General features: G+C 55.1%; 45 protein-coding genes, 4 tRNA genes, 3 rRNA genes and 1 pseudogene (1 of these 53 cut by a window edge). 41 read left to right on the forward strand and 12 right to left on the reverse strand.

The annotated features are described in order from the left end of the window. Positions 1–108: 108 nt before the first annotated feature. The 9 genes from BQ5379_RS07580 to BQ5379_RS07625 all read left to right on the forward strand — a co-directional run bounded on the left by BQ5379_RS07580 (position 109) and on the right by BQ5379_RS07625 (position 10,203). Positions 109–1,335 (forward strand): 6-bladed beta-propeller, encoded by a 1,227-nt coding sequence (locus BQ5379_RS07580; protein ID WP_083377651.1) that lies wholly within the window; start codon positions 109–111, stop codon positions 1,333–1,335. A 951-nt stretch (positions 1,336–2,286) separates the two neighbouring features. After that, positions 2,287–2,883 (forward strand): N-acetyltransferase, encoded by a 597-nt coding sequence (locus BQ5379_RS07590; RefSeq protein ID WP_071134877.1) that lies wholly within the window; start codon positions 2,287–2,289, stop codon positions 2,881–2,883. 22 nt (positions 2,884–2,905) lie between these two features. Further along, the gene (locus BQ5379_RS07595) at positions 2,906–4,120 is read left to right on the forward strand and encodes an argininosuccinate synthase (RefSeq protein WP_071134878.1); all 1,215 of its coding nucleotides are present in this window, start codon (positions 2,906–2,908) and stop codon (positions 4,118–4,120) included. 492 nt (positions 4,121–4,612) lie between these two features. Next, a complete protein-coding gene (gene argC / locus BQ5379_RS07600; RefSeq protein ID WP_071134879.1) occupies positions 4,613–5,614 on the forward strand; it encodes an N-acetyl-gamma-glutamyl-phosphate reductase in 1,002 nt (333 codons plus the stop codon). 170 nt (positions 5,615–5,784) lie between these two features. Continuing rightward, complete coding sequence (locus BQ5379_RS07605) at positions 5,785–6,921, forward strand: aspartate aminotransferase family protein (RefSeq protein ID WP_071134880.1); 1,137 nt, start codon at positions 5,785–5,787, stop codon at positions 6,919–6,921. A gap of 3 nt (positions 6,922–6,924) precedes the next feature. Next, complete coding sequence (folK, locus tag BQ5379_RS07610; protein ID WP_071134881.1) at positions 6,925–7,425, forward strand: 2-amino-4-hydroxy-6-hydroxymethyldihydropteridine diphosphokinase; 501 nt, start codon at positions 6,925–6,927, stop codon at positions 7,423–7,425. 89 nt (positions 7,426–7,514) lie between these two features. Further along, entirely contained in the window at positions 7,515–7,805 is a 291-nt protein-coding gene (locus tag BQ5379_RS07615) for an HU family DNA-binding protein (RefSeq protein WP_071134882.1), read from the forward strand. Between the two features lie 415 nt (positions 7,806–8,220). Continuing rightward, the gene (locus BQ5379_RS07620; protein WP_071134883.1) at positions 8,221–9,762 is read left to right on the forward strand and encodes an Rne/Rng family ribonuclease; all 1,542 of its coding nucleotides are present in this window, start codon (positions 8,221–8,223) and stop codon (positions 9,760–9,762) included. A gap of 132 nt (positions 9,763–9,894) precedes the next feature. Then, positions 9,895–10,203, forward strand: coding sequence for a DUF3467 domain-containing protein (locus tag BQ5379_RS07625; protein ID WP_071134884.1), 309 nt, complete (start codon positions 9,895–9,897; stop codon positions 10,201–10,203). Between the two features lie 150 nt (positions 10,204–10,353). On the opposite strand, the gene BQ5379_RS07630 is transcribed toward BQ5379_RS07625, so the two are convergent. Then, positions 10,354–10,605: a TIGR03905 family TSCPD domain-containing protein gene (locus BQ5379_RS07630; protein ID WP_071134885.1), complete on the reverse strand. Its 252-nt coding sequence runs from the start codon at positions 10,603–10,605 to the stop codon at positions 10,354–10,356. Between the two features lie 9 nt (positions 10,606–10,614). Then, complete coding sequence (locus BQ5379_RS07635; RefSeq protein ID WP_071135592.1) at positions 10,615–11,865, reverse strand: glutamate-5-semialdehyde dehydrogenase; 1,251 nt, start codon at positions 11,863–11,865, stop codon at positions 10,615–10,617. Positions 11,866–12,103: 238 nt separating this feature from the next. On the opposite strand from BQ5379_RS07635, the gene BQ5379_RS07640 reads away from it, so the two are divergent. The 8 genes from BQ5379_RS07640 to rrf all read left to right on the forward strand — a co-directional run bounded on the left by BQ5379_RS07640 (position 12,104) and on the right by rrf (position 26,177). Then, a complete protein-coding gene (locus BQ5379_RS07640) occupies positions 12,104–13,387 on the forward strand; it encodes a dermokine domain-containing protein (RefSeq protein WP_071134886.1) in 1,284 nt (427 codons plus the stop codon). Positions 13,388–13,732: 345 nt separating this feature from the next. Beyond that, positions 13,733–15,280 (forward strand): OmpP1/FadL family transporter, encoded by a 1,548-nt coding sequence (locus BQ5379_RS07645; protein ID WP_071134887.1) that lies wholly within the window; start codon positions 13,733–13,735, stop codon positions 15,278–15,280. Positions 15,281–16,392: 1,112 nt separating this feature from the next. Beyond that, positions 16,393–17,877, forward strand: a complete 1,485-nt coding sequence (gene proS, locus BQ5379_RS07650; protein WP_071134888.1) for a proline--tRNA ligase — start codon at positions 16,393–16,395, stop codon at positions 17,875–17,877. 742 nt (positions 17,878–18,619) lie between these two features. After that, positions 18,620–19,618, forward strand: coding sequence for an aspartate-semialdehyde dehydrogenase (locus BQ5379_RS07655; RefSeq protein ID WP_071134889.1), 999 nt, complete (start codon positions 18,620–18,622; stop codon positions 19,616–19,618). A gap of 321 nt (positions 19,619–19,939) precedes the next feature. Then, positions 19,940–20,761: an HAD family hydrolase gene (locus tag BQ5379_RS07660; protein WP_071134890.1), complete on the forward strand. Its 822-nt coding sequence runs from the start codon at positions 19,940–19,942 to the stop codon at positions 20,759–20,761. Between the two features lie 574 nt (positions 20,762–21,335). Continuing rightward, positions 21,336–22,864, forward strand: a 16S ribosomal RNA gene (locus tag BQ5379_RS07665). 229 nt (positions 22,865–23,093) lie between these two features. Continuing rightward, a 23S ribosomal RNA gene (locus tag BQ5379_RS07670) occupies positions 23,094–25,972 on the forward strand. 92 nt (positions 25,973–26,064) lie between these two features. Next, positions 26,065–26,177: ribosomal RNA gene (gene rrf / locus BQ5379_RS07675) — 5S ribosomal RNA — on the forward strand. The 16S, 23S and 5S rRNA genes sit together here, the layout of an rRNA operon. A gap of 223 nt (positions 26,178–26,400) precedes the next feature. Here the strand turns inward: rrf and BQ5379_RS07680 are convergent. The 3 genes and pseudogenes from BQ5379_RS07680 to BQ5379_RS11455 all read right to left on the reverse strand — a co-directional run. Next, positions 26,401–26,883 carry a YbjN domain-containing protein gene (locus tag BQ5379_RS07680; RefSeq protein WP_159431231.1) on the reverse strand — a complete coding sequence of 161 codons (483 nt, stop codon included), beginning with the start codon at positions 26,881–26,883 and terminating at the stop codon, positions 26,401–26,403. A 181-nt stretch (positions 26,884–27,064) separates the two neighbouring features. Next, positions 27,065–27,523, reverse strand: coding sequence for an energy transducer TonB (locus BQ5379_RS07685; protein WP_083377652.1), 459 nt, complete (start codon positions 27,521–27,523; stop codon positions 27,065–27,067). Positions 27,524–27,542: 19 nt separating this feature from the next. Next, positions 27,543–27,767: pseudogene (locus tag BQ5379_RS11455) on the reverse strand (hypothetical protein); the annotation flags it as partial. Between the two features lie 592 nt (positions 27,768–28,359). Between BQ5379_RS11455 and BQ5379_RS07690 the strand changes: the two are divergent. Together BQ5379_RS07690 and BQ5379_RS07695 are read left to right on the forward strand one after the other, a co-directional pair. Next, positions 28,360–30,471 (forward strand): polysaccharide lyase family 8 super-sandwich domain-containing protein, encoded by a 2,112-nt coding sequence (locus BQ5379_RS07690; protein WP_071134893.1) that lies wholly within the window; start codon positions 28,360–28,362, stop codon positions 30,469–30,471. Positions 30,472–30,524: 53 nt separating this feature from the next. Continuing rightward, entirely contained in the window at positions 30,525–30,983 is a 459-nt protein-coding gene (locus BQ5379_RS07695) for a hypothetical protein (protein WP_071134894.1), read from the forward strand. A 456-nt stretch (positions 30,984–31,439) separates the two neighbouring features. Here BQ5379_RS07695 and BQ5379_RS07700 read toward each other — a convergent pair whose 3' ends face one another. Continuing rightward, positions 31,440–32,300: an alpha/beta hydrolase gene (locus BQ5379_RS07700; protein ID WP_071134895.1), complete on the reverse strand. Its 861-nt coding sequence runs from the start codon at positions 32,298–32,300 to the stop codon at positions 31,440–31,442. Positions 32,301–32,364: 64 nt separating this feature from the next. On the opposite strand from BQ5379_RS07700, the gene BQ5379_RS07705 reads away from it, so the two are divergent. The 5 genes from BQ5379_RS07705 to BQ5379_RS07725 all read left to right on the forward strand — a co-directional run bounded on the left by BQ5379_RS07705 (position 32,365) and on the right by BQ5379_RS07725 (position 36,312). Further along, a tRNA-Pro gene (locus BQ5379_RS07705) sits at positions 32,365–32,442 on the forward strand. 371 nt (positions 32,443–32,813) lie between these two features. Beyond that, positions 32,814–33,293 (forward strand): NanQ anomerase/TabA/YiaL family protein, encoded by a 480-nt coding sequence (locus tag BQ5379_RS07710; RefSeq protein ID WP_071134896.1) that lies wholly within the window; start codon positions 32,814–32,816, stop codon positions 33,291–33,293. 186 nt (positions 33,294–33,479) lie between these two features. After that, positions 33,480–35,117, forward strand: coding sequence for a sulfatase family protein (locus tag BQ5379_RS07715; RefSeq protein ID WP_235846045.1), 1,638 nt, complete (start codon positions 33,480–33,482; stop codon positions 35,115–35,117). After that, on the forward strand, positions 35,114–35,824 hold the full coding sequence (locus tag BQ5379_RS07720) for a hypothetical protein (RefSeq protein ID WP_143039420.1): 711 nt from the start codon (positions 35,114–35,116) through the stop codon (positions 35,822–35,824). The genes BQ5379_RS07715 and BQ5379_RS07720 overlap by 4 nt, the downstream gene beginning before the upstream one ends. Next, positions 35,821–36,312, forward strand: coding sequence for a pyridoxamine 5'-phosphate oxidase family protein (locus BQ5379_RS07725; protein ID WP_071134899.1), 492 nt, complete (start codon positions 35,821–35,823; stop codon positions 36,310–36,312). Before BQ5379_RS07720 ends, BQ5379_RS07725 begins: the two co-directional genes overlap by 4 nt. 484 nt (positions 36,313–36,796) lie before the next feature. Here BQ5379_RS07725 and BQ5379_RS07730 read toward each other — a convergent pair whose 3' ends face one another. The 5 genes from BQ5379_RS07730 to pyrE all read right to left on the reverse strand — a co-directional run bounded on the left by BQ5379_RS07730 (position 36,797) and on the right by pyrE (position 41,871). Then, positions 36,797–37,312, reverse strand: a complete 516-nt coding sequence (locus BQ5379_RS07730; protein WP_071134900.1) for a PH domain-containing protein — start codon at positions 37,310–37,312, stop codon at positions 36,797–36,799. Between the two features lie 4 nt (positions 37,313–37,316). Next, positions 37,317–38,144 (reverse strand): TatD family hydrolase, encoded by an 828-nt coding sequence (locus tag BQ5379_RS07735; RefSeq protein WP_071134901.1) that lies wholly within the window; start codon positions 38,142–38,144, stop codon positions 37,317–37,319. Further along, entirely contained in the window at positions 38,111–40,306 is a 2,196-nt protein-coding gene (locus tag BQ5379_RS07740) for an alpha-N-acetylglucosaminidase (RefSeq protein WP_071134902.1), read from the reverse strand. The genes BQ5379_RS07735 and BQ5379_RS07740 overlap by 34 nt, the downstream gene beginning before the upstream one ends. A 39-nt stretch (positions 40,307–40,345) precedes the next feature. Continuing rightward, entirely contained in the window at positions 40,346–40,777 is a 432-nt protein-coding gene (locus BQ5379_RS07745) for a hypothetical protein (protein ID WP_071134903.1), read from the reverse strand. Positions 40,778–41,241: 464 nt separating this feature from the next. Beyond that, positions 41,242–41,871 (reverse strand): orotate phosphoribosyltransferase, encoded by a 630-nt coding sequence (gene pyrE, locus BQ5379_RS07750; protein WP_071134904.1) that lies wholly within the window; start codon positions 41,869–41,871, stop codon positions 41,242–41,244. Here pyrE and BQ5379_RS07755 point away from each other — a divergent pair, their 5' ends adjacent. Then, positions 41,872–42,519 (forward strand): NUDIX hydrolase, encoded by a 648-nt coding sequence (locus BQ5379_RS07755; protein WP_071134905.1) that lies wholly within the window; start codon positions 41,872–41,874, stop codon positions 42,517–42,519. Positions 42,520–42,979: 460 nt separating this feature from the next. Here BQ5379_RS07755 and kbl read toward each other — a convergent pair whose 3' ends face one another. Further along, positions 42,980–44,170, reverse strand: coding sequence for a glycine C-acetyltransferase (gene kbl, locus BQ5379_RS07760; protein ID WP_071134906.1), 1,191 nt, complete (start codon positions 44,168–44,170; stop codon positions 42,980–42,982). 348 nt (positions 44,171–44,518) lie between these two features. On the opposite strand from kbl, the gene BQ5379_RS07765 reads away from it, so the two are divergent. The 16 genes from BQ5379_RS07765 to rpoC form a co-directional block, all read left to right on the forward strand. After that, on the forward strand, positions 44,519–45,307 hold the full coding sequence (locus tag BQ5379_RS07765; RefSeq protein ID WP_159431232.1) for a TetR/AcrR family transcriptional regulator: 789 nt from the start codon (positions 44,519–44,521) through the stop codon (positions 45,305–45,307). 6 nt (positions 45,308–45,313) lie between these two features. Next, positions 45,314–46,030, forward strand: coding sequence for a TetR/AcrR family transcriptional regulator (locus tag BQ5379_RS07770; protein WP_071134908.1), 717 nt, complete (start codon positions 45,314–45,316; stop codon positions 46,028–46,030). Between the two features lie 277 nt (positions 46,031–46,307). Beyond that, on the forward strand, positions 46,308–46,688 hold the full coding sequence (locus BQ5379_RS07775) for a helix-turn-helix domain-containing protein (RefSeq protein ID WP_071134909.1): 381 nt from the start codon (positions 46,308–46,310) through the stop codon (positions 46,686–46,688). Further along, the gene (locus BQ5379_RS11140) at positions 46,685–46,960 is read left to right on the forward strand and encodes a hypothetical protein (protein WP_143039421.1); all 276 of its coding nucleotides are present in this window, start codon (positions 46,685–46,687) and stop codon (positions 46,958–46,960) included. The genes BQ5379_RS07775 and BQ5379_RS11140 overlap by 4 nt, the downstream gene beginning before the upstream one ends. 146 nt (positions 46,961–47,106) lie before the next feature. Beyond that, positions 47,107–47,189 (forward strand) — tRNA-Tyr (locus BQ5379_RS07780). 179 nt (positions 47,190–47,368) lie between these two features. Continuing rightward, a tRNA-Gly gene (locus BQ5379_RS07785) sits at positions 47,369–47,441 on the forward strand. Between the two features lie 48 nt (positions 47,442–47,489). Next, entirely contained in the window at positions 47,490–48,677 is a 1,188-nt protein-coding gene (gene tuf / locus BQ5379_RS07790; protein ID WP_071134910.1) for an elongation factor Tu, read from the forward strand. A gap of 51 nt (positions 48,678–48,728) precedes the next feature. Then, positions 48,729–48,802: transfer RNA gene (locus BQ5379_RS07795), tRNA-Trp, on the forward strand. A gap of 13 nt (positions 48,803–48,815) precedes the next feature. Continuing rightward, positions 48,816–49,004 (forward strand): preprotein translocase subunit SecE, encoded by a 189-nt coding sequence (secE, locus tag BQ5379_RS07800; RefSeq protein WP_071134911.1) that lies wholly within the window; start codon positions 48,816–48,818, stop codon positions 49,002–49,004. A gap of 29 nt (positions 49,005–49,033) precedes the next feature. Continuing rightward, the gene (gene nusG, locus BQ5379_RS07805) at positions 49,034–49,597 is read left to right on the forward strand and encodes a transcription termination/antitermination protein NusG (protein ID WP_071134912.1); all 564 of its coding nucleotides are present in this window, start codon (positions 49,034–49,036) and stop codon (positions 49,595–49,597) included. A gap of 70 nt (positions 49,598–49,667) precedes the next feature. Continuing rightward, the gene (gene rplK / locus BQ5379_RS07810; protein WP_071134913.1) at positions 49,668–50,108 is read left to right on the forward strand and encodes a 50S ribosomal protein L11; all 441 of its coding nucleotides are present in this window, start codon (positions 49,668–49,670) and stop codon (positions 50,106–50,108) included. Positions 50,109–50,127: 19 nt separating this feature from the next. Then, the gene (gene rplA, locus BQ5379_RS07815) at positions 50,128–50,817 is read left to right on the forward strand and encodes a 50S ribosomal protein L1 (RefSeq protein ID WP_071134914.1); all 690 of its coding nucleotides are present in this window, start codon (positions 50,128–50,130) and stop codon (positions 50,815–50,817) included. Positions 50,818–50,840: 23 nt separating this feature from the next. After that, positions 50,841–51,371, forward strand: coding sequence for a 50S ribosomal protein L10 (gene rplJ, locus BQ5379_RS07820; protein ID WP_071134915.1), 531 nt, complete (start codon positions 50,841–50,843; stop codon positions 51,369–51,371). A 274-nt stretch (positions 51,372–51,645) separates the two neighbouring features. Then, positions 51,646–52,020: a 50S ribosomal protein L7/L12 gene (gene rplL / locus BQ5379_RS07825; RefSeq protein WP_071134916.1), complete on the forward strand. Its 375-nt coding sequence runs from the start codon at positions 51,646–51,648 to the stop codon at positions 52,018–52,020. Between the two features lie 356 nt (positions 52,021–52,376). Continuing rightward, positions 52,377–56,225, forward strand: a complete 3,849-nt coding sequence (rpoB, locus tag BQ5379_RS07830) for a DNA-directed RNA polymerase subunit beta (RefSeq protein ID WP_083377655.1) — start codon at positions 52,377–52,379, stop codon at positions 56,223–56,225. 66 nt (positions 56,226–56,291) lie between these two features. Continuing rightward, on the forward strand, positions 56,292–57,671 hold the beginning of the coding sequence (gene rpoC / locus BQ5379_RS07835) for a DNA-directed RNA polymerase subunit beta' (protein WP_071134918.1). 2,865 nt of this gene lie beyond the right edge of the window; 1,380 of the gene's 4,245 nt are visible here — the first part of the coding sequence; its start codon is at positions 56,292–56,294; its stop codon lies beyond the right edge, outside the window.

Below are 57,671 nucleotides of genomic sequence, written 5' to 3' on the forward strand. Positions count from 1 at the left end.
GACAAATGTAATGCATCGATTTACAGGGACTCCGTACGGTTCTCTCCGGAACAGTACCCTGCGTTTTTACTGGCAGATTGAATACGATAATTACATAAAGATTATCCTATGTCACGATTTTTACACCTGTATTCCATGAGAAACGGAATTTTCGGAACATTGTGTTGCATTTTGTTCATGGCTTGCCAAAACAAAGTGCAGGTTAAGAATGACATTCCTGTTATCGATGGGATGACCCAAAAGAAAGCGACTGTTTCGGAATTGTTCCCGGAAATCGGTGTCGTTCCGTTGCAAACGTCGGACAGCTCTTTGATTGGGATTTGGGTGAAAGACCTCAAACGATCGGGGGATCGCTTGTTCCTGTTGAATCAGATGAGCAGTCGGGTAAACCTGCTCTGTTTCGATACGACCGGTCAATTTATCCATGCCATCGATCGGATCGGACACGGTCCGCAGGAGTATACCTATTTAGGGGATTTTGTCGCAGCTCCGGATTCGAATGCATGGGTACTTATGGTTGGGCAAGGAAAGTACATGATATTCGATACGGATGGAAATTATCTCTCGACCATACAGCAACAGCAGCCTTACTATTACAACCGTCAGGTTGTCCGCACGGACGATTCGACCTGCATCGTTTTTCACGACGGTACTTTCCCTGAAAACAGCGACCTGCTGGAGGTCGATGCTCGGACATTCGCCATTCGTCGCAGTGCATCTGCCTCCGACCCGTTGGCTTCGGAAGGGACGCGTCCTCTTTCACTATGGGGTGGGAGGGTGCTCTATTACCATATGAACGATACGATTTACGACGCGACCGATATTCAGAATCGAAAACCGCTTTATTACCTCGATTTCGGTGATGGCCAGCGAGAGGCGGAAAAAGAGGCCCGCCGGATTTTGTCCGAGTCCGGCGATCGGGAGCAGATGCTGAAGCAGCTGGGCGAAACTTTCCTAAAAGGCGAATATATGCTTGTCGCCCGTCTGTTCGAGAACGCGCGGTGGATAGCCGTCAGCGGGATGAGACAAAATCCGGATACCGACGTCAAAAACGACTTTCGTTCCTCCTCTTTTTTCATGCTCTATGACAAAGAAAGCGGTCAGTCTTATCATTCGGATTATATTACGTGGGATATATTGAATACGGGTCCGCTCGACGATATCGCCCTGGTCGGGTGCGACGAGTTGGGGACGTTATACGCCATCTGGTACGGGACACCTTCCGAAAAAGACAAACAACGGATCGCCCGAAGCGATAAACTCCCGCAGGAAGTCAAAAATCGCCTGCTGCAACTTGAAGAGGGCGACAATCCGGTTTTGTTTATGCTCCGATAATTCCGCCCATACAACGAATCCCGATTATAGCCTTGGGGATTTTGTCGCTCTGGAGTTGCGGCACGTCCCGCCCGTTCCCGAAGACGCCTTTGGAGAGCAGGTGTTCGTGCGGGAAAGCCTGATCGATTCGAGCGCGTTGATCCTGTATATAGACGAAGGCATGTGCGCGGGATGTATCAACAAAGAACTGATCAACTTGGACGAATATCCCGAAATCGCTCGAAATACAATAATTGTAGGTAATTTTTCGAACAAGCGCTATTTCCTGGCATCTATCGCTTCCGTTCAGGTCAAACGCAAAATATTTATACAGACGGACGAGATGCCCGATGTGGAGTTTCCGGTTACCATGCAGCCGCATTATATGCTGTATATCGCTCCTTCCCGAACTTTCGAGTTGCCGTATTATCCGGTCGACTGTTCTGCCGAAAGAACTTACGATTACTATATATACGCTCCGTATTGTCTGCACAGGAATAATCCTCTGTCCCGCTCGCCCTAAAAACATTGACTTACGATGATGCCGTGTCCGCTTGGAATATGATCGGTGAAGGGAGGTGTCGGCCCGTGTAGGCTTGTGCGGTTCGACCTGCTTCCCGACGAGTAGAAGCACCGCTGCCGCATGTTTTGAACGGGACTCCCTTACAGGAGTCCTGTTTTACTTTCAGCCGCGTAAAGATATTTATTGATCAGTTTCGATAATTTTTTTATATCTTTGCACCGTTATTCTGAAAACCGGATACTGAGAACAATCGTGAAAACTTCCGCACTCTCTCTGCGACGACGACGATAGTTCCCCTGCCAAGTGCCTGCCCGCCCCCTCGTGCGCGGCCTGCGATATGACAGAGGAACGCTCTCATTGTGCCCTGTCATACCAAACAAGACAGACACACACTCTCTCTTCCCACCGGACAAATAACTGATACTTTCCATATAAATCTTGCAAACAAGATGACAATCGATGATTTTGATGTCCTCGTTGCAACCGAAGAGCATACCAAATTTGCTCAGGAAATTTGCACCGAGATGGCCGAGTCCGCCAAAGCTCGCGGTACCGGCATCGCCAAACGTACACCCGAGTACGTAGCGTCTAAAATGCGTGAAGGTAAAGCTGTCGTGGCTTTCCACAAAGACGGACGCTGGGCTGGATTCAGCTACATCGAAAGCTGGGGGCATAGCTCCTACGTAGCGAACTCCGGACTCATTATCAATCCGGAATTCCGCAAGCTGGGGCTGGCCAAAGCTATTAAAACCAAAACCTTCTTCCTTTCGCTGATCAAGTTCCCGGGGGCAAAACTCTTCGGGCTGACCACCGGTCTCCCCGTCATGAAGATCAACAACGAACTCGGATACCGACCCGTGATCTTCGGCGAACTGACCGACGACGAAACCTTCTGGAAAGGGTGCGAAAGCTGCGTCAACTTCCCCATCCTCCAGAGCAAACAGCACAAAAACTGCCTCTGCACCGCCATGCTGTTTGACCCGGCCGTCGACAAAATCCGCGTTCCGTGGCCCGACGACCTTCCCAAACCCGATTACCTGAAATAAGCCCTTCATAAACTCCCGACCCATGGAAAAGAAAAAAGTTGTACTCGCCTTCAGCGGCGGTCTGGACACATCCTATTGCGCAATCTATCTGGCCAAAGAAAAAGGGCTCGAAGTTTATGCTGCCCTGGCTGATACCGGTGGTTTCTCGAAAGAGGAACTCGACAAAATCGAAAAACGTGCCCTGGCTCTCGGCGTGAAAAGCTACGTCCGTCTCGACGTGTCGCACACCTACTACGAGCAGAGCATCAAATACATGATCTTCGGTAACGTGCTCAAAAACAGCACCTATCCGATTTCGGTCAGCTCCGAACGCATCTCGCAGGCTACGGCCATTGCCAAATATGCTAAACAGATCGGTGCCGATTACCTCTGCCACGGCTCGACCGGGGCGGGTAACGACCAGGTGCGCTTCGACATGATCTTCAACATCATCGCTCCGGAAATCGAAGTGATCGCCCTGATCCGTGAAAAACGCCTCTCGCGCGAAGAAGAGATCAACTACCTCCGTTCGCACGGCGTCGATTTCGACTTCAAGAAAGCCGAATACTCTATCAACCAGGGTATCTGGGGTACCTCGGTCGGCGGGAAAGAGACCCTCACCTCGAGCGAAACCCTTCCCGAAGAGGCCTACCCTTCGCAGCTGAAGGTGGCTCACGACGCTCCCGCAAAACGCATCACGCTGACCTTCGAAAAAGGTGAACTGGTCGGCATCGACGGACAGCACTACGACGATAAGGTCAAAGCCATCCAGGACCTGCAGCACATTGCCGCTCCGTATGCCATCGGCCGTGACATGCACGTGGGCGACACCATCATCGGTATCAAAGGCCGCGTAGGTTTCGAAGCCGCTGCGCCGATGATCATCATCAAATCGCACCACATGCTCGAAAAACACGTCCTCGCCAAATGGCAGCTCTTCTGGAAGGACCAGCTCTCGGCCTTCTACGGGAACTACCTCCACGAAGGACAGTACTACGATCCGGTGATGCGCGATATGGAAGCTTTCCTCGAAAGCTCGCAGCGCAACGTGACCGGCGACGTGTATGTGGATCTGCTGCCCTACCGCTTCGTAGTGGTCGGCATCAAATCGGAACACGACCTGATGTCCAACAAGTTCGGCGCTTATGGCGAAACCATGAGCAACTGGACCTCGGACGATGTGAAAGGTTTCGGTAAGATCTTCGGCAACCAGAACGCTATTTACTACGCAGTCAATCCGGACGAAATCGAAAAATAACGGTTATTTGAAAAGTCAGAGATGCGCAGCATCTCGCGTCCCGCCGGGGTCACCCGGACGCCGCCCGCGCAGGGCAGTCCCAGGCGGAGGTGCGAAGATACCGTCGCAGTGCGGAAGTCCGAACCCGAACCCGGATTCGACCCTCACTCGGTAAATCTCCTCATCTTAGTGAAATTCAACATTTTGAACCCAGGTTCAGAATGTTGAATTTCTCATTCAGACGCAAAGCTTCCCGTCCCTGTTCCTCATCCCACGGGCATGTGGACGAAGACGATCGGTGCACCGTTTGCGGAGATCTCTCCGGCCGCCCGATACGGCCCGGTCTCATACAGGTTCCGAGGTTACCCGGTCGCACGAGCCCTCCCGAGCGCGCAGCGCTCCCCCGGCCATCCCGGTTACAAACCCCAAGCACGGTGTCCCCTGACTTTTCGACCCGACCGCACATTCACACAACCATTGAAAATAATCGCACGACCAAAATAGTCTGCTACCATGAACGAAACGAAAACCATCAAAGTCGGCATTATCGGCGGTGCCGGATACACCGGCGGCGAAGCCGTCCGGCTGCTGATTAACCACCCGTATGTCGATCTCGTTTACGTCCACAGTAACTCCAACGGCGGAAACCTCATCAGCGACGTGCACGCCGATCTGCTGGGCGATACCGACATGCGATTTGTCGATACCCCCATCGATCAGCTCCCGCAGGTCGATGTGATGTTCCTCTGCGTAGGCCACGGCGACGCACGAAAATTCCTCGAAGCCAATCATATCGCTCCCGAGGTTCATATCATCGACCTCTCGCAGGATTTCCGCATTGCGCCCGATACGGCCATCGACGGCCACGAGTTCGTCTACGGCCTGCCCGAACAGAACCGGGACAAAATCAAATCGGCCGGCAACATCGCCAATCCCGGGTGTTTCGCAACCTGTCTGCAACTGGCTCTGCTGCCGCTCGCAGCCAACGGGCTGGTCAAGGGCGACGTGCATATCTCGGCAACGACCGGTTCGACCGGTGCCGGGCAGAAACTCGCCTCCACCTCGCACTTCTCGTGGCGCGCCAACAACCTCTCCACCTACAAGGTCTTCGAACACCAGCACCTGCGCGAAGTGGGGCAGATGATCCGCTCGTTCGAACCCGCTTTCGACGGGGCTGTGAACTTCATCCCTTACCGCGGCGACTTCACCCGCGGGATCATCGCTTCGGTCTATACCGACTTCGAAGGGACGCTTGAAGATGCACAGCGTATCTATAAGGAGTTTTACGCCACGGCGGCCTTCACGCATGTGAGCGACAAACCGATCTCTCTCAAACAGGTGGTCAATACCAACAAATGTCTGGTCCACCTGACCGTACACGAAGGCAAACTGCTGATTATGTCGGTGATCGACAACCTGCTGAAGGGTGCGTCGGGACAGGCGGTGCAGAACATGAACCTCATGTGCGGACTGCCGGAAACTGCCGGACTGCGGTTGAAACCGGCGGCTTTCTAAAACAATTCCGTGAGGAGAGTCTCCGTGTGACGGAGCTCGCTTTTGCGGAACAACGTTCACAGCTCCGGTACGGAACTGCCCTCACGCCGGGCAGGCGGTGCGTGCCGCACTCCCAGTGGGCTGTAACTGCCTCGCTTCCGTACCTGTAAACTGAATTAACTGAAACGACCATGAAACTTTTTGATGTATATCCGCTTTACGACATCGAGATCGTCAAAGCGCTGGGTTCCACGGTGTGGGACGAAAAAGGACAGGAATACCTGGATTTCTACGGTGGTCATGCGGTGATCTCGATCGGTCACACGCATCCGCACTATGTGGAACGTCTGACGGAGCAGATCCGGAAAGTCGGATTCTACTCCAACTCGGTAAGAATTAGCGCACAGCAAGAGTTGGCCGACAAACTGGGCAAACTCTCGGGACATGACGATTACCAGCTCTTCATGTGCAACTCGGGGGCCGAGGCCAACGAAAATGCCATGAAACTGGCGTCGTTCCATACCGGCCGCAAGAAAATCGTCGCCATGCACGGCTCGTTCCACGGCCGTACGTCGCTGGCCGTTGCGGCTACGGACAACCCCAATATCGTCGCACCGGTGAACCGTACCGATAACGTGATCTTCGTGACGCTGAACGACGAGCAGGAACTCGAAAACCTCTTCGCCAAAGAGGGGAACGAGATTGCTGCCGTGATCCTGGAGGGGATTCAGGGCGTGGGCGGCATCCGGATCGCTTCGGACAATTACCTGCGCAAGATCCGCTCGCTCTGCGACCAGTACGGTGCCGTCTATATCGCCGACGGCGTGCAGTGTGGCTGCGGACGTACCGGGAAATACTACTCGCACGACTGGGCCGGTGTCAATGCCGACATCTATACCATGGCCAAAGGGATCGGGAACGGGTTCCCCGTTGCGGCCCTGTCGATCGCACCGCACATCGCTCCCAAATACGGCATGCTCGGTACGACCTTCGGCGGCAACCACCTCGCCTGCGCTGCGGCTCTGGCCGTGACGGAGGTGATGGTGCAGGACAATCTGATCGATCACGCCAAACAGATGGGGGACTACCTGCTGGGCGAGCTGAAAAAACTGCCCAACATCAAGGAGGTTCGCGGCAAAGGGCTGATGATCGGTGTGGAACTCAACGAAGAGAGCGCTCCGTTCCGCAAGAAACTCCTCTTCGACGAGCATATCTTTGTGGGCTCTTCGTCCAACAAGAATACCTTCCGGTTGCTTCCGGCACTCAACATCAGTAAGGAAAACTGCGATCGTCTGCTGACTTCGCTGAACAAGTTGTTGACCAAGTAAGGTATGGAATCGCATCAGGTGATGCTGCTTCTGGGCAGCAACCTCGGTGACCGGGCGGCTGTATTCGCAGCCGCCCGGTTGCGTATCGGCGAGACGGTCGGCCCGCTGGTCGCCGTGTCGCGGGAGTACGAGACCGAACCCTGGGGAACCTTTGCGGCCGGCGAGCGTCAGTTCTCCTTCCTGAATCAGGCCGTCGTTGCCCGTACCGGTCTGTCGGCTTTCGGGGTGCTGGAGGCTATCCAACAGATCGAACGGGAGTTAGGACGCCCGGTGCACGACTCGGAGTACGCACCCGGCGGCGAACGCCTCTACCGGTCGCGCACGATCGATATCGATATCCTGTTCTTTGATTCGGAAGTGATTGATACGGAGCAACTTGTTGTTCCCCACCCGCGGTTCCCGGAGCGCCGTTTCGCGGTGGAACCGGCGGCCGAAATATGGCCCGAATTCGTGCATCCGGCTCTGAAAATCAGCCTGAAAGATTTATTTAATTCACTTTTATGAGGCGATTCTCAATAATTTGCCCTATATTTGCAATCCATTTGCACGTAAAAGAATAGTAATCACACAAATAAACATTAACGACACTCGTCATGACAAAAGCAGATATCGTCAACGAAATCGCGAAGAACACAGGCATCGAGAAAGTTCAGGTGCAACAAGTGGTGGAATCCTTCATGGAAAACATCAAGGAGACCATGATGGCCGGTAACAACGTCTATTTGCGCGGCTTCGGTAGCTTTATCATCAAACGCCGTGCACAGAAAGTTGCCCGTAATATCTCGAAAAACACCACCATCACCATCCCGGCTCACAACATCCCGGCTTTCAAACCTTCCAAAACTTTTGCCGGCGAAGTGAAAGCCAAATCGATCGAGAAATAAGTAAACGACGTTTTCTCCCCCTCGGTTCCGGTATCGGCCGGCCTCCGTCTCGAGCGGAAGAGACCGAATCCACTCCGGCGGGAGAGCGCCACAGAATAGTTAACCCGATTGTCAAACCCTTAATTCCTCGTAGTTATGCCTAGCGGAAAAAAAAGAAAACGGCACAAAATATCTACCCACAAGCGTAAGAAACGTCTTCGCAAGGACCGTCATAAAAAGAAAAAATAGGTAGATCTTTCCGGGGGGCGCCGCCGGCAATCCCGCCGCTCGATGGGCGCCCCGGAAACCTTACTCAAAAACCTAAAGTCCCCGAACACACATGCGCGGCGGTCTTTAGGTTTTATTTTATCCGATCCTCTCGCACGGCATACTTCCGTAACCGTTCCGTGCGTTCTATATACTCAGCGAATACGAAATGACAAAAGAGTTAGTAATCCACTCCACAGGCACCGAGATTGACATCGCCCTGTTGGAAGACGGCCAGCTCGTGGAACTCAACCGGGAGAAAACCAAGAGCTCGTTCACCGTCGGCGATATCTACCTCGGGAGAGTCCATAAAGTGATGGGAGGGCTGAACGCCGCTTTCGTCGATGTCGGGTACCAGAAGGATGCCTTCCTGCACTACCTCGACCTCGGAAGCGCATTCCCAACCCTGAACGAAATCGTCAAGCAGGTCAACGGAAAACATCAGAAGATCGATTTCTCCTCCTTCCGTCTCCAAAACGATCTGGGTAAAGAAGGCAAAATCGCCAACGTACTCACCAGCGGACAAAACATCATTGTCCAGATTGCCAAAGAGCCGATCTCGACCAAGGGACCCCGCATCACCAGCGATATCTCCATCGCCGGACGCCATCTGGTGCTGATCCCCCTCTCCAACAAGGTGCACATATCGCAGAAGATCCGATCCAACGAGGAGAAACGACGCCTTAAGGCCATCGTCGAAGGGATCCTGCCCCGCAACTACGGTGCCATTGTCCGTACGGCCGCCGAAGGAAAAACGGCCGAAGACATCGAGTCCGACATCATCAGCCTGATCGCCAAATGGGAAGGCGTCCTCTCGGCCCTGCAACAGGCTCAGCCGCCCCACCTGCTCCTGAGCGAAGAGAGCCGCACGACCACCATCCTCCGTGACCTGCTCAACGACTCCTTCACCCACATCCACGTGGACAACGAACAGATCTTCCACGAGGTGAAAGAATATATCTCGGCCATCGAACCCGAAGCCGAGAAGATCGTCAAAATGTACAAGGGGAATATCCCCATCTTCGATCAGTTCGACGTCACCAAACAGATCAAACAGCTCTTCGGGCGCACCGTCGTCTTCAAACGCGGGGCCTATCTGATCGTCGAACATACCGAAGCCCTGCACGTGATCGACGTCAACAGTGGCAAACGTGCCAAAAGCGACGAAACCCAGGAGGCGAATGCCCTGGAGTGCAACCTGAATGCCGTGCCCGAGATCGCCCGCCAGCTCCGGCTCAAAGACATGGGCGGGATCATCGTCATCGACTTCATCGACCTGCATACGGCTCAGAACCGCAACGCCGTGCTCGAGGCCATGCGCAAGGCGATGGCCAACGACCGGGCCAAACACAACATCCTGCCGCTGACGAAGTTCGGGCTGATGCAGATCACCCGTCAGCGCGTGCGGCCCGAAACGCAGATCGTCATCAACGAAAAGTGTCCCACCTGCCACGGGACGGGCGAAATCGCCCCCTCGGTGTTGCTTGACGCACAGATCGAAAACCAGGTGGCCTATTACGTGCGCGAGAAACACTACAAACTGCTCAAAATCCACGTCCACCCCTACGTGGCCGCATACATCAACCGCGGACTCATCAGCAAACGCCTCAAATGGTGTATGAAATACGGGGCCGTCGTCAAAGTCATCCCCAACGATTCGCTGGGCATGATCGACTACAAATTCTACAACGCGCTCGGCGACGCGATCTAAACCGGAGCGCACGGGACAAAAGCTGCCGGCACCGGTGTGCGGAGCTGTTGACCGATTGTTGAAAAAAACGATACCGTGGGGCCTTGCCGGGCCCCATTTTCATATACCTTTGCCGTACAAAATTTTTGCAGTATGACCGATCAGAAAGTCGAACTGGATATCGAACTGAACGAGGAGGTGGCACAGGGAACCTATGCCAATCTGGCCATTATCTCGCATTCGGCCTCGGAGTTCGTGCTGGACTTCGTGCGCATGATGCCCGGAATGCCTAAGGCAAAGGTCAAAAGCCGGATCATCCTGACCCCCGAACATGCCAAACGCCTCTTGCAGTCGCTTCAGGAAAATATTACCCGCTACGAGAATATCGTCGGGAAAATCGAAACCCACACCCCCGAAACGCCCCCCATCATGGGGTTCGGCGGGGGAATCGGACAGGCCTGATCCCCGTGGGGTACGGGCGGCTGCCGAAAACCGATCTTTGCCTGGGAGCATAGAAAGGAGCGGGCCGGTAAAGCAGTGTGTGCTGCTTTGCCGGCCCGCTCTGTTTTTTCGGTGCAACAAGGCCAGGGGCGTGTCTCTTGTTCGGTAGGGTCAGCGCAACGCCTGTTCGAGTGCGCGGGCCAGTTGATCGGGGCACGATGTGCCGCGTCCCTTGCAGTCGGTGCCACGCAAACGGGCGATCACTTCGTCGGCCCGCATTCCCGTGGCCAGGGCTGATACGCCCTGCGTGTTGCCGTGGCAGCCGCCCGTGAAACGGATCGAACGGATTACGCCGTCTTCCAGCTCAATGTCGATCTGTCGGCTGCATACGCCCTGGGGTGTGTAGGTAACGTGTTTAATCATGGTCGAAAGTTAACTGCGGATTTGTCCGTCGCCGCGGACGATGTATTTGTAACTGGTCAGCTCGCGAAGCGCCATCGGGCCGCGGGCGTGAAGTTTCTGGGTGCTGATGCCGATCTCGGCCCCCATCCCGAACTGGGCGCCGTCGGTGAAGGCGGTCGAGACGTTGCAGTAGACGCAGGCTGCATCCACCCGACGGACGAAGGCGTCGCAGGCCTCAGGGTCTTCGCTGATGATGGCTTCGCTGTGTTTCGAGCTGTAGCGGGTGATGTGGTCGATGGCTTCGTCGAGTGATCCGACGGTGCGGATCGCCATCCGGTAGGAGAGGAACTCCGTACCGAACGATTCAGGCGTGGCCGGCTTCAACAGCGGGGTGGGGTAGTTGCTGCGCAGGGCTTCGAATGCCTCGGGGTCGGCATAGATCGTCACGTTGCTGTCGGCCAGCATGTTGCAGATCAGGGGCAGGTCGTGCAGACGCTCGCGGTGGATCACCAGGCAGTCCAGAGCGTTGCAGACGCTCACGCGGCGGGTCTTGGCGTTGTTGACGATCTGCGCCCCTTTTACCTTGTCGCCGGCGCGGTCGAAGTAGGTGTGGCAGATGCCGGCGCCGGTCTCGATCACCGGAACACGTGCGTTGTCACGCACAAAGCTGATCAGACGCTGGCTGCCGCGGGGGATGACCAGGTCGACATAACCTACGGCTTCGAGCATCTCGGCCGTGGCGGCGTGGTCGGCCGGCAGCAGCTGCACGGCGTCGGGTTCGATCCCCTCGGCCGCAAGGGTCGAACGGATCAGCTCCACGATGGCTTCGTTGGAGTGCAGCGCGTCGCTCCCGCCTTTGAGTATCACGGCGTTGCCCGACTTGAAGCAGAGCGAAAAGCAGTCGAAACCGACGTTGGGACGTGCTTCGTAGATGATGCCGATCACGCCGAACGGAACGCTCACCTTGGTGATGGTCATGCCGTTGGGACGGGTGGTCTGGTCGAGGGTCAGGCCGACGGGGCTGGGCAGCGACGCTACGTTGCGCATGTCGTCGGCAATGCCCTGGAGCCGCTCCGGGGTGAGCTTCAGCCGGTCGTAACGCGGATCCGACGGATCCATCCGTTCCAGATCCAGGGCGTTGCTCGCCAGAATGGTCTCGCTGCACGGGCCGATCCGGTCGGCCACGGCTCGCAGCGTGCGGTCTATGGTTGCGGCGTCCAGCAGTGCCAGCTTGCGGGATGCGGCACGCGCGCGCTCGAAAATTTCGGTACAGGTTGTCATGTCTGTGGTGTCGTTCGGGTTACAGTTCAACCGCCAAAGGTACGGATTTTTCGTTTGCGAGGGCCGTCCGGCACGTGGTTTGAAGCCAATGAGAATAATATAAAATGCGGTCTGTCCGTTAAAAAAGAGAAGAAATATTTTAACTTTGTAAAGTATCGTGCGTCAAAGTTTTAAAGAGCCCGAAACGGTCGTTTCCGACCATGTACGACGATCTTTGTGTCAGAAAAAACATAACGCCATGAAAAAATCCCTCATCCTGATGATCCTCTCCTGCTGGGTCGTGGCGGGTGCCTTCGCCCAGAACGGAGGGTATGTCGATGACCTCTACCGAGGCTCGACGCGAAAAAGCAAAGAGGCTGCGGCCAAACAGGCGGCTAAAATTCAGCAATCGCAGCAAACACAACGCATGCCGGTCAACTGGACCCCGGCACAGCAAACCGAATCGACCGAAGAACTCGCGCCCGATATGGGCACGGCCGATCACGACTGGGGCGAACTGGTGACCAGCTATGACGAAGCTCTCGAACGGCGGCTGGATGCCTACAAAAATTACCGGGAAATGGATGACACTTACTGGGATCTGATGGAAAGTTACCATGCGATGCTCAGTAGAAAATATGACCCGGATCTCTACAATGTCATTACCTTCGGGAATGAGATGTGGGTCGAACCGGTCTACATCTCGGCCCTGTTCGACGGCAGCGACCCGGCGGCCGGTGTCCAGGCTAAGGAGTTTCTGACCGTCCCTGCCAAAGTCAGCGTCAATGTCAATATCAATCCTTGGGGGTGGGACGACCCGTGGGACTATTGGTGGTATGCCCGCTGGCGGCGCTATCCGTGGAACTGGGGATATTATGGCCCCTACTGGTGGGGGCCCTCATGGACCTGGGGGTGGACCGGATACTGGGGACCTTCGTGGGCCTGGGGACCCGGATGGTGGGGTCCTGGTTATTGGGGACCTGGCCATTGGGGACCGGGTTACTGGGGACCCGGATGGTGGGGCCCCGGCCACTATCCGCCCTATTGGGGTGGCGGACATGGACCGCATTACGGTCGTCCGGTGATTTGGGGTGACAACCGTCCCGGATGGGGACCGGCTCCCGGCTATCGTCCCGGTGGCGGCACGGGCGGACGTCCCTCCTACTCGGGCGGTTTCCGACGCAACGAAAACGGTACGGCAGTCTCCATCAATAATGGCGGCAGCGCCGTGAACCGTCGGCCGGGAAATTCATCGATCCGACCCGGTGGCAGCCAAAACCTCTACAACCCGTCGCGACCCACGATCAGTGGCGGAAACAGTGGCACCGTTTCGCGTCCCGTTGAACGCTCCTATCGTCGCGAGGTGAATACCTCGACGCCGACAACCAGACGGCAGACGCAATCCACTCAAACGCCTTCGCGCAGCAGCCAACCGACCTATTCTGCTCCTTCGCGTGGCAGTGGCTCGTTTGGTGGCGGCGGTGGCGGATCCATCGGTGGAGGTGCGTCGCGAGGTGGCGGCGGTGGTGGATACCGCAGATAAACCCCGGTGTGCCACAGCAGACGGCTGCATACGGAGAGAGGAGGGGAAGTAGCTGGGGGGAAGGTGACGCAGGACAGGCGGCGGGGAGACGACGTGTGAGGACGATGGCCTGGCATTGGGTTGCAAGTTGCAGCCCCGGAGGAGATGATGATTGCCCGTGATGCCGTGGAAAGCGCCGGAGAGTGAGGGGGTGAGGGGAGTCGGAGGTCTAAACGAACAGCCTCGGTGTAACTGGCTCCAGAAGTAATCTTAAACCGACGGCGGCGGGTGCCGTTCGTCCCGATTAGAAACAGCGGGACACTTCTCACCAAAGAAGCCTGTCCTCGAAAGAAATAGCGATCGATTATGAAAAATAACCTGATACGGGCCACGCTGGCGGTAGCCGCAGGAGCAGCCCTCATCGCGACTCCATACACTGTACAGGCTCAGGGCGCCGAAGAACTGCTGCTCTTCTCGCGTCAGAATTTCGGGATTTCGAGCGCCCGGTCGGCCGGTATGGGCGGGGCTTTCACCTCGCTCGGCGCCGACGCTGCCTCGATGAGCATCAACCCCGCCGGGATGGCCATGTACGGCAGCGGCGAAGTGAGCGTCAGTCCCGGACTCCGGATCACCGGACGCACGGCCGACTACAGCGGATCGGCCGGGAACGTCTCCAACAACCTCGGCAATACCAAGGCGAACGTCGGGAGCTTCTCGATGGTTTATGCCGGTGAAAACTTTGCCGTCGGATTCGGTATGAACCGACTCGCCGACTTCAACGGCCGAAGCCGTGCGATCGGCTATGGCGAAAACTTCTCCATGGGCGACATGTTCGTCGAACAGCTCTACGGAGTGCCTACTTCCGGTATCGGTTCGCCCGACCGGGATATCTATCAGGCCTTCTACAACTATCCGCCGGCCATGTGGGGTGCCATTATGGGCTACCAGACCGGTATGCTCGATCCGGTTGAAGGTTCGACCCCGCCGGCCTACACCATGGCAAACATGATCCAGAGCGGGACGCTGCTCTATCCGGAGTGGTACCGTCGCACGTCGGGAGCCATCAACGAATATACCCTCAGCGGGGGCTACAATTTCCAGGATGTGCTCTATATCGGGGCGACCCTCGGGATTCAGGACATCTATTACAACCGTTTCGACACCTATTCCGAAATTACCTCGGCCAATAACGTCGGGCTCCACAGTATGTACTACGACCAGAACCTGCGCATGAGCGGGGCGGGGGTCAACCTCAAGGTCGGGGCGACGGTGCGGCCGCTGCCGTGGCTGCGTGTCGGCGTCGCTTACCACTCGCCTACGTGGATCAACATGAGCGAAGAGTATGATGCCAACATGACGGTCTTCTATACCGAACTCAAAGAGGGGTATGACTACGGGTACAGCGATACGCCCATTCTCCGTAACGAATACAACCTGCGTACTCCGTCGCGCCTGCTGGCCGGCGTATCGGCTACCATTGGAACGCTCGGTATCGTCAGCGTCGATTACGAACGTACCTGGTATCAGCATATGAAGTACACTTCGGACGGTTATGCCGATGTCAACGAACAGATCAAGGGAACTTACGGCCCCTCTGACGTGATTCGGGCCGGGGTCGAATTCCAACCCATCACCTCCCTGTTCCTGCGTGCCGGTTACGGTTACAGCACGTCGGTGTACCAAAACAAGGACTACAAACAGTACGGCGAATATCAGCAGTGGTCGGGTGGTATCGGTTACCGTACCCGCTCGGTCAATATCGACCTGGCCTATGTCTATGGCAGTGCCAAACAGATGCCTTTCAAACCGTTCGACTATACGGCTTCGGACGGATACCGGGTGGCCACCGACGGTACGATCTACACGTCGGACAAAAATCATAACATCATCCTGACCGTGGCGTTCAAGTTTTAGAACGATGGATGCTCGCGTCAGGCAGCGTAGCTCGGGTGAATCCGTGCGTTCCAACCGCATGGGTGAGCGATGCAGGCCTGGGGAGAGAAGGCAGGCGCTGGCCGGAAAGTGGGTAAGCGCATAATAAAGACTTTTGTTTAACTTACCAATTTGATGAAAATGAAGAAAATTCTGTTGTGTGGCGCATTCCTTTGTGCGATCACTGTGACGGCTTTTGCCATGAAAGCCAATGACAACACGAAAGAAAAACCGAAAACAGAATGTTGCCAGGCTTGTGTGTGCAAGGAGTGCAAAGGCCCGCAGGAGTGCGTTCGCTGTCGCGACTGTTCGCGGCGAGCCGATTGCCAGGTGCAGCAAAAATGTACGCGCAAAGGGGCAAAGTGTGATCGTCCGTGTCAGGGGCGTAAGGCTCCTGGATGCCGGGCTGGGAACGGACAGCGTCGCTAAATCTGATTGTAGCCGGCTGACGACTGAAGGTCGGTATTGGTAAATAGTCGGGCGGAGTGCCAAAGGGTGCTCCGCCTGTTTTGTTTTAGGAATGGTTCTCGGGAACGAGGTCTATGATGAACGGGAGTGAAGTGTGAGTATAAAAAATGTGTATGAGGTTGATATATATAGGAAGGATGTGTCGGGCATAAGTGTCATGCTTGGAGTTGAGGGCACTCGTGTCGTGGGTCAGTTACGTCTCGGGGCGATAGGTTCAAAAGTATAAGAGCCTGCAAAGAGTTTGTGGATGTAGCGGCGTGAGGTGTCAAAGTATCTAACGGTTTCGAATTGATTTGTCTGGGGGAGATGGCTGATTTGTTAAGGAATATTTTGTATGAGTGGGATGGATTTTATCTATCAGGTGTCTTTAACCATATAATCCGGGAGCAGTGACGTAGGTGTTAGTGTGGTGTTTTTTGTGGGGATGTTCAGACTCTGTAATCGTGTATCGACAGATGTGTCGTTGATCCGGGACCGGAATCCTCTACGGCTATGATCCGTTCTGCGAGGTCCCGCAACTCTATGTCTGTGGATCGGAGTATTAACGGGCAGACTATCATTCCGTTGGGTTTTTCCGGCGGAATGCCTATCTTTGCGCATCAGAAAAAACACTACTGTATTAACTCATGGCAAAAGAGCTCAAAGACCTCACCTCACGCGACGAAGATTACAGCAGATGGTATAATGACCTGGTGGTCAAAGCCGGTCTGGCTGAAAATTCCGCTGTCCGCGGTTGTATGGTCATCAAACCCTACGGCTACGCAATCTGGGAAAAAATGCACGATGCGCTGGACAAAATGTTCAAGGATACCGGCCACGTCAACGCCTATTTCCCGCTCTTCATCCCCAAATCCTTCTTCTCCAAGGAGGCTCACCACGTCGAAGGCTTCGCTAAAGAGTGTGCCGTGGTGACCCACTACCGCCTCAAAAACGACCCCGACGGCAAAGGCGTGATCGTGGATCCCGATGCCAAACTCGAAGAGGAGCTCATCGTTCGTCCTACGTCCGAAACCATCATCTGGAATACCTATAAGAACTGGATCCAATCCTACCGCGACCTCCCCATCCTCTGCAACCAGTGGGCAAACGTCGTGCGCTGGGAAATGCGTACCCGCCTCTTCCTGCGTACCGCCGAATTCCTCTGGCAGGAGGGCCACACGGCACATGCTACCAAAGAGGAGGCTATCGCTGAAGCGAAAAAAATGATCGGTGTCTATCGCGACTTCGCCGAAAACTGGCTCGCCCTGCCGGTGATCGTCGGTCACAAGAGCGACAGCGAACGTTTCGCCGGTGCGGACGATACGCTCACCATCGAAGCACTCATGCAGGACGGTAAGGCGCTTCAGTCCGGTACGTCGCACTTCCTCGGCCAAAACTTCGCCAAGGCTTTCGACGTCCAGTTTACCAACAAGGAAGGTCAACTCGACTATGTGTGGGCTACTTCGTGGGGCGTCTCGACCCGACTGATGGGAGCGCTTATCATGGCTCACTCGGATAATAACGGTTTGGTGCTGCCTCCGAAACTGGCTCCGATCCAGGTGGTCATGGTGCCGATCTACAAAGGTGAAGAGGAACTCAAAACCATTGTCGCACGGATGGAAGAGATTGCCGCTGAACTCAAAGCCAAAGGTATCTCGGTCAAAATCGACGACCGCGACAACGTGCGCAGCGGCTTCAAGTTTGCCGAGTACGAACTCAAAGGGGTGCCGGTGCGTCTGGCCATCGGGCCGCGTGACCTGGCTGGTGGAACGATCGAACTGGCTCGTCGCGATACCCTCTCCAAAGAGGTCGTTCCGGCGGAAGGAATCGCTGATCGGATCGAAAAACTGCTCGACGAAATCCAGCAGAACATCTACAACAAGGCTCTGAAGTTCCGTGACTCGATGATTACGAAAGTCGACACGTACGACGAGTTCAAAAAAGTGCTCGAAGAGAAGGGCGGCTTTATCCTGGCTCACTGGGACGGAACGCCCGAAACCGAAGAGCAGATCAAGAACGAAACCAAAGCCACGATCCGTTGTATTCCGGTTAATGCGCCCGAAGAAGAGGGTGTCTGCATCATCTCCGGCAAACCTTCGCATCGTCGCGTGCTGTTTGCTAAAGCCTATTAGAAAATAGCCTTAAGTCCGATATGCCTCCGTCAGAACCTGTGTTCCGGCGGAGGTTTTTTGTGAGTATGTCTCAATAATAATTCGTGTAGTTACAGCCCATTGCTCGGCGCGAGCACGCGCGGCCCGCCCGGCCTGAGGGCAGTCGAAGAGGGCTGGCGGCTGCATGTGCTGGCCAGGTATTCCAAAAATAAGCTATTAACGTATTCGTGTAGTTACAGCCCACTGCTCGGCGCGAGCACGCGCGGCCCGCCCGGCCCGAGGGCAGTCGAAGAGAGCCGTAGACTGCACGTGTTAATTAGGTATTCCAAGAATAAGCTATTAACATATTCGGTAATTACAGCCCATTGCTCGGCGCGAGCACGCGCGGCCTGCCCGGCCTGAGGGCAGTCGAAGAGGGCTGGCGGCTGCACGTGCTGGCCAGGTATTCCAAGAATAAGCTATTAACGTATTCGTGTAGTTACAGCCCACTGCTCGGCGCGAGCACGCGCGGCCGCCCGGCCCGAGGGCAGTCGAAGAATGTGGTACATATTAAAGTATGTGTAATCCACATGCAATTCCACACAAAATAATCCCCCATCTTCACTCTAGTCCTTCAAAACCCCTCTGCCCGCATTTTCACGCAGAATGAAAATCTGTTAAAAAATAGACAAACATCATTCCCATTATACAAAACAAGCCGAAAAAGGCTACCTTTGCAGCTCCTAACATAGCAAGAGACAACAATAACGACAATCGAACAGATATGAAAGTAGCAGTATTCGGTGCGACCGGACTGGTCGGCGGCCGCATGTTGACCGTACTCGAAGAACGTAATTTCCCGGTAACGGAACTGATCCCCATCGCCTCGGAACGCTCGGCAGGCAAGAAAGTCACCTTCCAGGGTAAAGAATGGACCGTCGTGACCCCGCAAGTCGGACTCGATATGGGACCGCAGCTCGCCATCTTCTCGGCCGGCGGCCAAACCTCGCTCGACTGGGCACCCAAGTTTGCCGAAACCGGCTGCTATGTGGTCGATAACAGTTCGGCATGGCGCATGGATCCCACCAAGAAACTCGTTATCCCCGAAATCAATGCCGACGTGTTGACCCCCGAAGACCGGATCATCGCCAACCCGAACTGCTCGACGATCCAGATGCTGATGGCGCTGGCGCCCATCTATCGCACTTACGGTATCCGCCGTATCGTCGTGTCGACCTACCAGGCCATCACCGGTACCGGTATGCGTGCCGTAACCCAGATGGAAAACGAACGCAACGGCATCATGGACGGCCCGATGATCTACCCGCACGTGATCGACCGCAACTGTATCCCGCAGTGCGATAGCTTTACGGACAACGGTTATACCAAAGAAGAGATGAAACTCGTCAACGAAACCCACAAAATCTTCGGTGACGACTCGATTCTCGTCTCTCCGACTGCTATCCGTGTGCCGGTGGTCGGCGGCCACTCCGAATCGATCAACGTCGAAACCGTCAAGGATTTCACGATCGAAGAGGTGCGTAGCCTGCTCGAAAATACGCCCGGCGTGAAGGTGGTTGACTGCCCGGAACGTTCGGAATACCCGATGGCTGTGACCGCCCAGCACCACGACGAAGTCTTCGTGGGCCGTCTGCGTCGCGACATCTCGAACCCCAAGGCGATGAACATGTGGGTCGTGGCCGACAACCTGCGTAAAGGTGCCGCTACGAATGCCGTTCAAATCGCTCAATACCTCCTCGCCAAAGGATATATTCAGGCATAAGCGTTTTCCGCTGTTTTGTCCGAGGGCCGCTCTCCGTATTTGTTTGGAGAGCGGCCCTCGTGTTTTGAGGCTGTACCTCTTACCGCGGGCTTCTCAAACCCAACGCCAATGATTGACCGTAGGTGGTCAGTGAGTAAGGCAGTATCTGTGGCGGAGGAAGTGTGTTGTGTTTGATCTATTGTATGCGGGTTGTATGCGGAACGGGAGAGGTGAGGCCTGTGGTGAGGACTGTGGTGAGGCCTGCGGCGGTCGGGCGAAATCTGCGTGGAAAATCGGTGCCAAATCCCTATATTTGTAAGAATACATAATCCCGATACAGATATGGTACTTGCACTGATCTACGATTTCGATGGCACGCTCTCGCCCGGCAATATGCAGGAGTATGATTTTATTCCGGCTGTGGGAAAGGATAATCGGGAATTCTGGGACAACTGTAACCGGATGGCGGAGCAGAACGACGCCGATCCGATCCTGACCTATATGAATGAGATGATCCGGCAGGCGACGGTCAGCGGCGTGTCGCTCCGACGAGAGGCGTTCGCCGAGTCGGGACGAAAGGTCAAACTCTATGAAGGTGTCGAAAGCTGGTTTTCGCGCATCAACCGTTATGGCCAGGCGCGGGGGGTGCAGGTCGAACATTATATCAACTCGTCGGGGCTGCGCGAAATGATCGAGGGGACGTCGATCGCCAAACATTTCCGGAAAATCTTTGCCAGCTCGTTCCTCTATTCGGTCGACGGCGTGGCCTATTGGCCCGGAGTGGCGGTCAACTATACCAATAAAACGCAGTTTATCTTCAAAATCAGCAAGGGTATCGACAGTGTGTATGACTCGCGGGCGGTGAACCGTTTTGTCCCCGAGGAACAGCGTGCCGTCCCCTTTACCCACATGATCTATATCGGCGACGGTACGACCGATATTCCCTGTATGCGCCTGGTGAAGGAGAAACAGGGTCATTCGATCGCTGTTTATAATCCGGCGGATAAAGAGGTGGGCCATTCGCTCCGGCAGCTGGTCGAGGAGCATCGCGTCAACTTTGTGGCGCCGGCCGACTACTCACAGGGCAGCCGTCTGGATGAGGTAGTGAAGGCAATTATTGATAAGGTGGCGGCGGATGATCGGCTCAAAAAACTGGAACTGTAAAGTAGGCTGAAGATTTTTTTGTTGCGCTTTCCCCCTTTTTTTAGGGTTTAATGATGTTGGGGGGTGTAGTATGGAAGTGGTGTGGATTTAGGTGGATTTTGGGTTGTGGCGGAGTTATGGGGTAAAAAAAGTAAAAATTTTTTCGGGGTATAAGTTATTGATGGATTGAAAGATATGTCGATGGATTAATTTTTCGTGAAAAAATAGTTTCGAAAAAATTTGCAGAAGTAAAAATTGTGCCTACCTTTGCATCCGCAATCACGAAACAACGACGCTCTTTCAGAAACGGCCGCAAGGCGACGATGAAAAAAAGTCAAAAAAAGTTTGGTGGTTTTGAAATTTTGAATTATCTTTGCACTCCGTTTCGAGAGCATTTCGGCAGAGCCGGGATGACAGGAGAGATGGAGGAACGATAAGATAAGTTCTTTGAAGTATTGCAGTGTAGTACAAGTTTTCTTTCGAAGTTCAGTGATGAACGACGAAAGGCGAACAAAGCTTAGTCAATTTTTTTGTAAGTTAGTGAGATAAGAGCTAAGGATACGACTTGGAAACAAGTCAAACAAATTTTCATTTTACTATGGAGAGTTTGATCCTGGCTCAGGATGAACGCTAGCGGCAGGCCTAACACATGCAAGTCGAGGGGCAGCGAGACAAAAGCTTGCTTTTGTTGTCGGCGACCGGCGCACGGGTGCGTAACGCGTATGCAACTTGCCTCATACTGGAGGATAACTCGGAGAAATCCGGACTAATACTCCATATGCTTATCGGAGGCATCTTTGATAAGTGAAAGATTTATCGGTATGAGATAGACATGCGTGACATTAGCTAGTTGGTGAGGTAACGGCTCACCAAGGCAACGATGTCTAGGGGTTCTGAGAGGAAGGTCCCCCACACTGGTACTGAGACACGGACCAGACTCCTACGGGAGGCAGCAGTGAGGAATATTGGTCAATGGGCGAGAGCCTGAACCAGCCATGCCGCGTGCAGGATGACGGTTCTATGAATTGTAAACTGCTTTTGTACGGGAATAACGGTCTCTACGTGTAGGGATGTGCATGTACCGTACGAATAAGGATCGGCTAACTCCGTGCCAGCAGCCGCGGTAATACGGAGGATTCGAGCGTTATCCGGATTTATTGGGTTTAAAGGGTGCGTAGGCGGTTCGGTAAGTTAGAGGTGAAAGGTCAGGGCTTAACCCTGGGACTGCCTCTGATACTGTCGGACTGGAGAGCAGATGCAGCAGGCGGAATGAGTAGTGTAGCGGTGAAATGCTTAGATATTACTCAGAACACCGATTGCGAAGGCAGCTTGCTAATCTGTATCTGACGCTGATGCACGAAAGCGTGGGGAGCGAACAGGATTAGATACCCTGGTAGTCCACGCAGTAAACGATGATAACTCGTTGTCGGCGATAGACAGTCGGTGACCAAGCGAAAGCGATAAGTTATCCACCTGGGGAGTACGACCGCAAGGTTGAAACTCAAAGGAATTGACGGGGGCCCGCACAAGCGGAGGAACATGTGGTTTAATTCGATGATACGCGAGGAACCTTACCCGGGCTTGAAAGTTAGTGACCGACCCTGAAAGGGGTCTTTCCTTCGGGACACGAAACTAGGTGCTGCATGGTTGTCGTCAGCTCGTGCCGTGAGGTGTCGGGTTAAGTCCCATAACGAGCGCAACCCCTGTTCATAGTTACCAGCATGTAGTGATGGGGACTCTATGAAGACTGCCGGTGTAAACCGCGAGGAAGGTGGGGATGACGTCAAATCAGCACGGCCCTTACGTCCGGGGCGACACACGTGTTACAATGGCCGGTACAGAGGGCAGCGACATAGTGATATGGAGCGAATCTCGGAAAGCCGGTCTCAGTTCGGATTGCAGGCTGCAACTCGCCTGCATGAAGTTGGATTCGCTAGTAATCGCGCATCAGCCATGGCGCGGTGAATACGTTCCCGGGCCTTGTACACACCGCCCGTCAAGCCATGGAAGCCGGGGGTGCCTGAAGTACGTGACCGCAAGGAGCGTCCTAGGGCAAAACTGGTAACTAGGGCTAAGTCGTAACAAGGTAGCCGTACCGGAAGGTGCGGCTGGAACACCTCCTTTCTGGAGCCTTGTCTCACAGACAAAAAAACACTGCAATACTTTTTTGTTGAATTGATTCGGAAGCAATTCCGACGTAATAGTCTCGGCAACGAGACACCCAACAAAGTTCATTGACACGGATTAAGAACGAGTAAGAGAAACGACCTTGCTCATTGAGAGATGAGCGAGGAAGAGAATAAACTAGTTCGATATCGCGAGATATCGGATGCCATGCTTGAGCATGGTAGCAAAGAAAGTATGCAAGGGCGTACGGGGGATGCCTAGGCTTATGGAGGCGACGAAGGACGTGTTAAGCTGCGATAAGCGCCGGGGATCTGCAAAAAAGAATTGATCCGGCGATTTCCGAATGGGGAAACCTGTCAGGCTGAAGGCCTGTCACTCACAGCAATGTGAGAGCCAACCCGCTGAACTGAAACATCTAAGTAGGCGGAGGAAAAGAAAGAAAACTCGATTCCCTTAGTAGCGGCGAGCGAAGAGGGAATAGCCTAAACCATTCATGTTACGGCATGGATGGGGTTGTAGGACCACAAACGATCATGACAACGAACTGGAATCAACTGGAAAGTTGAGCCATAGCGGGTGAAAGCCCCTTACAGGTAAGTTAGTTATGTGACAGTGGTATCCTGAGTAGGGCGGGACACGTGAAATCCTGTCTGAATCTGCGGGGACCACCCCGCAAGGCTAAATACTCCCATAAGACCGATAGTGGACCAGTACCGTGAGGGAAAGGTGAAAAGTACCCCGAACAGGGGGGTGAAAAAGAACCTGAAACCGTACGCCTACAACCTGTCGGAGCCCCTACGTGGGGTGACGGCGTGCCTTTTGCATAATGAGCCTACGAGTTACTCATCACCGGCAAGGTTAAGAGCCAAGAGGCTCGAAGCCGAAGCGAAAGCGAGTCTGAACAGGGCGCCAAAGTCGGTGGTGGTAGACGCGAAACCTTGCGATCTACCCTTGGCCAGAATGAAGGTGAGGTAGAACTCACTGGAGGTTCGAACCGGTAAACGTTGAAAAGTTTTCGGATGAGCTGAGGGTAGGGGTGAAAGGCTAATCAAGCTGGGAAATAGCTCGTACTCCCCGAAATGCCTTTAGGGGCAGCGTTGACGGAGTATACTGGAGGTAGAGCTACTGATTGGATGCGGGGGCTTCACCGCCTACCAAATCCTGACAAACTCCGAATGCCAGATATATGATCGTCAGCAGTGAGCCGCCGGGTGCTAATGTCCGGTGACAAAAGAGGAACAACTCAGACCAACAGCTAAGGCCCCCAAACATACGCTAAGTTGAACGAACGATGTGCGACTGCAGCGACAGCTAGGATGTTAGCTTGGAAGCAGCTATTCATTTAAAGAGTGCGTAACAGCTCACTAGTCGAGCGGTTGTGCGTGGATAATAAACGGGCATCAAGCGTATTGCCGAAGCTTTGGACTCCTTCGGGAGTGGTAGGGGAGCATTCCATCGACGTCGAAGCGGTATCGTAAGGTATCGTGGAGTTTATGGAAAAGCAAATGTAGGCATAAGTAACGATAAGGCAGGCGAGAAACCTGCCCACCGCAAGACCAAGGTTTCCTGATCAACGTTAATCGGATCAGGGTTAGTCGGGACCTAAGGGCCAGCCGAAAGGCGATGCTCGATGGACAATCGGTTAATATTCCGATACCCGCTTAATTGGCGATGGAGAGACGAAGGAGCGTAAGATCCGCCTACTGACGGAATAGTAGGTTAAAGGTCGTAGGTAAAGAGTGAGGTTAACAGCTTCACTTTGCTGAAAGCCGACAGTACAGAGACCCTTCGGGGAATTTGATAGTGATCCCAAGCAGGCTTCCGAGAAAATCTTCTAAGCTTAACAGTTAAGCGGCCCGTACCGTAAACCGACACAGGTGGTCGAGGAGAGTATCCTCAGGTGCTCGAGTGAGTCACGGTTAAGGAACTAGGCAAAATGACCCCGTAACTTCGGGAGAAGGGGTCCTCACAGCGATGTGAGGCGCAGCGAAAAGGTCCAGGCGACTGTTTAACAAAAACACAGGGCTATGCAAATTCGAAAGACGACGTATATGGCCTGACACCTGCCCGGTGCCGGAAGGTTAAGAGGGGATGTCATTCGCAAGAAGAAGCATTGAATCGAAGCCCCGGTAAACGGCGGCCGTAACTATAACGGTCCTAAGGTAGCGAAATTCCTTGTCGGGTAAGTTCCGACCTGCACGAATGGTGTAACGATCTGGACACTGTCTCAACCGTGAGCTCGGTGAAATTGTAGTCCCGGTGAAGATGCCGGGTACCCGCAACGGGACGGAAAGACCCCGTGAACCTTTACTGCAGCTTAACGCTGGATTTGGGTACAAGATGTGTAGGATAGGCAGGAGACTATGAATGGGCGTCGCCAGGCGTTCAGGAGTCGCCGTTGAAATACTGCCCTTTTTGTGCTCGGATCCTAACCCTTATGGGGACACCGTTTGGTGGGTAGTTTGACTGGGGTGGTCGCCTCCAAAAGCGTAACGGAGGCTTCCCAAGGTACCCTCAATACGGATGGTAATCGTATGTAGAGTGCAATGGCACAAGGGTGCTTGACTGCGAGACCGACGGGTCGAACAGGTGCGAAAGCAGGGCATAGTGATCCGGTGGTTCCGAGTGGAAGGGCCATCGCTCAAAGGATAAAAGGTACTCCGGGGATAACAGGCTGATCGCTCCCAAGAGCTCATATCGACGGAGCGGTTTGGCACCTCGATGTCGGCTCGTCACATCCTGGGGCTGGAGAAGGTCCCAAGGGTTCGGCTGTTCGCCGATTAAAGTGGCACGCGAGCTGGGTTCAGAACGTCGTGAGACAGTTCGGTCCCTATCTGTTGCGGGCGTAGGAGATTTGAGGGGTTCTGACTTTAGTACGAGAGGACCGAGTTGGACTGACCTCTGGTTTACCGGTTATGCCGCCAGGTGTATCGCCGGGTATCCATGTCGGGACGGGATAAGCGCTGAAAGCATCTAAGCGCGAAGCCCACCCCAAGATTAGATCTCCCTTGAGGGTCGTAGAAGATGACTACGTTGATAGGCTACAGGTGTAAAGGCAGTGATGTCAAAGCCGAGTAGTACTAATCGCCCGAAAGACCTTTCTTTGCATCGGATCTCTTACTGGTTCTTAAGACTGTGTTAACATATGAACCAGCGATGGTTCATAATGATACAGGACTAGCAATAGTCATTACCTTTCAGGTGGCAATAGCGGTAGGGCTCCACCTCTTCCCATTCCGAACAGAGAAGTTAAACCTGCCCGCGCCGATGGTACTGCATATTTATGTGGGAGAGTAGGTCGCCGCCTCCTTCAAGGGGTTCATCATCTCGATGAACCCCTTTTTTATTGCCTATATTTTTCCTATGCGGACTTAAGAAGAGGTTTATAACGAGTTGTGGAGATTTCCATGCCGGGTGTTTTTACGTCAGGCTCCTTCTCTTCTTAAGGTTTTGTTTGCATTCTCAGCGGGTTTCTCTGTATTCTCAAAGAAGCAGCTGTTCTACCTTTCCCAAACCACCAGGCGTTAGTGTGGCTATTCTTCGCCGTACATTACTTCGTTTACGGCATGGTGCAGGCCGCGCATGTACAGTTTGAAAAAATGGGTGTACTCCGTTGTGCTACGTATCCAGCTATCCACCACAAAAAGTATTCTCGTTTCGGTGTAGTAGCATTTTACCATTCGATACTCTTCATTTGCTTTGTTGATCGCGGCACGCATGGTGAGCTCTTCGTCTGTACCCATGTCTTCCGGTTTGGAAAAAGAGATAAAAGTCTTTACGAATAACTCGTTCTCATCTCCATCCTGAATGATAACGTAGCATTTTAGATCCTGGTAGGTAAACAGAATATCGCCATCCGCATCTATCAGGGGTGCATATCCGTTATCTCGCATATAGGCCATGATCTCTTTTTGTGTGCGCTTGGCGTAAGCTGAGGGCTCATCATCGGCCCATACTGTTGTGGGGGCTACTAGCGATGCTATGGCAAACAGCAGTAAAGTGAATCTTCTTTTCATAGTAATTGTGCTCATATTAGAGTTTATTGATGATAGGTCCCCTTTTCCAGAAACTTTCCCGCTGTGCTGCAATCTGTCGCTTTTGTTTAAGCTTCTGTGATACTCTTTGTCGCATTTCTGTGGAGTTTCGAGAATCGGTATAATTTCGTGCAGACTTATCTCATGCGGGGGGATTTCTCAGCTAGTGGTACATGAGTTTGGAGCCGTAGGGACGTATGCTTTTGCGTAGGAATTCTTGTTTTTCCAGTTTAAAGTTGACGGGAACAACGATATAGCATCGGACAGGTTCGCCTGTAAAAAGTTTTGCAGGTTCCCACAAGGGAGCTTGCAAGGCTAGTTGGAGAACGACGTTACTTAGAATAGGACTCGGTGATTCCATGATGCTGTCAAACGTCATGGAGCCGTTCTTCTCAATGATAAAACGGGTTACGACGCGTCCCTCGATCTTCTGGTCCATTAAATCCGAGGGGTACTCGATTCGTTCGGATAGCCATTTGGCGAATTTGTTGACACCTCCCCCCTGAAACGAAGGCGGAATCCCATTTTCGTTTTTGTCGGCTTTATTGTCTTTTTTTGCGAAGCTCATGCTGCTGCATAGTGCCACCAGACAAAGCACTAAAAGTGTACGTAAGGTTTTCATGGCAGATATATTTGTTGGTTCAGTTGAGATGTAAGCGTATTGGGACGACAATTTCGTGCGATGTGGCTCGACTGCAGTTGTCGGTGGCTGGGTTCCTGAACAACTCCGGTATGTTCCGCAATGCACGGAGCACGCTTTTGCTGAGCACTGTGTCCGAAGAGGAGATGATCCGGATGTTGCTGAGCGTCCGGTACGGTTCGATACCGAATGAGGCATAAAACCGTCCCGAAACTTTTCGTAGGGTAGTATGCGCGGGTAACCGATCCGTTTAGTCAACCACGATACGAATTCGGGGTTTATCGGTTTGTTTTTGAAAAGCGCCTCTTGTGATGCACAGGAGACGGTCTCTGGCGGGCGGGCGCATGGAGAGAAGGCGGGAGAGAGTACCCGCTTTGGGAGTGAGAACAGACTGACCGGTTGCCAGGATCCCGGACGATAGGAGGGTACGAATCGGATTCATGGCAGGATGTTTTTGAAAGACATCTGCAATATAATAAATTTTATGGGACTTTGTTACGTATATGCTATTCAAAAAGTGGAATATATCGATGCAATCGATTGCGTTTTCGGTTGAAAGATCTATTTTTGTGAAGAGTAATCAATTTTTTTCTGTCTTTTTGCCTGCCAGTGGTACGGTGATGGCCGGAACTGCGTGGTGTATCAGCTCAGTTGTACCCATCGTGGATTATAGAGCAGGTAGGAGCAGGTTTTTCTGAATGATAAAGAGTATTGCGATGCGTTTGCGAACCTTAGCGCTTTGTTGTTTGTTGTTGCTGTCTGCCGGAGGGTATGCTGCCGGGGCGACAGATGGTGATCTGGATACCCTGAAAAGGCGTATGGCCGAGTCTTATCTGGTCGTCACGCAGTGTGATCCGGCCGTGCTCGAGCGGGTCAACTTTATTGTCCGAAACACGGATGGTACGGATATGGTGATTCGAGAGTTGCCCGAGGGAGCCAACGATAGTCTGACGGCTATCTGGATGCGGACGTTTGATCCGGCCGACAGTACGTGGCACGATCTCGACTACGCCAGTCAGCAGCGAGGCGCCTGGCCGCCCGCCTTTCATGTGCAGCGTATCTCGGAGATCGCGCGATCCTACAAGACTCCGTCGTCCCCTTGGTTCGGACGGGCGGATGTGCGTCGGACGTTGCATGCTGCGCTGAACAAATGGTTCGATCTCGGGTTGCAGTGCCCGAACTGGTGGTACAACGAGATCGGAGGCCCCCGTCTGCTGGCTCCTGCCCTGTTGCTGCTCGATGAAGAGTTGAGCGACGCGGAGCGTGCGCGGGCCATCCGCTATATGAAGCAGGCGAGGATCGGTATGACTGGGCAGAACCGCACGTGGCTGGCCGGGAATGTGCTGGTGCGCGGTCTGCTCGAGCGGAACGACACGCTGGTGCAGGCGGCACGTGATGCCATTGTGGCCGAGGCGGCCGTGGCACCCGAAGGCAAGGAGGGAATCCAGCCCGACCACAGTTTTCATCAGCACGGGCCGCAGCAACAGTTCGGCAATTATGGTTTGGCTTACGTGAGCGGCATTGCCTCCTGGGGTAAGATATTTCAGGGCACGCGTTATGCCCTCAGCGACGAACAGACCCGCGTGATGCGCGATCTGGTGGTGGGCGGCATGGCCAAAACGATCTGGCGCGGCATGATGGACGTTAGCTCCTGCGGGCGGCAGCTCTTCCCCAACACGCAGGAGGGGAAGGCGCTCGCTTTCGGCCGGGTGCTGCTCGACATGGCGCGTCTCGATCCCGAATACGCCGACACCTATCGGGCGTTGTACGATGAGTTGATCCGCGGGCACGAGACCCCGCGAGCCGAATTTACGCACTTCCGCTGCTCCGACATGAGCATCTACCGCCGGGGGAGCTGGATGGCGACCCTGAAGATGTCTTCGGACCGGGTGGTCGGCTCCGAGGTGGTGAACGGCGAGAACCTGCTCTGCAATCAGATGGCCGACGGTGCCCTGCTGCTGTATAAAACAGGTCGCGAGTACCGGAACATTGCGCCCGTTTGGGATTATACGCAGATACCGGGCATTACGACTGCTGTCGACAGCGATACGTGCTACCACAATGGCGGATACAAGGAGTTTCGCGGGGGTACTGCGTATGCCGGCGGTCTGGTCCTTTCGGATACCGCGTTCGGTGTGTCGGCCACGGTGGTGGAGCGCGACGGTTTGACGGCCCGCAAGATGTGGTTCTTCTCGCCCGATTATATCGTCTGCCACGGAACCGGAATCAGCGGTCGTTCGCGTTACGGTTTGCGTCCGGTGCGAACCTCCGTGGCGCAGCAGCTGGCCGACGGTCCCGTGCGGATCACCGACAACCGGGGACGCTTGCATCTCTTCGAAATCGGTCAGCCGGTTCGTCTGCCCGACGGGTGCTGGCCCGTGCTGGTCGAGCATGCCGGGACGGGGTACTGGTTCCCGGATTCGGCCACGGCGCGTCGGGTGGAGGTGTCGCTCGGACCGGTGACGGGCAACTGGCGGCGTTTCGCCACGATGTACGATACGACGGCCGTAACGGCCGATCTGTTCGAGTTGACCATCGTTCACGGAATGGAGCTGGCCGATGCGGGCTATACGTATGTGATCGTGCCGGAGATCGACGGTGTCGAAGGTTGGCGGGGGATACGTACTCGCCTGTCGTTCCGGCTGACCGATACGCCGAATGCCACGGCTTTCGAATGGCTGGGGGTGCCGACGAAACTGGCGGTATGTTTCGGAGCCGGACGTGTCGAATGGGCCGATGGAGCGTACTTGGAGAGCGCGGCTCCGGCTCTGGTGGCTTGTGAAGGCGACGGGCAGTTGTTGGCGGCCGATCCGATGCGGCAGGAGGCGCCGTGTCGGATTGTAGTCGGGCGTCGCGGCAGGCAATATGGAACGGCTGTATTCGATTGGAGCGGCTCTTCGGGCAAAACTTTACGCGGAATAGTGAAATAGTGCAAATAATTTCGTATATTTATTACCGAATTATTCACTAAAATCCATTGACAATGAAAAAGTTGATTATTGCATTGGCAGCCCTGTTGCTGCCCGTGGCATCTATTCAGTCAGCTCAGGCACAAGAGTACAATACGGCGATCGGAGTGAACCTCGGTGCCGATATGGGATTCGGTTTTAAACACTTTCTGGGTGAACGGAGCGCCATTGAGGCGCAGTTCGGCTATAACCTCGGTTGTGACGGGGTAATGTTGTCGGCCGTTTACCAGTATCATGTTCCGCTGGCTACGGGCTTCAGCCTCTATGCCGGTGGTGGTTTGAATATTGGTGTGCTGCACCTGGGTAAACACCAAGAGTCCGATTTTGCGATCGGTCTGGATCCGACAGTCGGTTTTGAATACAAGTTTGCAGGTGCTCCTATCGCGTTGGCTGTAGACTACAAACCGAACATCAACTTTACGCCCCATTCACAGTGGGATCTCGCAGCGTTTAAGATCCGCTATACCTTCTAGTCCGGAGGGCAAACGTTTCGCACTTGCCGCAAGGCGTGAGGTGGCGTTGTGACGAGCGGTTTTGAAGAGCGTTTTTTGAAATCGTTGAAATCAACGAGTGGCCGATTCTTGGTGTGGCAGTATGTAGAGTAAGGAGTGCCTGTGTATGGAGGTGATAAGAGGGGAGGGGCCATAGAGGTGAGAAGATTGCGTGCGGAACGGATACAGGCAAAGTGCGAATCGAGCAACGTGAAATGAAAGAACGGCAACCTGTTACGACAGGTTGCCGTTCTTTTTGTATGAGAAGCCTTGTGTGGAAAGCTATCGGAGAGCGTGATTTTATGGGATAATGGCTCCTCCGTTGTGTCGAATAGCCTGCGGAATGCCTGGTGAATACCTTGTTGGGCAACGCAGGCAGGAAATAGCTTGTGTACGGGCGCTTTGTATGCGGATGCGGGGTTGACCGGTCGCGGGATGTTAGGAGCGGCGGAAACTTTGCGAAACAAAGACCAGTATTTTCGGTAGGCCGGTGCGCCAGTAGGTCCAACTGTGGCCCCCGTTCCGTACGCGGTATTCGTGCGGAATGCCGTTGTCGCGCATCGTGATGTGGAGCATGGAGTTGCCGCGGTAGAGAAAATCGTCGTCACCACAGTCGATGCGGAACCGTACGGCGTTTTTCTGTTCTTTGGGCATGGCGGCCATCAGGTCAATTACGCTGTTTTTGGCCCAATGTTCTGTCGTGATGTTCGGACCGAAAATCTGCTCGAAAAGCTGCGGAAACGTGCCGCCGTTTTTTTGCAACTCTTCGGTCGTGAAGACTGCGGCGCTCAGCGGACAGCAGGCCGAGAACAGTTCGGGGTGGTGGAGGGCATACAGCAGCGAACCGTAACCGCCCATCGAGAGACCTGCAATGGCCCGATACTCCTTTTCGGTGCGGGTGCGGTAGGTCTGTTCGATGTGGGGGATCAACTCCTGAAAGAACATCTCCTCGTAATTGAACTTGCCGTCGTACTGGTTGACGTACCAGGTTTGCCATCCGTCCGGCATGACGATGATCATCTGTGTGGCGTCGCCCGAAGCAATGGCCCGGTCGGCGATGGCCTGGACCTCTCCCTGTTGGCTCCAGCCGCGGTAATCGTCGCCCAGACCGTGCAACAGATAGAGTACGGGATAGGTGCGCTCGTTGGTATCGTAGCCGTCGGGCAGGTAAATCGCATATTTTACGGTGCGATTCAGGATTTTGCTCTCGAACGAACATTCTTGTTTTAATGTGCTGGCTTGCAGTGCGTTGATCGTCGTCAGGAGAGCGAAAACCAACAAAAGAAAAAATCTTTTCATAAAATATTTTTTGGGATGTTTGCAAATATAAAGAAAATTGCCGTATATTTGCACACGGAATTTTCGGGGTGTAGCACAGTCCGGTTAGCGCGCCACGTTCGGGACGTGGAGGTCGGAAGTTCGAATCTTCTCACCCCGACCAGTAAAGTTCCTAAAAAAGAGGTATCCATCGTGGGTGCCTCTTTTTGTTTTGGTGCTATTCGTCATTTGGGGCCGGACGAAGGAGGAAGGAAACGGTTCTGACCGCTCGTCGGTGTGCGCAGGCGTAGGGGGGACTCTTGGCGGGATGGATGGACATGCGGGCGGGACGTTCTGTTGCGAAATCGGATCTTGTTACAGTGGCGGGATATTGTCATTTGCCGCTATGGTATTCTGTGCGGTAGACTTTTCTGTCTATATGTAGTTCCCGGGATGCTTTCTGTTGATCTTCTTGAGGTAAATGCGGTTCGGGGTGTCCCGGTTTTATCGAAAATCTCTATCTTTGTTAGCGTAACTCAAACGATTGCATAAACCATGATACACGATTCGCTGGGAAGCAGCGCCGCCAAATATGAAGCGTTGCATCCGCTTTTCCCTCAGCTGTTTGAATATCTCGACAGCCACCTCGACGAAATGGCCGATTCGGCTTTCGACGGAAAACACGTCATTCAGGGCGACGACCTGTTTGTGATGGTGGGCACCCATGCGCTCAAGCGTCCCGAAGAGGCTGCTCTCGAGGCGCATGACCGTTATATCGACGTACAGGTGGTGATCGCCGGGGCCGAAAGTTTCGGCTGGGCCCAGCGCGCTGCCTGCACCGAACCGCGCGGCGAGTTCGATGGCGATAACGATATTGTTTTCTATAAGGATATGCCCACCAGCACCGTGACGGCACTGGCCGGCGAGTTTGTCATCTTTTTCCCCGAGGACGCCCATGCTCCCCTCATTCGCCCCGAAGGAGTAAGCGGGGGATGTCGCAAAGCGATCTTTAAAGTGAAAGTGGCCGGGAAATAGAAATAGGACACTCGTGATTATTCGGGGAGAAGAGCCAGCAGGCGTCTGTACCCGAAATATACGGTGGCCAGGAGAAGGCAACAGGCGGCCGGTGACGGAATATTTGCCGGTCGAATCGGCTTGCGCGGTTACACTCTGCGACTATTCCGGAGGCTGCTTCCGAGGCTCTTGTTGCCCCTATTGCAAATGTTGAAACTACTAATCCATTCGATCCATACCATGATTGACCGCAAACTGAATCTGGGCCTGTTGGCTTCGCTGGCGTTGTGTACGACCGGTGCGCAGGCGGCGGGTTTCGCTCCCAAATCGAAAAAAGGAGAGCCCAATAAACCCAATGTCGTGATTATTCTGGCCGATGACCTCGGTTTTGGCGATATTGCCTGCAACGGCTCGTTTCAGACCATCTCGACCCCGAACGTCGACCGTTTGGCCGCACAGGGCGTCCGTTTTGCCAATGCCCATGCCACGGCCGCAACCAGTACCCCCGCCCGGTACAGCATCCTGACCGGAGAGTATGCCTGGCGTGAACCCGGTACCGGCATTGCCCCAGGCGATGCGGCGATGATCGTCACCCCGCAGCACCAGACTCTGCCCGCGATGATGCAACGTGCCGGATATACCACGGCGGCCGTCGGAAAGTGGCACCTGGGGCTGGGCGACAAGGCCGGCAAACAGGACTGGAACGGTGTGGTTACTCCCGGTCTGAAGGATATCGGGTTCGACTACTCTTACATCATGGCCGCGACGGCCGATCGCGTGCCCTGTGTCTATATAGAGAACGGCCGAGTGGTCGGATTGGATCTGGTGAACCATCCCGAAGACTCGATTCGGGTAAGTTATAAGAAACCTTTTCCCGGTGAGCCTACCGGACGTAAGAACCCCGAGCTGCTCAAAATGAAGGCCAGCCACGGACATGACATGGCCATCGTGAACGGTATCGGCCGGATCGGGTACATGACCGGCGGCGGTGATGCGCTGTGGGTCGACGAGAACATTGCCGACACGATTACCAGTCGTGCCGTGCAGTTTATCGAACGTTCCGTAGCCGAACAGCAGAGTGCCGCGGAAGGAGAGGCAAAGCCCTTCTTCCTCTATTTCTGTACGAACGACATTCACGTGCCGCGTTGGCCGCACGAACGTTTTGTCGGCAAGAGCGGCATGGGACCGCGCGGCGATGCGATTCTGCAGTTCGACTGGTCTGTCGGACAGGTGCTCGATGCGCTGGATTCGCTGGGGGTGGCCGACAATACGCTGGTGATCCTCTCGTCGGACAACGGTCCGGTGGTGGACGACGGCTATCAGGACCGGGCGGTCGAACTGCTCGGCGACCATAAACCCTGGGGACGCTTCCGCGGCGGGAAATACAGCATTTTCGAAGCCGGAACCCGTGTGCCTGCCATTGCCCGCTGGCCGAAACACATTCCGGCCGGCAAGGTTAGCGATGCGGCGGCTTCGCAGGTCGACTGGTTTGCATCGTTGGCTGCGCTCGTGGGGCAGGAGCTCTCTGCCGGTGAGGCGCCTGACAGCCGCAACCACCTCGAAGTGTGGCTCGGCAAGGATCGCAAGAAGGGACGTGCCTATATCGTCGAAAATGCCGGCACGCTCTCCATTACGGTCGATGACTGGAAGTATATTGCCCCGAGCAACGGTGCCGCCCGGAACAACGATGTGAACATCGAGCTCGGGAACTCGAAGGAACCGCAGCTCTACAACCTCGTGGAGGATATGGGCGAACGGAACAACCTGGCTGCGCAGTATCCCGAAAAGGTGGCCGAACTGGCCGCCATGCTGGAACAGGTGCGTAAGCAGAACGACCGTCAGTGATGGGGTGCGCGGGGATTTCGACCTGGCGTCGGTGGAGCCTGTGGTGCATCGGCGTATTGGCGTTGTTGTGCGGTCTCGGTCGGAACGGATCGGCTCGGGCGGCTTCGCTGGAGCAGCCGGCAGTGAACAGTTGGATAACGGCGGCCGATCGGCTGGCTCGCGATATCCGGAAACTGGCGGAAGATTCGTTGTTTGCCGGTTGGTTTACTGCGGATGACGAGGTCAGGGCGCTGGTCGGGCAGATCGGGAGAGCCGGGTACGGCGCGCTGCAAAAGATATCGGTTGTTGAGGTGCCCCGGGCCGATCTGGCAGCCGGATTGGCGACGCAGATCCAACCTGTTATGGATAGTGCGACCGTGGGGCGCTTCGTCTCGATGATGCAGAACCGAATCAATCCTTTCCTGGTCGTTTCGATGACGAACGGGCAGCAGGATGTCTCTTTTCTGGCAGCCTCTTCCCTGATGATCGAAAGCCGCACCTATATCCAGCCGCTGGATTGGCGCGACGACCTGTTGCTGGTGCTGGACTACGGAGCGGAGTATGCCGTGGCGGTGGCTTTCTGGCTCTCGGGCGAACATACGGTGACGGGACAGGCTGCTTTTGTCCGGACCGAATGTGTGGCCGGGCTGTTGGATTGGTTCGAAAAGTTGTGCGGCAGGTCGGTGACGGTGCTGACCGGTCGAAAATTGAAACAGGAGAATTTATGACACCTTTCAGACCTGTACGGAGGCAGGACCGCCTGCTCGACTCCTCTGCCGCGGAGGAGCTGTTGTCCCGCGGGGAGTATGGCTTTCTGGCGATGTGCTCGCCGGAGGGGTACGGCTATGGAATCCCGATCAGTTATGTCTACCGCCCGGAGCGGCATTGTCTCTATTTTCATTGTGCTCCCGAGGGGCACAAGTTGGATGCCGTCGCGGCCAATGACCGAGTCAGTTTCTGCGTCGTCGGCGCCACGCAGGTGCATCCCTATACGACGGCTTACGAGTCGGCCCATCTGTTCGGGCGCCTTGCGGTCGTGGAGGATGATGCGGAACGCTGGGAAGCGTTGCTGGCGCTGAGGGCAAAGTATAATCCGGAACTGGCCGACGCGCCGGATACCTATATTCGTCGATCGTTTGCCCGGACGGTGGTGTTGAGGCTCGACGTGGAGCATCTCTCGGGTAAATGCAAGCGGGTTCCTCCCGCTGGGAAATAACGTTCGTGCAGATGCTGGCAAACGGCTGACTGATCTGTTTCTTTTGGGAGCAGGAACGTCGGAAAAGTGCAGTCAAAAAAGCCTGTTACACAGTGGAGCAAAGTGTTGCTCGGACTGTGTGACAGGCTTTTTCGTGTGTGGTTGGGAGAACGACCCGGCGTGTGATCGTGGCGTTGCTTCAGGCAGGTTGAGGTGCTGCGGAGGGCGGCTGTTGCCGGACGCTCGTCGCTCGTTGTTGCGGGTGGGGGCGCGGTGGCCGGTATCCCGGAGGGCGGCAGATCAAGATTGGTTAGTTTCCGGGATCGCGCGGGCTGTGCTCATATTTCCTCACCTTCGAGCTCCTTGTCTCTGCCTTTCTCTCTCTGGCTTTTCCCTCTCTCGGGTCTTTCTCTTCCTTATACGCGTATTCTCACCGTATTCCCTTGTGTCTGCACGCTCTATTCTTCCGTCCCGGCATCCACTGTCTATCCCCCCGCAGAACAAGCTATTGGTATTGCTCGATGGCGGCGATAAAGGTTTCGGGGTCGTCGCAGCTGACGACGTACTGGTCTTCGTAGATGTTCTCGATCAGTACGAAGTTGCGCCATTGCGAGGCGTAGAGGCGAAATACTTTGCGTGCCCGGAAGCTGAAATAGTATCCGTAGTAGCCGCCAATACCGTAAACGCCCCAGATGGGGATGCAGTATTTCATGACGGCGGGGTCGAGCAGCTGCACCTGCCGGATGTCGCGGACGGGGATCTTGGCCAGTTCCATCACGCAGTGGATCTCGACGGAGTGTGGCGAGACGCGCATGAAACGGGGGATCGAGAGGGCGGCCAGCAGTAACAGTGCGATGATGACGGTGGTCACCCAGGCGGGCAGGTAGCTGCCGCCGGAGGAGTAGAACAACCATCCTACGCCTCCGGCAATGAGCAGCAGTGCCAACAGGGTGATCCATCGGGCTCGTTTGTCGATCCGGAAGCGGAACTTATGGTCGATGATTTCGGTCGGCGTTGCCATTGGATCAGAAGAAAATGCTGCGAGCCCGCCGGGTGGTGGCTTCCATTACGGTTTCCACGGGGATGCCTTTGATTTCGGCGATCTTGGCTGCGATGACCGGAATGTGGGCGCTCTCGTTACGGGTTCCGCGGTAGGGCACGGGGGTCAGGTAGGGAGAGTCGGTCTCCAAGACGATGTTTTCGATCGGGATGTGTTCAACCACCTTGACTGCCGAGGAGTTCTTGTAGGTGATGAACCCGCCGATGCCGACTGCGAAGTCGCCGAGTTTCTCGATCTCCTGATAGTCTTTCAGGGTTCCCTGGAAGCTGTGGAAGACGCCGCGGATCTGTCCGTGGAGGGGCTCCAGCAGGGGGAAGATTTCGTTCCATGCGTCACGCACGTGCAGAATCAGGGGCAGGTTGTACTCGATGGCGAGTTGCATCTGGATCACGAGCGCCTGGCACTGTTCGGTCAGTGAGCTGGTGCTCCAGTGCAGATCGAGTCCGACTTCGCCGATGGCGCACCATTTGACGGGTTGTTGTTGCAGCATCTGGCGGACGATCTGCAACTCTTCGCGCCATTTGGTGTTTTCGTTGACCGAAGTGGGGTGCATCCCGATGGCGGCGTGGCATACGTCGGGATATTGGCGCACGGTGTCGATCATGGCTTGGTGGCTGCGCGAATCTACGGCCGGCAGGATGATCTGGTTGACGCCTGCGGCCACGGCACGTGCTATGGTCTCGGCCCGGTCGGCGTCGAAGTCGGCGTCGAAAAGGTGGGCGTGGGTGTCGATGTAACCGGTCTGCACGGGGGCGGACGTTACAGAGTGAGGAGTCTGTTGTAAACTTTCCATGCCATATCTATCGTATTAGTTTCGGCGCTGATGGAGTAGGGTTGGGTGGCAGTGGTCCATTCCGCTTCCATGGGGTAGTAGTCTGCCGGAGGCTGCTCGCCTCGGTTCATCGCGTCGAAAAAGGTTTTCCAGCGGGGGTAGTAAAAGTCGCGTAACATCCCGCCCCATTCGCGGTGGGCGTAGTCGTGCAGGCCGCCGACGTTGGCGGCATGACGGTTGCCCCACGTGGTCAGCAGGGTACGGGCGTTCCAGCGGTAGTAGTCCTGTTCGTCGGGGTAGTAGCCCCAGTGCATGGCGGCTTCGATCCACGGGCCGACCATGAATTCGGTCCGGGAATTGAGCAGGCTGTCCTGCAGCAGGATCAATCCCAGAAAATCGTCGGACAGCTTCTTGAATTGCGGTCTGTCGTTTTTGTCGTAGGCGGCTTCGATCTGCTTGAGCAGTACGTTGGCCTTATCGGCTACGGCCTGCCGGGCGATGTCGGTCAGGTCGTATTCGAAGTTGTTGCAGCCGCGGAATCGGTCGGCCACTTCGAGCATCAGCCCCAGAGCACGTTGGGTCTCTTTGGCGTCGTAGTACATTTTGGCGGTGCCCCAGGTCGATGTGTTGTCCACTCGCAGGGCGGGGCGGGCGCACAGCACCGATTCGGTGGTCCCTTCCTGAACGCTGGTGTAGGGCGGATCGTAGACGGAGTTGGCGAGGATTTTCCAGGCGTCGACCACCTGGGGAAGGGTGTGTCCGTAGCGGGCGAGGACGTATTTTTCGAGCCACTCCATGCGGTCGAACTTTTCGGGCCGCCAGGGGAGCTCGTAGAGCAGTTCGAACATCACGGGGTTGTTCTCGATGCCTTCGGGGGTGGTGCCGACGCCCTGCATGAAACGGGCCAGGGGGTTGTCGGCGGCTTTCATCTCTTTGGCCATGTAGTAGCCGTCGATCACGCGCTGCATCTTGCCGAACATGCCGACGTTGCCGCCGAAGTTCAGGAGCATGCAGTAGACCCAGTCGTGACGGCCGTATCCGTTTTCACGCCGCCAGGGCGATTGGGGGTCGCCCCACATGGGACGGGATTCGCTGAAGAGGTCGAGGATCAGCACGTCGCCGCCGGGCAGGTCCTGGATCATCTCGGGGTGGGGGCAGCTTTGCCAGGCTTGTGCCACCCACACGGCAGCGGGATTGGCGCGTTTCATGGCGCTGTAGATGGCTTCGCCGGCGCGGGGCAGGTCGACGCCGGCGGTCGAACCGCCTTCGTGGAAGGGGTCGATGGCAAAGTATCGGGCGTCGTCGCCGTAGAGGGCTTTGAGGTTCTTATAGTAGATGTCGGCGATCTTGGGGAACATCGGATCGGTGGGTTGCAGGAAGGCGGGACGCTGGTAGCCGCACCACAGACCGGGATTCTGGATCTGAGTGAGTCCCAACTGGCGCCACATGGTGCTGTCGTTGGGGATCATGCCGGCATATCCGGCAAAGACGGGTTGGATGCCCCATTCGCGGTAGCGTTCGACGATCTTCTGTTCGAGTTCGGTCTGTTTTTCGTACCAGCTTTGGGGGTTGGGGCCTCCCCACGCTTCGAGGTTGTTCATCAGCCACCAGGCCTGATGGGCGGGGCCGGCGATGAAGCGGTCGATCTGTTCCTGGTTGAATCCGAGTTCCTGCAGGGTGTTGCGCCATACGGTGGCGGTGCCGGTCAGCGACAGGGGCAGGGTGATGCCGTGCAGGGCCATCCAGTCGATCTCCTGTTCCCACCGTTTCCAGTCCCAGAAGGCGGTGGAGTAGGAGAAGGTACAGTAGTTCATGTAGTACCGTACCAACATGTCGGTCGAGTGGCGTTCGGGCTGCTTGGGTTTGGGCAGTCGGACGTTGCTCAGCCGGGGGTGGGGGTTGTTCCACGAAATCTGAATGCCGGCGTAGTATTTCAGGTACCAGTTGAGGCCCACGGCAATCGAGAGGTAGTTGTTGCCGCGGATCAGGACTTTGCCGCGTTTGGTGTCGAGTTCAAAGAAATCTTCGGGTGACTGTTGGTCGGTGAGTTCGAAGATGAAACGGGAGCTCTGGCCGGGTTGGATGCGATCGACGAGGGCTGCAACGGGGTTGTCCGCCTTGGCGTGGGCGGACAGCGGCAGGCCGATGAGGAGCATAAACAGTAGGGTGAGCAGTCGTCGCATGGGGTAGGGGGCGTTTGGAAATGAAAACAGGTTGGGGGGTTAAATATGTGCGTTGTTGAATGCGTAGGCGATTTGTTGGGCGATGTTGTCGACGGCGTTCTGCATCTTGTCGCCGACCATCATTTTCAGCATGGGGTTGAGCTCGATGTCGAGCACGATGCGCATGTGGGTATTGGGGCGGACGGCACCGTCGGGGGTCGTATCTTTCATCTGTGCCCAAAAGGTGAAGGGGATGGGCAGGCCGCCGGCAGCGGTGTCGGGGCACACCTTGATGAGTTTGTTGGGTTGGCGTTCGGCCATCTTCAGGCCTACGGTAAAGCCTTTGGCACGGAATTTACAGGTCTCTTCGGTGGCTTCCCAGCCGTCGACCTTGTCGGCGAGAATGGGGGTGAAGTTCTCGAAGCTGGAGAGAACGCGGAAAATCATCTCGTCGGGACGTGCGATTTGCACTTGTTTGCTGGTGTATCTCATGCAGTTTTTTAAGGGTTTCTGTATCTTGTGTCTGGTCTGTCCGGCTCCGGGCGGATCGGCGCTGTTCGTTGTCCGGTGGGGACGATCCTTTGTCCTCGGGGGAGCGGCGTGCTGTCTGTGGGGAAGCGTAGACCCCAATTGCCGGAGAATGAACGATCGGACTGCGGGTTATATTTTCCCAGGGCTGGTGTTTCCCCCTTTCGGGTTTGCCATTAAGGCCGGTACGGGAGCGTCTTCTTCCAAAAATGTCGGCTGTGCTGACGGAAGTTTCGGCAGATGGAACCGCGCGAAGTGAGGCCGAAAGGCGGGTGTTTGTGGAGCCTGTGGATCCGGCCTCGTGTCTGCGATGCCTGAGGTTACGGTCTTGCGTTTGCGGTGTCTGTGAATCCGGTCGCGCGTTTGTGAAACTTGTGGATCCGATTCCTCGTTTGCAATGCTTGCGGCTTCGGTCTCGGCCCCGGGGGTTATCGGTTCCAGGTGTCCGGAGATTTGCGCCACTCGCGCAGGGTCTCCATCTCTTCGGGCTTGATGTAGTTCTGTTCGGCTGCCAGCTCGATCAGGGTGTTGTAGTTCGAGAGGGTCTCCAGTTCGACGCCCGCTTTCTCAAAGTTGGCCGTTGCCGTCGGGAAACCGTAGGTGAATATGGCAACCATGCCCAACACTTCGCATCCGGCGTTGCGCAACGCTTCGACTGCTTTGAGCGAGCTGCCGCCGGTGGAGATCAGGTCTTCGACCACGACCACTTTGGCGCCGGGTTCGTAGTATCCCTCCACCTGGTTGGCCATACCGTGGTCTTTAGGTGCAGAGCGTACGTAGATGAAGGGTTTGCCGAGCTCTTCGGCGGTCAGCACGCCGCAGGCAATGGCGCCGGTGGCTACGCCGGCGATGATGTCGGCCTGGGGGTACTTCTCGGCGATGATCCGGGCGAATGCCTGATAGATCTCTTTGCGTGCGGCGGGGTAGGAGAGGGTCTTGCGGTTGTCGCAGTAGATCGGTGAGTGCCACCCGCTGGCCCAGGTGAAAGGATTTGCAGGGCTGAGTTTTATTGCCTTAATTTGCAGCAATGTTTGTGCAATCTTTTTGCCGGTTTCCATATGAAAAAAGTCTATTATTTAGATAACGTGGTCGCGTTCGGCACTCCGGTGGAGTGCGCCGCCCTGTCGGCATCGGCCGATGCTTCGTGGCTCGTGATCGATACCGGTGCGTTGGGCGCCGAGGCTGGTAACATGCTCGGATTAACAAATTTGCAGAGAATTTTCGAGACTGCCAAATCCGTGGCTTTCGTTTCGCCCACCGACGAGGAATCTGAACGTCTTTTTGCCGAATTCGGGGCCCAATTCGTCCCGATCGAAGCGGGGGGCGGACTGGTCAAGGCTCCGCGCGGCGAGGTGCTGATGATCTACCGCAACGGCCGTTGGGACCTGCCCAAAGGCAAACTGGAACCCGGCGAACAGATCGCCGAGTGTGCCGTCCGGGAGGTCGAAGAGGAGTGCGGAATCACCGGACTTCAGCTCGGGAAACTCCTGACGCGCACCTATCATCTCTATGAGCTGCACGGCAAGTGGATTCTGAAACGGACGTCGTGGTACGCCATGACGAATGACGGAGCGGGCGAACTGACGCCTCAGATCGAGGAGGGGATTACCGATATCCGTTGGATCGCTCCGGACAATATCCATTTCTATGTGGAAAATACCTACGCTACGATTCGCGAGGTATTTGCCGCTGCGGCGAAACATTAGGAGTGGCCGTGAATGATGCTGGCGGCGGCTTGCGGTGCAAGGCGTTGCGTTGACGTGTGTGCGGCTGCGAGGCGTATTGGCAAGGTAAAGCGGGATGGCCGTGGTGGTGAGGGTATGTGGCGGGTGATTGGCAGGGATGCCGCTTCGAAATGATATGAAACAGGGCGTTCGGTATGTCAAAATACCGGACGCCCTGCTTTTTGTCTCTCTTATTCGATAGATCAGTAAAAACAAGGGGTCGGTATGATCGTCATACCGACCCTTTGTTGTGTACATGTTCGTTGTGTAGTCTTCCGGGCCGTTGAGGTTCGGCACGCCGAGTGGTGTAGTGCGGTGACCTGGCGCGAGGTGTCCCGAAGCGAACCGGACTCGTTGGGAGTGCATCGGTGCTGCTCGGAATGGCGGGGGCCAACGCGGATCGCTCGGGCGGCGCGGAGCGGCCGGAGAAGAGAAGGCTGGGCTATTTCAGTACGCCGAGCTCTTTGCCCACTTTCGTGAAGGCGGCTACGCAGCGGTCGAGGTGTTCGCGTTCGTGACCGGCGGAAACCTGTACGCGGATACGGGCCTGATCCTTCGGAACAACCGGATAGTAGAAGCCGGTGACATAGATTCCTTCGTCGAGCAGTTTGGCGGCGAAGTCCTGCGACAGTTTGGCGTCGTAGAGCATCACGGCGCAGATGGCCGACTGGGTGGGTTTGATGTCGAACCCGGCAGCCATCATCTTGTCGCGAAAGTAGGTGACGTTTTCGGCCAGTTTGGTGTGCAGGTCGTCGCTTTCGGCCAGCATCTTGAAGAGTTCGATACCGGCGCCGACCACTGCCGGCGGCAGCGAGTTGGAGAAGAGGTAGGGGCGTGACCGCTGACGCAGCATGTCGATGATCTCCTTGCGACCGGTGGTGAAGCCGCCGACGGCACCGCCGAAGGCTTTGCCCAGCGTACCGGTGATGATGTCGACGCGTCCGCGGACGTCGAAGAGTTCGGTGACGCCGCGACCCGTTTTGCCGACCACGCCGGCTGAGTGGCATTCGTCCACCATCACGAGGGCTTCGTATTTTTCGGCCAGTTCGCAGATCTTGTCCATCGGGGCCACGTTGCCGTCCATCGAGAAGACGCCGTCCGTGACGATGATGCGGAAGCGTTGGGCCTGGGCCAGTTTCAGCTGGTTTTCAAGGTCGGCCATGTCGGCGTTGGCGTAGCGGTAGCGTTTGGCCTTGCAGAGACGCACCCCGTCGATGATCGAGGCGTGGTTGAGCGAGTCGGAGATGATGGCGTCCTCTTCGCTGAGGATCGGTTCGAACACACCGCCGTTGGCGTCGAAGCAGGCGGCGTAGAGAATCGTCTCTTCGGTGCCGAAGTAGTCCGAGATGGCTTTTTCGAGCTCTTTGTGGATGTCCTGCGTACCGCAGATGAAGCGTACCGACGACATGCCGTAGCCGTGCGTGTCCATGGCCCGCTTGGCGGCTTCGATCAGTCGGGGGTTGTTCGAGAGACCTAGGTAGTTGTTGGCACAAAAGTTGAGTACCTGTTTATTGCCGGTTACTGTAATTTCTGCCTGCTGACTGCCGGTGATGATCCGTTCCTTTTTGTAAAGGCCGGCGGCCTCGATGGCGGCCAGTTCGTCCGTCAGATATTGTTTAACTTTGCCGTACATAGCATTTGTGAGTTTAGTTTCCGCAAAGTTATTCTTTTGGCGGAAGAAAAGCAATGCCCGTTTCCCTGCTTTGTTTCCGGTGGGTGCGGCTGGGTTTTCGACGGGTCTGTGAGGGAATCTGGCGGAGCGGTTGTGGCTACGAATAATTCGGAGAAAGAATGAAAAATTTGGATTGTTTCTGTCGAAGTGTTTAAATTTGTGCCCTTTTCGTAGAAGATGTGCAATATTACAGCATTTTGACACGTTTTAATAGAGTAGTTGTAGAACTTTCGAAACAAAACTGGTTTTGGCCAGCCTGCAAATAAAAAATTACGATTTAAGCATACGAATATCAAGATGAGCTCACAGGTGAAAACAGAAAAGCAAGAGCCGCGCGAAACCGTTCAGCAGACTCCTCCCAAGCGGCGGCCCGGGCGTCCGCGCAAGACCGACAAACCGGTGGTGGCCGGCCCGCGGGGCGTGAAATCCGAAGCTGCGAAATTGAGCCGTCTGGCGGCCAAACGTGCCGGCACCTCCACGCGTGAACTGATTATTGCCAGTGCCAACCAAATCATCAACCGTACCGGCGTGGTCGATTTCCGGATCGAGACGCTGGCACAGACCCTTTCGCTCAGCCCCGGCAATATCACCTATCACTTCCCCAAGAAGGAGGATATCATTACCGCAATCTGGGAAGAGTATATCTCGGTGATGCGTGACACCACCGAAGAGATGCTCACGCCGCTGCTCGACATCAAGCAGCTTTTCCTCTATTTCCGCACGGCTGCCGCCAAGGCCGTGTCGTATGTCGGTGTTATCTGCTACTACTACGGCGACATGGGTGCGCTGCGTCGCGAGAACGCCGCATTCCGCAAGGAAATCGAACTCAGTCGCGAAAAAATCTTCGCCAGCTACGACACACTGGCCCGGAACGGTTACATGAAACCGATTGAGGACTCCGAGTTGCGCGAGCTGACCTTCAACTCGCAGGTGACCATGCTGCGCTGGTGGCTCAACCATGCCCTCACGAAGGTCGACGAGCAGAACCTCACGTCGCAGATCGACCGTTACGTAGGTCTTTCGCTGTTGCAGTTGTTGCCCTATCTGACCGAAGAGGGTAAGCGACAGTTCGCCAGTATCATTAACCTGATAAAATAATCGACGATGCCCGATAAAATCAAAACTGCCAGAAAAAAAGCGGGAGCTTCCGACGTGCAGCCCGAAGAACCCTCGACCCGCGAGCAGATCCTCCGCCGGTCGCTGGAACTCATCAACGAACGCGGAATGGTCGATTTCCGTATCGATACCCTCGCCTCGTCGCTCGGCCTCAGCCCCGGCAATATCACCTACCACTTCTCGCGCAAGGAGGATATCTGTGTGGCACTCTGGGAACAGTACCTCGAAGAGTACGGACAGGTCGTGCGGTCGCTGACCACGCTGCTTGACATGAAGCAGCTCTATCTGCTCAACCGCATCAATATCTATCTGAATTACAAATATCGCGGCGTGGTGATGTTCCGCAGTGCCGACCTTGGTGCCATGACGCGTGACATTCAGGCCGGACGCGAAAACGAAAGCGAACATTTTGCCATCTCGCGCCGTGTCATGTCGCTGCTGAAGCAGAACGGTTACCTGGAGCCCGGCATCTCTGACGAGGTGATCGAAGGAACGCACGTGTACCACTATGTGATGATGCGCTGGTGCGTTAACTTTGCTTTTCAGGCCTACGCTCCCGAAGAGGTCGAGTCGAAGCTCGACTACCTGGCCCTTCTGTCGCTTCATGCCCTCTATCCGTCGTTGAGCCAGAAAGGGCGTGATGAGTTTGCGCAGATCATGACGATTGTCAACTCCGGCAACCTGAGCGGAGATCAGTCGGCCTAAGTTCTGGTTGGGAGATCGACGTCCTCCGGATGACTGTATATCAAACGCCCCGCGATCCGTACTCGACCGCGGGGCGTTCATTCGCTGATAAATAGGGAAACGAAAATAATATAAGTAGAATAGGTATTCCTGATATATTCTTGTATAGTCGGAGAATGCCTATCTTTGCCGTAAGGGCGATGTGAGCCGTAATAGCATCATCCGACGCAAGAATACTAAGTTTGTATTGCAAAAATACAATTTTATATTGTAACAAACAATACCTCCGACGCAAAAAATGACAGATTGGCAACGATTGGAACAGGTGATTAAGATGGTCGGATTGTCCACCAATGCGTTCGCGCTCGCCATCGGTTTGGGGCGGAGTGAAACCATCTATCAGATCAAACGTGGCCAACACGGGATCAGCAAAGCGTTGGCTCAAAGGATTGTACAGAAGTATCCGGACATTAATATCGCCTGGCTGCTGACCGGCGAAGGCAAAATGACGGTAGCTCCGCAACCCGCTCTGCCAGCGACAGAAACACGTCACCGCACGATCCCGTATTTTGACAAGGATATATTTCGAATCGTTGCTGCCGACCGACTGCCCGCTGAAGCCTCCGACCATATATATATATACCCGGATTCGAGGATTGTGATTTTGCCGCCGTCGTGACCGGGAGTGACTGCGGATCGGAATTCCCGGCTGCCTCGCTCGTGCTGGTCAAACAGGTTGCCCCCGCAGATCCGGTACTGTCCGGTCGAATCTATCTGGTCGTGACTGCGGAGTGGGTGCGCATGTGCTCCCTGCATGCACGTCCGGAGCGTCCCGGAGAGTTGCGGCTTGGTGCTCCGAGCGGTTCCGGAGAGCCTTTCGTGACCCTCGGTCGGGAGTGTATCCGCAGCCTCTATCTGGTCGCAGGAGTCGTTCTGCACAAGGGTTTTTAGCCGCTGAAACGCCATAAAACGGCTAATGGATTGAAAAAAAGCGAATAAAGGACGAAAAAGTTTGCAAATTCAAAACCAATGCGTATCTTTGTCGTCCGAAATGCCCCTCTTCGTGGGTGCACGTTGTTTTGAAAAGTTGAATTTTCGGGCGGATACCAGAGTGGCCAAATGGGGCAGACTGTAAATCTGCTGGCGTACGCCTTCGGTGGTTCGAATCCATCTCCGCCCACTACCCGAAAATCTCCGGCCGTTGAGGCCTGAATCGTCTCGGGAGCCTCTTCCGGTAGGGAAAGGCGTGATGCTCCACGGTGTCGATGACGGCCGAGAGTGAGTGTCCAAAAATGCAAGCGAACGTCTCTTCGCGAAGGTGTGAAGGTGTTGCGGTCGCCTGCTCATGTGAAAAAGCAAGCGGAAGTAGCTCAGTTGGTAGAGCATTAGCCTTCCAAGCTAAGGGTCGCGGGTTCGAACCTCGTCTTCCGCTCTTTTTTATAGAGACTAAACAAAACAACAATTTAAACGCTTACAACCCATGGCAAAAGAAAAATTCGACCGGTCGAAACCGCACGTGAACATCGGTACCATCGGTCACGTAGACCACGGTAAAACCACGCTGACCGCAGCGATCACTACCGTGCTGGCCAAAAAAGGTCTCTCGGAACTGCGTTCGTTCGACTCGATCGACAACGCGCCGGAAGAAAAAGAACGTGGTATTACCATCAATACCTCGCACGTTGAGTACTCCACCGCAACCCGTCACTACGCACACGTAGACTGCCCGGGCCACGCCGACTATGTGAAGAACATGGTAACCGGTGCCGCTCAGATGGACGGTGCCATCCTCGTTGTGGCTGCAACCGACGGTCCGATGCCTCAGACCAACGAACACGTACTGCTCGCCCGTCAGGTGAACGTACCGCGTATCGTCGTGTTCCTGAACAAATGCGACATGGTTGACGACCCCGAAATGCTCGACCTCGTTGAACTCGAAGTTCGCGACCTGCTGAACAAATACGAATTCGACGGCGACAATACCCCCATCATCCGTGGCTCTGCACTGGGTGCCCTGAACGGCGAACCGCAGTGGGAAGAAAAAGTTATGGAACTGATGGATGCTGTTGACTCCTACATTCCGATTCCTCCGCGTGACAACGAAAAACCGTTCCTGATGCCGGTTGAAGACGTATTCTCGATCACCGGTCGTGGTACCGTGCTGACCGGTCGTGTTGAAACCGGTGTGATCCACGTAGGCGACGAAGTCGAAATCGTAGGTCTCGGCGAAAAAGCTAAGAAATCGGTATGTACCGGTGTCGAAATGTTCCGCAAACTCCTCGACGAAGGTGAAGCTGGTGACAACGTCGGTCTGCTGATGCGTGGTATCGACAAGAAAGAAGTTAAACGTGGTATGGTTGTTGCCAAACCCGGTTCGATCACCCCGCACACCAAATTCAAAGCCGAAGTCTACATTCTGAAAAAAGAAGAAGGCGGTCGTCACACTCCGTTCCACAACAAATACCGTCCGCAGTTCTACCTGCGTACCCTCGACGTGACCGGTGAAGTTCAACTCCCGGAAGGCGTTGAAATGGTAATGCCGGGCGACAACGTGACCATCACCGTGGAACTGATCTACCCGGTTGCCCTGAACGTCGGTCTGCGTTTCGCTATCCGCGAAGGTGGCCGTACCGTAGGTGCAGGTCAGATCACCGAAATCATCGCCTAATTAGCGACGATATAATCCCAGGCGGCACGACACACAGTGCCGCCTACTTATAGGGGTGTAGTTCAAGGGCAGAATAGCGGTCTCCAAAACCGTTGATGGGAGTTCGAATCTCTCCACCCCTGCCAAAAGAAAAAAGCGATGAAAGCTACTTACGTCAAAGAAGCCTACAACGAACTGATCCACAAAGTGACCTGGCCGTCATGGAGCTCGCTTCAGGGCAGCGCCATCGTGGTCATGGTTGCCTCTTTGATCCTGGCACTGGTCATTCTGGCCATGGATATCAGTTTCGAGACCATCATGAAAGGCATTTACAGCATCCTTTACTAATTCGGACGACATAATTTCGGCACCAAGCAATGAGCAACGGAGAAAAACCGGTCTTGGAATGGTACGTCGTGCGTGCCATCGGCGGTAAAGAGAAAAAGGTCAAAGAGTATCTCGAATCCGAGATCCGTACCCTTCACCTCGAAGACTATATCGCCCAAGTGCTGATTCCGACCGAAAAAGTATATCAGGTACGTAACGGTAAAAAAATCACCAAAGAACGCATCTCGTATCCGGGATACGTATTGGTTCAAGCCGCCCTCGTGGGCGAAATACCGCATATCTTGCGCAACGCTCCGAATGTACTCGGTTTTCTGAGCGACACCAAAGAATCCTCCCTGCAGGCCACGCCTCTCAGACCTCAGGAAGTCAGCCGGATCTTGGGTCGTGTGGACGAGCTCGCCACTCAGGAGGAAGAAAACGAAACCCCCTATGTGGAAGGCGAATCCGTAAAAGTGATCGACGGACCTTTTGCTTCCTTCGTCGGCACGATCGAGAAAGTCGATAACGAGCGTAAGAAACTCCAGGTTTCAGTCAAGATATTTGGGCGTAAAACTCCGATGGAACTGAGTTTTATGCAAGTAGAAAAAGAGTAATTAACAACAATCGAGATGCAAACTGTGGGTCCGCGAGGATCCGCATTTTGTGTTTCAAAGGAAAAAAGCTATGGCAAAAGAGGTTGCAGGTTTCATCAAACTGCAAATCAAAGGTGGTGCCGCCAATCCCTCGCCGCCCGTAGGGCCGGCCCTGGGTTCCAAAGGCGTGAACATCATGGAGTTCTGCAAGCAGTTCAATGCTAAAACGCAGGACAAGGCTGGCAAAGTATTGCCCGTTGTAATCACTGTTTACAGCGACAAATCGTTCGACTTTATCGTCAAACAACCGCCGGTGGCCGTACAGCTTAAGGAAGCAACCAAAATCCAGGCAGGTTCCGCTGAACCGAACCGTAAGAAAGTCGCTTCCATCAGCTGGGAACAGATCGAAGAGATCGCCAAAAGCAAAATGGACGATATGAACTGCTTTACCGTTGAATCCGCCATGCGCATGGTAGCCGGTACGGCTCGCAGCATGGGTATCAGCGTAACGGGTGAATTTCCTAACAAATAAGGAGTAAAAGTCAGAACACATGAAACTTACGAAAAACAGAAAAGCAGTCCTGGCTAAAGTAGAGCCCGGAAAAGTGCTCAAAGTTGACGAAGCTGCCGCACTCCTCAAGGAAATTACCTTCACCAAGTTCGACGCCTCGGTCGATATCGACGTACGTCTGGGTGTGGATCCCCGTAAAGCAAACCAGATGGTTCGCGGCGTGGTGACCCTCCCCCACGGTACCGGTAAAACCGTTCGTGTGCTCGTACTCTGCACCCCCGACAAAGAAGCCGAAGCTCAGGCAGCCGGTGCTGACTACGTCGGTCTCGAAGAATACGTGGAAAAAATCAAAGGCGGTTGGACTGACGTTGACGTCATCATCTGTACCCCCAACGTAATGGCCAAAGTCGGCGCTCTGGGTCGTATCCTCGGTCCGCGCGGTCTGATGCCTAACCCCAAAACGGGTACCGTGACCATGGAAGTCGGCAAAGCCGTAAACGAAGTCAAAGCTGGTAAAATCGACTTCAAAGTCGACAAATTCGGTATCGTACACACCTCGATCGGTAAAGTTTCCTTCGAACCCAAAAAGATCGAAGAAAATGCCAAAGAGTTCCTGCGTACCATCCTGAAACTCAAACCGGCCGCAGCCAAAGGCACCTACGTCAAGAGCATCTACCTCTCGACCACCATGAGCCCCGGTCTGCAAATCGACCCGAAATCCGTTGACTAATCGACTAACAATAAGACATTGAGATGAGAAAGGAAGAAAAATCCGAAGTAATCAAAAGTTTAGCCGATCAGCTGGGGACCTATACGCATTTTTACCTGACCGACATATCGGGCATGAACGCCGAGCAGACCGCCGCCCTGCGTAAAAGCTGCTTCGAAAAAGAGATCAAACTCATCGTGGTGAAAAACACCCTGCTGGGCAAAGCTCTCGAACAGACCGGCAAAAACCAGGACGAACTGGTAGGCGTACTCGAAGGATCGACCTCGATCATGTTCTCGAACACCGGTAATGCTCCGGCAAAACTGATCAAAGCATTCCGCAAAGAGAAAGGCGCCGAGAAACCGCTGCTCAAAGCCGCTTACGTCGATGAATGCGTATATGTAGGCGAAAACACCCTCGAACAGCTCGTCAACATCAAATCTCGCGAAGAGCTCATCGGCGACGTTATCGCACTGCTCCAGTCTCCGGCCAAAAACGTTATCTCTGCTCTGCAGGGTTCCGCCGGTGGCAAAATCGCAGGCCTGGTCAAAACCCTTGAAAACCGGGCTCAGTAATATCGGTTCGCTCGGCAGCCTGAACGGAAACGTCCGAGCTGCGTGAGATCACCGAAGATTACATCGGAAACAACAAACCGTTTGTAACCCGAAGAAGAGGGGCGCGACACCGAGTAGTTCCGTGACAACCGTGACAGGTTCGCCTGACATTCAGGGATGGAGAAATCCGAACCCGTAAGGCGGATCGGGCGTCCGGAGAGAAAGGTAGCGGTAAGATCCCTCGGAAGGAGGCAAACAAGCACATTTAATAACTTTTTTAAAACAATAACACAAGATGGCAGACATCAAAGCACTGGCTGAAGAGCTGGTAAACCTGACCGTAAAAGAAGTAAACGAACTGGCTACCATTCTGAAAGAAGAATACGGTATCGAACCGGCAGCCGCAGCCGTAGCAGTAGCTGCTCCCGCAGCCGCTGGCGAAGCAGCCGCCGCTGAAAAAACCTCTTTCGACGTGATCCTCAAATCGGGTGGTCAGGCCAAACTGCAGGTCGTTAAAATCGTGAAAGAACTGACCGGCCTGGGTCTGAAAGAAGCCAAAGATCTCGTAGACGGCGCTCCGAAAGCTGTGAAAGAAGGCGTTTCGAAAGAAGAAGCCGAATCGCTGAAAGCTCAGCTCGAAGAAGCTGGTGCCGAAGTAGAACTGAAGTAATTCGGTTCACGTCTCAGGGTGTAAAAGCCCGAAAAGGTTTACAAATCAGCACCTTGAGAATAAGAAACGGTGTAAGGCTCACTGGCGGTGAGCCTTGCGCCTTTTTCTGGTTTTGGAGCCCCCTGCCACAGCAGACGGGCTGAACCGATGGCCGCGAACCCATAACATACAGTCGCGCAGCCATAAAAACACACAACAGGCCGCAAGGGGAAGAGCAGAGTTGCGAGGCGGAACCGCTAAAGCCCGCCGGACATGAAACACTCCGAACCTTTCCGGGACAGCCTGGTCAAAGAATCGTTCCGGAATCTCTCTTTTAGCGCTGTTCAGACATATTACTCATTCCGTAACCAAAGAACATGCCTTCCAACACCAACAACACGGCAGCAGCGGCAACGCCTCAGAAACCGCAGCGAATCAGCTTCGCCTCCTCCAGCCTGCGGATGGACTATCCCGACTTTCTGGAAGTGCAGCTGAAATCCTTCAAGGACTTTTTCCAGCTCGAAACCACCGCAGAGAACCGTCTCGATGAAGGGCTCTACAAGGTGTTCATGGAGAACTTCCCCATCACCGACACCCGGAACAACTTCGTCCTTGAATTCATCGACTACTACATCGATCCGCCGAGATATTCCATCGACGAATGTCTTGAACGCGGCCTGACGTACAGCGTGCCCCTGAAAGCCAAGCTGAAACTCTACTGTACCGACCCCGAACACGAAGACTTCGATCCCGTGATCCAGGACGTCTACTTCGGAGCCGTACCCTATATGACCCCCCGCGGTACGTTCGTCATCAACGGTGCCGAACGCGTTATCGTATCGCAGCTGCACCGCTCGCCCGGCGTTTTCTTCGGCCAGAGCATGCACTCCAACGGTACGAAACTCTACAGCGCACGTATTATCCCGTTCAAAGGTTCGTGGATCGAGTTCGCCACGGACATCAACAACGTGATGTACGCCTACATCGACCGTAAGAAAAAGCTGCCCGTAACCACCCTGTTGCGTGCCATCGGTTTCGAGAGCGACCGTCAGATCCTCGAAATCTTCGACCTCGCCGACGAAATCAAAGTCAGCAAAGCCACCCTCAAGAAAGCCATCGGCCGCAAGCTCGCAGCCCGCGTGCTCAAATCGTGGACCGAAGACTTCGTGGACGAAGATACCGGCGAAGTAGTATCGATCGAGCGTAACGAAATCATCATCGACCGCGAAACCGTCCTCTCCGAAGAGCACATCGAGGACATCCTCGAATCGGGCGAGAAGACCCTTCTGCTCCACAAGGAACAGGCCTCGGCCAGCGACTACTCGATCGTCTACAACACCCTGCAGAAAGACCCCTGCAACTCCGAAAAAGAGGCCGTCGTTTACATCTACCGTCAGCTGCGCAACTCCGAACCGCCGGATGAAGCCACCGCACGCGACGTGATCGACAAACTCTTCTTCTCCGACAAACGCTACGACCTGGGTGACGTGGGCCGTTTCCGGATCAACAAGAAACTCAACCTCGACATTCCGAGCGAAGTCAAAGTGCTGACCCGCGAGGATATGATCGCCATTATCAAATACCTGATCCAGCTGATCAACTCCAAGACCGATGTGGACGATATCGACCACCTGTCGAACCGTCGTGTGCGCACCGTCGGCGAGCAGCTGGCAAACCAGTTCAGCGTCGGTTTCGCCCGCATGGCCCGTACGATCCGCGAACGCATGAACGTGCGCGACAACGAAGTCTTTACGCCCGTCGACCTGATCAACGCCAAGACCCTCTCGAGCGTGATCAACTCCTTCTTCGGGACCAACCAGCTGTCGCAGTTCATGGACCAGACCAACCCGCTGGCCGAACTGACCCACAAACGTCGTCTGTCGGCCCTCGGTCCCGGCGGTCTGTCGCGTGAGCGTGCCGGTTTCGAGGTGCGTGACGTGCACTACACCCACTACGGTCGTCTCTGCCCGATCGAAACCCCGGAAGGTCCGAACATCGGTCTGATCTCGTCGCTCTGCGTTTTCGCCAAGATCAGCGACATGGGCTTCATCGAAACCCCCTACCGCACCGTGGAAAACGGGAAAGTCGACACCGACAACTCGCATATCCGTTTCTACAGCGCCGAAGAGGAAGAAGGACTGGTGATCGCACAGGCCGAAGCCAAAGTGGCCCCCGACGGAACCCTCACCGACGAGCAGATCAAAGCCCGTCTGGACAGCGACTTCCCGGTTGTGACCCCCGACCAGGTGCAGCTGATGGACGTGGCGCCCAACCAGATCGCCTCGATCGCCGCATCGCTCATCCCGTTCCTCGAACACGACGACGCCAACCGTGCCCTGATGGGATCGAACATGATGCGCCAGGCCGTGCCGCTGCTGCGTGCCGAAGCACCGATCGTCGGTACCGGTCTCGAAGCCGCTGTGGTCGGTGACAGCCGTACCCAGATCGTGGCCGAACGCGACGGTGAAGTCGTGCACTCCGACTCGACCGAGATCCACATCAAATACGACCGCACCGAAGACGAAAAATTCGTCAGCTTCGATCCCGAAGTTACCGTCTATAAACTGCCCAAGTACCGCAAAACCAACCAGAGCACCTCGATCACCCTTAAACCGATGGTGCGCAAGGGCGAGCGCGTGCACGCCGGTCAGATCCTGACCCAGGGTTACTCGACCGACAACGGCGAACTGGCACTCGGCCGTAACCTGAAAGTGGCCTTCATGCCCTGGCAGGGTTACAACTTCGAGGACGCTATCGTGATCTCCGAACGCATGATGCGTGAGGATATCTTCACCTCGGTACACGTCGACGAATACATCATGGAAGTTCGCGACACCAAACGCGGTGTCGAAGAGCTCACCAGCGATATCCCGAACGTCAGCGAAGACGCCACCAAAGACCTCGACGAAAACGGTGTAATCCGTATCGGCGCCAACGTCAAACCCGGCGACATCCTGATCGGTAAGATCACCCCGAAAGGCGAGAGCGATCCGAGTCCGGAAGAAAAACTGCTCCGTGCCATCTTCGGCGACAAGGCCGGCGACGTGAAAGACGCTTCGCTCAAAGCCCAACCGTCGCTCTACGGTGTCGTGATCGACAAGAAACTCTTCACCCGCGCCGGTAAAGAGGGCGGCAAAAAGGGTAAACTCAGCGAAAAAGCCCAGATCGAGAAGGCTGAAGCCAACTTCCATCAGGAAGTGGCCGCCCTTCGCGAAATCCTCGTGTCGAAACTCTGGACCCTGTTGAACGGCAAGACCACGACCGGTATCCAGGACTACTTCGGCATGGAAGTGATCGAGAAAGGCACCAAGTTCAGCCAGAAGATGCTTCAGGAACTCGACTACCTGAACATCAACCCGACCAAGTGGACCGCCGACAAGGATAAGAACGAGTTGATCAAAGCGCTGATCAACAACTTCATTATCAAATATAAAGAGCTCGACGCCCGCCTCAAACGCGAAAAATACAACATCACCAACGGGGATGAGCTGCCCTCGGGCATCATCCAGCTGGCCAAAGTCTACATCGCCAAGAAACGCAAACTCCGCGTGGGCGACAAGATGGCCGGTCGTCACGGTAACAAGGGTATCGTCGCCAAAGTGGTGCGCGACGAGGATATGCCCTTCCTGGCTGACGGTACGATTGTCGACATCGTGCTGAACCCGCTGGGTGTGCCTTCGCGTATGAACCTCGGCCAGATCTACGAAACCGTGCTCGGATGGGCCGGCCGTGAACTGGGCGTGAAGTTCGCTACCCCGATCTTCGACGGCGCCAGCCTCGACGAGATCAACGAATACGCAGAAAAAGCAGGTATCCCGCGTAGCGGTCGCACCTACCTCTACGATGGCGGTACCGGCGAAATGTTCCACCAACCCGCCACCGTCGGCGTGATCTACATGCTGAAACTCGGCCACATGGTCGACGACAAGATGCACGCCCGTTCGATCGGTCCCTACTCGCTCATCACCCAACAGCCGCTGGGCGGTAAAGCCCAATTCGGGGGTCAGCGTTTCGGGGAGATGGAAGTTTGGGCGCTCGAAGCCTTCGGCGCCGCCAACATCCTGCAGGAGATCCTGACCATCAAATCGGACGACGTGGTAGGGCGCGCCAAAGCATACGAAGCGATTGTGAAAGGCGACAACATGCCGCAACCCGGTATCCCCGAAGCCATGAACGTGCTGCTGCACGAGCTCGGCGGTCTGGGTCTGAACGTCAAACTCGAGTAATACCACCCGCGATTACCGGGTCCGACCCCTCCAAACTTTCACACTCAACAAGGAACAATAACAACTATGGCATATAATAAAGACAACAAAGCCCCGGGCAACTACCACAAGATTACCATCTCGCTGGCATCGCCCGAGCAGATCCTCGAAAAGTCGAGCGGCGAAGTCCTCAAGCCCGAGACCATCAACTACCGGACCTACAAACCGGAACGCGACGGTCTGTTCTGCGAGCGTATATTCGGTCCCGTCAAAGACTACGAGTGCCACTGCGGTAAGTACAAACGCATCCGCTACAAAGGCATCGTCTGCGACCGATGCGGCGTCGAAGTGACCGAGAAGAAAGTGCGGCGCGAACGCATGGGCCACATCCAATTGGTGGTCCCCGTCGCCCACATCTGGTACTTCCGCAGCCTGCCCAACAAGATCGGCTATCTGCTGGGCATCCCCACCAAGAAACTGGACATGATTATCTACTACGAACGATACATCGTGATCCAGAAAGGTGTAGCCGAAGGCGTCGAAGAGGGTGACCTGCTCACCGAAAAAGAGTACCTCGACATCCTCGATACCCTGCCCAAAGGCAACCGCGCACTCGAAGACAACGACCCCAACAAGTTCATCGCCCTGATGGGTGCTGAAGCCCTCGAACTGATGCTGCAGCGGCTCGACCTCGACGAACTCTCCTACTCGCTTCGTCACAAAGCCTCGACGGAAACCTCGCAGCAGCGTAAGAGCGAAGCCCTCAAACGTCTGAACGTGGTCGAAGCCTTCCGCTCGTCGCGCGACGTCAACAAACCCGAGTGGATGATCATGCGCGTTATTCCGGTCATTCCGCCGGAACTGCGCCCCCTCGTTCCGCTGGACGGCGGCCGCTTCGCCACCTCCGACCTGAACGACCTCTACCGTCGTGTGATTATCCGCAACAACCGTCTGAAACGGCTCATCGAGATCAAAGCGCCGGAAGTGATCCTGCGTAACGAAAAACGTATGCTGCAGGAAGCCGTAGACTCGCTCTTCGACAACTCCCGCAAATCCAACGCCGTCAAGACCGAATCGAACCGCCCGCTCAAGTCGCTCAGCGACTCGCTGAAAGGGAAACAGGGTCGTTTCCGTCAGAACCTCCTCGGTAAACGTGTCGACTACTCGGCCCGTTCCGTAATCGTCGTCGGCCCCGAGCTGAAGATGCACGAAATGGGTATCCCGAAAGATATGGCCGCCGAACTCTACAAACCCTTCGTGGTGCGCAAGCTCATCGAGCGCGGCATCGTGAAGACCGTCAAATCGGCCAAAAAGATCATCGACCGCAAGGACCCCGTGATCTGGGACATCCTCGAAAACGTCATCAAGGGTCACCCCGTGCTGATGAACCGTGCTCCTACGCTGCACCGTCTGGGTATCCAGGCCTTCCAGCCCAAACTGATCGAAGGCAAGGCCCTGCAGCTGCAC

Origin of the sequence: Millionella massiliensis (assembly GCF_900104655.1) — a bacterium.
GTDB classification, from domain to species: Bacteria; Bacteroidota; Bacteroidia; order Bacteroidales; family Rikenellaceae; genus Rikenella; species Rikenella massiliensis.

Excerpts from the sequence above, each read along its gene's own strand:
- BQ5379_RS07580 (WP_083377651.1), top strand. The coding sequence starts at position 109 with ATGTCACGATTTTTACACCTGTATTCCATGAGAAACGGAATTTTCGGA.
- BQ5379_RS07590 (WP_071134877.1), top strand. The coding sequence starts at position 2,287 with ATGACAATCGATGATTTTGATGTCCTCGTTGCAACCGAAGAGCATACC.
- BQ5379_RS07595 (WP_071134878.1), top strand. The coding sequence starts at position 2,906 with ATGGAAAAGAAAAAAGTTGTACTCGCCTTCAGCGGCGGTCTGGACACA.
- argC (WP_071134879.1), top strand. The coding sequence starts at position 4,613 with ATGAACGAAACGAAAACCATCAAAGTCGGCATTATCGGCGGTGCCGGA.
- BQ5379_RS07605 (WP_071134880.1), top strand. The coding sequence starts at position 5,785 with ATGAAACTTTTTGATGTATATCCGCTTTACGACATCGAGATCGTCAAA.
- folK (WP_071134881.1), top strand. The coding sequence starts at position 6,925 with ATGGAATCGCATCAGGTGATGCTGCTTCTGGGCAGCAACCTCGGTGAC.
- BQ5379_RS07615 (WP_071134882.1), top strand. The coding sequence starts at position 7,515 with ATGACAAAAGCAGATATCGTCAACGAAATCGCGAAGAACACAGGCATC.
- BQ5379_RS07620 (WP_071134883.1), top strand. The coding sequence starts at position 8,221 with ATGACAAAAGAGTTAGTAATCCACTCCACAGGCACCGAGATTGACATC.
- BQ5379_RS07625 (WP_071134884.1), top strand. The coding sequence starts at position 9,895 with ATGACCGATCAGAAAGTCGAACTGGATATCGAACTGAACGAGGAGGTG.
- BQ5379_RS07630 (WP_071134885.1), bottom strand. The coding sequence starts at position 10,605 with ATGATTAAACACGTTACCTACACACCCCAGGGCGTATGCAGCCGACAG.
- BQ5379_RS07635 (WP_071135592.1), bottom strand. The coding sequence starts at position 11,865 with ATGACAACCTGTACCGAAATTTTCGAGCGCGCGCGTGCCGCATCCCGC.
- BQ5379_RS07640 (WP_071134886.1), top strand. The coding sequence starts at position 12,104 with ATGAAAAAATCCCTCATCCTGATGATCCTCTCCTGCTGGGTCGTGGCG.
- BQ5379_RS07645 (WP_071134887.1), top strand. The coding sequence starts at position 13,733 with ATGAAAAATAACCTGATACGGGCCACGCTGGCGGTAGCCGCAGGAGCA.
- proS (WP_071134888.1), top strand. The coding sequence starts at position 16,393 with ATGGCAAAAGAGCTCAAAGACCTCACCTCACGCGACGAAGATTACAGC.
- BQ5379_RS07655 (WP_071134889.1), top strand. The coding sequence starts at position 18,620 with ATGAAAGTAGCAGTATTCGGTGCGACCGGACTGGTCGGCGGCCGCATG.
- BQ5379_RS07660 (WP_071134890.1), top strand. The coding sequence starts at position 19,940 with ATGGTACTTGCACTGATCTACGATTTCGATGGCACGCTCTCGCCCGGC.
- BQ5379_RS07680 (WP_159431231.1), bottom strand. The coding sequence starts at position 26,883 with ATGAAAAGAAGATTCACTTTACTGCTGTTTGCCATAGCATCGCTAGTA.
- BQ5379_RS07685 (WP_083377652.1), bottom strand. The coding sequence starts at position 27,523 with ATGAAAACCTTACGTACACTTTTAGTGCTTTGTCTGGTGGCACTATGC.
- BQ5379_RS07690 (WP_071134893.1), top strand. The coding sequence starts at position 28,360 with ATGGCCGAGTCTTATCTGGTCGTCACGCAGTGTGATCCGGCCGTGCTC.
- BQ5379_RS07695 (WP_071134894.1), top strand. The coding sequence starts at position 30,525 with ATGAAAAAGTTGATTATTGCATTGGCAGCCCTGTTGCTGCCCGTGGCA.
- BQ5379_RS07700 (WP_071134895.1), bottom strand. The coding sequence starts at position 32,300 with ATGAAAAGATTTTTTCTTTTGTTGGTTTTCGCTCTCCTGACGACGATC.
- BQ5379_RS07710 (WP_071134896.1), top strand. The coding sequence starts at position 32,814 with ATGATACACGATTCGCTGGGAAGCAGCGCCGCCAAATATGAAGCGTTG.
- BQ5379_RS07715 (WP_235846045.1), top strand. The coding sequence starts at position 33,480 with ATGTTGAAACTACTAATCCATTCGATCCATACCATGATTGACCGCAAA.
- BQ5379_RS07725 (WP_071134899.1), top strand. The coding sequence starts at position 35,821 with ATGACACCTTTCAGACCTGTACGGAGGCAGGACCGCCTGCTCGACTCC.
- BQ5379_RS07730 (WP_071134900.1), bottom strand. The coding sequence starts at position 37,312 with ATGGCAACGCCGACCGAAATCATCGACCATAAGTTCCGCTTCCGGATC.
- BQ5379_RS07735 (WP_071134901.1), bottom strand. The coding sequence starts at position 38,144 with ATGGAAAGTTTACAACAGACTCCTCACTCTGTAACGTCCGCCCCCGTG.
- BQ5379_RS07740 (WP_071134902.1), bottom strand. The coding sequence starts at position 40,306 with ATGCGACGACTGCTCACCCTACTGTTTATGCTCCTCATCGGCCTGCCG.
- BQ5379_RS07745 (WP_071134903.1), bottom strand. The coding sequence starts at position 40,777 with ATGAGATACACCAGCAAACAAGTGCAAATCGCACGTCCCGACGAGATG.
- pyrE (WP_071134904.1), bottom strand. The coding sequence starts at position 41,871 with ATGGAAACCGGCAAAAAGATTGCACAAACATTGCTGCAAATTAAGGCA.
- BQ5379_RS07755 (WP_071134905.1), top strand. The coding sequence starts at position 41,872 with ATGAAAAAAGTCTATTATTTAGATAACGTGGTCGCGTTCGGCACTCCG.
- kbl (WP_071134906.1), bottom strand. The coding sequence starts at position 44,170 with ATGTACGGCAAAGTTAAACAATATCTGACGGACGAACTGGCCGCCATC.
- BQ5379_RS07770 (WP_071134908.1), top strand. The coding sequence starts at position 45,314 with ATGCCCGATAAAATCAAAACTGCCAGAAAAAAAGCGGGAGCTTCCGAC.
- BQ5379_RS07775 (WP_071134909.1), top strand. The coding sequence starts at position 46,308 with ATGACAGATTGGCAACGATTGGAACAGGTGATTAAGATGGTCGGATTG.
- tuf (WP_071134910.1), top strand. The coding sequence starts at position 47,490 with ATGGCAAAAGAAAAATTCGACCGGTCGAAACCGCACGTGAACATCGGT.
- secE (WP_071134911.1), top strand. The coding sequence starts at position 48,816 with ATGAAAGCTACTTACGTCAAAGAAGCCTACAACGAACTGATCCACAAA.
- nusG (WP_071134912.1), top strand. The coding sequence starts at position 49,034 with ATGAGCAACGGAGAAAAACCGGTCTTGGAATGGTACGTCGTGCGTGCC.
- rplK (WP_071134913.1), top strand. The coding sequence starts at position 49,668 with ATGGCAAAAGAGGTTGCAGGTTTCATCAAACTGCAAATCAAAGGTGGT.
- rplA (WP_071134914.1), top strand. The coding sequence starts at position 50,128 with ATGAAACTTACGAAAAACAGAAAAGCAGTCCTGGCTAAAGTAGAGCCC.
- rplJ (WP_071134915.1), top strand. The coding sequence starts at position 50,841 with ATGAGAAAGGAAGAAAAATCCGAAGTAATCAAAAGTTTAGCCGATCAG.
- rplL (WP_071134916.1), top strand. The coding sequence starts at position 51,646 with ATGGCAGACATCAAAGCACTGGCTGAAGAGCTGGTAAACCTGACCGTA.
- rpoB (WP_083377655.1), top strand. The coding sequence starts at position 52,377 with ATGCCTTCCAACACCAACAACACGGCAGCAGCGGCAACGCCTCAGAAA.